This is a genomic window from Paenibacillus sp. FW126-R14, assembly GCF_058789495.1.
Genome location: NZ_JBYTBS010000015.1, coordinates 1 through 57671, shown reverse-complemented (window position 1 = coordinate 57671; position 57671 = coordinate 1). Strand labels below are relative to the sequence as shown.

The window sequence follows — 57671 nt, the reverse complement described above, 5'->3', positions numbered from 1 at the left end:
ACCGGCGACGGGCCCGACGGTAGCGGGTCTTTTAATCGAATATTTAACATGGCACTACATTTTCTGGTTGTCCCTTCCATTCTTGGTCATAGGGTTGTTCATCGGATTGAAATACCTGGAAAACGTTACCGAGGTCACAAGACCCCGCATTGATCCATTGTCTATTATTTTGTCATCAATCGGCTTCGGCGGCGTTGTTTTCGGTTTCAGTAAGGCGGGAGAAGGGCAGGGAGGCTGGTCTAGCTCGATCGTGCTCGCATCGATTGTTATCGGCCTTATCGCACTTGTATTGTTCGCGCTGCGCCAGATGTCAATGCGCGAGCCGATGATGAACTTGCGCGTCTTCAAGTACCCAATGTTTATTGTGGGGCTGCTACTTGTGCTGACGTGTATGATGATCATCTTATCGAGCATGATTATTTTACCGATGTATCTGCAAAACGGGATGAAATTATCCGCGTTCGCTACCGGTCTAATGATGCTGCCGGGCAGCGCGTTGAACGGTATTTTGTCGCCGCGCATGGGACGCCTGTTCGATAAGTATGGCCCTAAATGGCTTGTTATTCCTGGCCTCGTTATCGTAGCCGTGATGCTATGGTTTTTCTCCGGCATTACCGTTGCATCTTCGGTAGCCTTTATCGTGGCCTTGCATATTGGACTCATGATTGGTATTTCCATGATATGGATGCCGGCGCAGACGAACGGACTTAACCAACTGCCGCCGGAGCTTTACCCCCACGGAACAGCAGTGATGAACACGCTGCAGCAGGTCGCAGGCGCGATCGGCACGGCAGTTGCCATCTCCATCCTTACAAAAGGCATGGAGAAGTATTTGACCAGTTCTTCGGTGCCGAGCGAACCGGTCGAGATGGCCAAAGCGATGATGCTCGGTTCTCAGAACGTGTTCGTGTTCGCGACGATCGTGTCGCTCATCGGGCTGGCCATTGCGTTCTTCATCCGGCGTGTCATCGTTAAGCATGCGACGATGAATGCGATGCATTGATGAACGAGGAGAAAGATTATGAAGGAGTGCGCTTAGCCGCAGCTCCTTCTTTTTCGTTTCCAAGGGACTTTAAGACGGTTTTTTCGGAAAGTACAGTGTTTTTGTGAGGGAGCAAAAAGCAGCAGTATACGGAATTGCGGTTTATTGTTATGCTAGGCAAGCGACCTTGCAGTGTGCTGTTTTCGTTCGTTGTTCATTTGTAAGCGTTATTATAAGATAAAATCGTTCATGGGGTAGTAAATGAGGCAGGGGGGAACCGGCATGAAAATTTGGCGAATCGTTCAGGAGAAAAAGTATTTGCTGCGCATTTTTTTATGGATCAACTGCATTATCCTGCTCAGCTTACTTTCATTTTCCAGCCTTATTTATGTGAATGTGGAGAAAAATGTTTTCCAAAGCGAATATGAAAGCAGCCAAAAAGTGCTGTCACAAATGAAGTTCAATATTGATTATTTGGATACGATGATCCGCAAGCTGACCTTTTCTACATATGGCAGCAATGATGTGAAGGCTCTCATGTATTTGAACGATGAAGAGACGTACGTACATATGAATACAATTAATAAATTGAACGCGAACATCGTCGCCAATTATCCGTTTATTCAATCCATTTATGTCTATAACAATCATAAGAAGATGTATTACTCGACCTTCGGTGATTTGTACCATAAAGATGAAGAGTTGGACAAAGTTCTTTCGGCGGACCCGCCTGTCACTCCGTTAAAAGCTATTGTGCGAAACATGCAAACGGGCGGCAGCATGGAAAACCCTACATACGAAACCGTGCTAAGTTACGTCATGTTCGAGAATGTGGATGAAGGAGGCGTCATGGACGGTGCCATCATTCTCAACGTGAAGTTGGATTGGCTCGTGGACAATATTCGAACGATTAACCAGTTTGATTCGCGAACGCAAAGCGATTTATATATTTTAGACGATCATCACAAATTTATGGAAACGGATCCAAACCGTTCGATCGCTGAAAATGCATTTGCGGCCACGATTAAACAAGCCTACGAAATGAAGGTTTCTCAAGACCGGGTTCACGCGGGGGAGCCTGCCGGATTTTTTTCGTCCCCAATCAACGGCGAGAAGTTCATCGTTTCCTATATTTATTTGGAAAATACGGGTTGGACCCTTTTGGAAGCGAAACCATACAAAGAAGTGTATGCAAATTTGAAACAGCTCATGGATACGATTCTGCTCATCACGGCTGCTGTGTTTGTCGGAGCGCTGCTCTTAACGCTGTCGGCATCCCAAGGCATCTACAAGCCAGTGAGAAGGCTGATGGAACAAACCTCATGGGGCGGCGCGGTAAAAGATGGATCCTTGGAGCCAGGCTTGAAGGATGAGTTTTCCTATTTGACCGAGGTGTACCGGAAGTCGAGAGAACAGCTATATGAATACCATCTCGAAAAAAACAACAATACGAGCATCATGAAGATTTACTTTTTGAAAAAGCTGATCTCGGACAGCTACAGCATGAACGTCTCCGAATTTGAAGATGTGCTTAAAATGTTGAACGTCTCTTTGTCCCGAAATCAACCATTCATCATCTGTGTTCTTCGCATCGATGAGTATAAGCGCTTTCTGAGCCATAAAAGCTTGGCGGAGAGGGAGCTGCTGCGTTTTGCCATTGCGAATATAACAACTGATGCCTTATCGAAAACGTGTGTGGCGCAAACGGTGGACATGAAAGACGACTCTTTCACGATTGTATTGAACACGGCAGACGGCGGCCAAGCCGAATCCGTGGACATCGTGGGGCAAGCGCTTGCGGAAGCACAAAGCTATATTCAGAAGCATTACCATGTGTCCTTTTCGGCGACGGTAAGTAATCCGATTATGGAATATACAGCGATTGCCGCCTCCTATAACAGCACCTTAGCCAACAGCTCATACCGCTATGTGTTCGGGACGAAGTCGGTGATTACGCAAGCTCTTATCGACGACAATACGGGAAGCGCAGACATGGAGCAGGTGTGGGGAATGGTAAGCAAGTTTATTGAAGCTGTTCCCAAGGGGAATGCGGTCAAAACGGAGGAAAGGCTTCGCGATGTTTTTCAACAGATCCGCAAGCTGGACTATGGCAGCATTATGTTAGTGAGCATGCAGGTCGTTTACCAGCTGAAGAAGACAATTTTTGAAATGAATCGTACGAGCAAGGAACCGATTGCCGTCCCTGCCAAGCTCATGAGCCGGGAGTTGTATGAGGAGGAAACGATCGAGCAATTCGAGCAGCTTCTTCTGGAAGCGGTTAGATCCATCCACAGCGAGGGCGAGGAAAAAGCAATCCAAGGCAACCAGGTTATAGCCGATACGGTCAAAGAAATCATTGACTCCAACTATTTCGATTCCTCGCTCTCGGCAGCAAGCATTTCTGAAATGATGAGATTGCCCGCTTACAAATTGAGTAAAATATCTAAGATACATCTGGGAATGTCGATACCGGAGTATATTAATCAGGTCAAGCTTCATAAAGCGGTGGAATGGATGGAGAATTCCAAGCTAAGCATCCAAGAGATTATGCAGCGAGTCGGCGTGGAGAACGAAAGTTATTTCTATAAACTGTTTAAAGCCAAGTTTGGGATGACGCCTAGAGAGTACATGTCCAAACGGACAAGATGATAAGTGTGGAAAAGCTGTCTCAGCATATAAAAGTGAGCCGTCAGCCGTCTTCGGAAGTTGAGACGGCTTTTTCGGCCGTCTCGGAGGGGGCTCGCTGCTTTTTTCCGTCTGAGAGGGCCTTTTCGGCCTTCTCAGTATAGAAATACGAGCCGTCAGCCATCTTCAGAGGCTGAGCCGGCTTTTTCGGCCGTCTCGGAGCGAGATCGCCGCTTTTCTGCGTCTGAGCCGGCCTTTTTGGCCTTCTCAGCATATAAAAAGTCGTCGACCCTCGTGTCGGTGGCTTGTTTGCGTAAAGTACAGTTGAAATTCAGCCGATTTTTCAAAACTACAGTACATTTTAGCCCGTGCAAAAATGAGCAGTATTCAATTCGCCAAGGGATTTCGTATGATGAAATCGCGAAGGACGAAACAGCATCTACAGAAGGAGGTATCACATACTTGGGAATCTTCACCGCCTTACAGAAGGAATGGAAGCATTTCTGGAAAGCAAGAAGCTTATTTTTCATCGGTTTGCCAGCGGTACTTGTTGTGTTTGTCTTTTACTACTTGCCGATGTATGGCATCGTGATCGCATTCAAGGATATTAACTATACCAAAGGTATTTGGGGCAGCGATTGGGTAGGGCTTCATAACTTCAAGTTTTTCTTCAACTCGCAAGATGCGCTGAGAATTACACGGAACACTCTTCTATTAAACGGATTGTTTATTGTCGTGGGGATGTCGTGCGCTCTAGTCATCGGTTTATTGCTGGCGGAGTTAGGCCGAAGATGGGTCAAACTGTTTCAAACGATCTTGTTTTTCCCCTATTTTCTTTCATGGGTTGTCGTAGGTTTTGTCAGCTACATTTTGCTGAATCCTTCCTTCGGCGTGATTAATAAGACGTTGGCACAGTTTCATTTTCCCCCGATTGACTGGTATAGCAAGCCGGGGTATTGGCCGGTTATTTTACTGCTAACGTATTTATGGAAAAATGTCGGTTACACCGCCATCATCTTCTTCACGGGCTTGCTGTCCATCGACAACAGTTACTATGAGGCTGCTTCTATAGATGGAGCTTCCCGGTTGCAGCAAATTCGGAAAATTTCCATCCCGCTCATTTTGCCGTTAATTACGATGCTGTTCATGCTCAATGTGGGCCGGATCTTTTACTCGGACTTTGGACTGTTCTACTTTGTGCCGAGGGATGCGGGCATGCTGTATGCCACGACAGATGTCGTTGATACGTATGTGTTCCGTTCGCTGCGTGTCGTCGGTGACTTGGGGATGGCGTCTGCGGCCAGCTTGTATCAGGCGATTGTCGGTTTGATTCTGGTTGTGGCGACGAATGTATTCGTTCGTAAATTTAATCGAGACAACGCTTTGTTCTAGGGAGGAGGGGGACGGTGCGTCCATCTGTCAAGAAAAAGTCAGAAAATAACTGGCTGATCATTCTGTTCTTTGTTGTCCTGTCCATTATCTTCATCTATCCCATGTTGTACGTCATTTCTGTCTCGCTTTCATTTGACGGGGACATCGCGAAGTATGGCTATCAGCTCATTCCCAAACGGTTTACGTTTGTCGCGTATTCGTACATTTTCCAAACGCCAAAAGCGCTGCTTCAATCCTACATGGTCACGATTTTTGTAACTGTCGTAGGAACTGCGTTAAGCCTGATTCTCACTTCTTCCATTGCTTACATAATGACCCGCAAGGATTATCGCTATAGCAAAATTACGAGCTACTTCATCTTCTTCACGCTATTGTTTAATGCAGGATTGGTGCCTTCGTACATTATCACAACAACCGTCCTGCACATTCAGGATACGATTTGGGCCTTAATTCTTCCGTATGGCGTCAGCGCGTGGTTTACGATGCTGATGAAAGGGTTCATGGATGGCCTGCCTTTCGAGATTATTGAATCTGCCAAAATCGATGGTTCGTCGGAGCTGAGTACCTTTGTGCGGATCGTTCTTCCGCTGTCGAAACCGGCGCTGGCTACGGTAGGCTTGTTCTACGCACTGGCGTATTGGAACGATTGGTGGCTGGCCATGCTCTATATCCAAAATGAAAAATTGATACCGCTTCAATACTTTCTGCAGCGGATCATGTCAAATATCGAGTTTTTGACGAAAAACATGCAAGCGGGCATCAGCATTGATATGAGCGCGATTCCAGCCGAATCTTCCCGTATGGGAATTGCCATTCTGGCCGCCGGCCCGATGCTGTTCGCTTTCCCCTTCTTCCAGAAATACTTGATCAAAGGATTGACAGTTGGCGCGGTGAAAGGCTAACTGAATGTAAAGTGTTTGTCAATCCGAATCCGGATCGGATGATAATAGATTACACAGCCTGTAACATGACATTAGGAGGGTTCGAATATGAAAAATAGAACATTAAAAACCTTGTCACCCGTCATCATAAGCTGCCTGTCCATCAGCATGCTGCTTAGCGCTTGCGGGACTAACAGCAACAGTGCATCTCCTTCGCCGGTCAGCAGCGCGCCTTCTTCTCCTGCCAGCAGTGCTGCCGCCTCTCCAGCCGCAACGGAGCTTAAGCCTTACGAAATTACATGGTATTTGCCGCAAAGCGTATTCCCGGATGCTAAGCTTGTGCAGGATGCGATGAGCAAAATTACGAAAGAGAAAATAAACGCCACGCTGAACATTCAACTAGTCGATTGGGGTACGTACGATCAGAAAATGCAAGCGATTGCAGCCTCAGGAGAGAAAGCGGATCTGATTTTCACATCGAACTGGACGAACGACTATTTGCAAAACGTAAACAAAGGCGCATTCCTCGACATTACGGATCTGTTAGCGAAATACGGTCCTGATATTAAGAAGCAAGTCCCCCCGTCCGCCTGGGACGCCGCGAAGGTGAAAGGCAAGCTGTACGGCATCATTAATACCCAAGTTTTGGCTCGCACACCGGGCTTGCTCATGAACAAAACGTACTTGGACAAATACGGCTATAAAGCCGATCAATTTAAAAAGTTGGCCGATTTGACGCCGTTTTTTGAAAAAGTCAAACAGGCTGAACCGGATAAATATCCGTTTAGCTTAAAAGGCGACACCGATGTGATGGGCAACTACGGCACCGCAATCGGACTTGAATATTTTTCGCAGAAAAATCCCGGTGTTATCCGAATTGACGATGCCTCGTCCAAAGTCGTGAATTTGTATGAAACGCAGGAGTTCACGGCCTTTTTGAAACAAATGCGCGAATGGTATTCCAAAGGGATTATCCGCAAAGATGCGGCAACGATTAAAGACACGAACTCGGATGAATTGGCGGGCAAATATGCGTCATCCACATTTACAGTCATTAATCCGGATTCGGCCGCGAACCAGGCTCAAAGATTCGGCGGCGGAGATGCAGCGAACGTAGCAGCGGTTGAATTCTCTAAGCCTTATATGAGCACAGGCTCTATTATCGCAACAATGACAGCGATTTCCCGAACTTCCAAAGATCCGGCAAGAGCCATGATGTTCTACAACTTGATGTATGCCGATCCACAGCTGTTTAATTTGATGAGCTATGGCATCGAAGGCAAGCACTATACGAAGGTTTCGGATGATTTGATCAAAAAAGTGGACAATGCCGGTTATTGGATGGACTCCGGTTGGGAGTACGGCAACATGTTCAATTCGTTCCGCACAAGTGCGACTCAGCCGAAATGGTATCCGGCAGGTCCTGATAAGAATGCCGCAGCTATTCCGTCCAAATTGTTAGGTTTCTCGTTCGATCCAAGCAACGTGAAGAGCGAGTTGGCGCAAACCGCTTCGGTGGTGGACGAATTTTATTCCGGGCTGATCACGGGAATCGCCGATCCGGACACAACCTTGCCAACGATGAACGCGAAGTTGAAAAAGGCGGGCTTGGACAATATTTTGGCCGAAATGCAGAAGCAAATTGATGCTTGGAAAGCATCCAAGTAGAACACATCCGGGATCGACAGCCGCTTCTCTTTTTTGTAAAAAGTTGAAGCGGCTTTTTATCTAACGAGTTCGATGAACTCTAACAAACATGGGGAGGGTATAGTAATGAGAAAAGCATGGGGAGCAAGTTTGGCTATTATCGTAGCAAGCGTATCTGTTCTAACAACGGTAGGGGTTCCCTCAGCGAGTGCGGATACGGTTACGGCCAATCATGCACAGCGAATCGTAAGCGCATACAAGGGGACGTGGACTTCGCCTCCGGCGGACAGCAATTTCGGCAACACGACCAACGCTCCACTATTGGGCAACGGAGATGTTGGCGCCGTTATGGTCGGAAACATTGATGCGATGACGATCGTGCTCGGTAAAAATGAATTTTTCTCCGTTGCCGAGCGTCAATTGAAATCGATGGCCAGATTGGGCATCGCCGTTTCCGGCATGACGGGCTCGTCGTACTTAACGGAGCAGAAGCTGGCCAGCGCGCAAGTGGACGGTACGTTTACACTCTCAGGCAATACCATCAACACGACGAGCTGGGTGCAGGCGACAGATACGACGAACAACCTGTTTATGACGAAGTTTACGTACACGGGAAGCGGTTCGAAGAGTGCGACAATTTCTCTTTCCCCAGCCAATCAGAATACGTTCACGAGCTCGATCGGTTCCTCAGGGGATATTCTGTACCGTGATGTCAGGGCGGACAGTGCCGATACCGTGAATGGCATATCGACGATCAAAGCCCGCGTCGCAACGCGAGTGATCGGAACGACGGGAACAATCAGCAATAACCAGCTTCAGTTCACTTTGACACCAGGGGGCACATATACACTCGTCACAAGCATCATGAGCAATAAAGATTCAGCCAATTATCAATCACTCGCGTTAAGCAATATCAGTTCCAAAACGCAAGGGGATATAGATTCGCTGAAAGCCGCGCATCAATCGTGGTGGGATGCCTTCTATTCAAAATCTTTCATCGAAATTCCGAACAAAACGATCGAGAAATCGTTCTACGGCTCGCTGTATTTGCTCGGAAGCAGTTCTAGAACAGGCGAAGCGCCTCCAGGACTGTGGGGGGCTTGGATAGCCCGCAATTCGGACTGGGGCGGCGATTACCATCTGAACTACAACACAGAGGCTCCTTTTTATTTTGCTATGCCTACGAACCATGTTGAACTTGCAAATGCCTATGACAAGCCCATCCTCGACTGGATTCCGAAAGGGCAATCCGCAGCGACGGGCGCTGGATTTACCGGAGTTTACTACCCCGTAGGCATAGGTCCTTTCACGATGGACACAGACGGAAATTACCATAACCAGAAAACGAATGCCGTGTTTGGGGCCACCGTTATGCTTGACCATTACTACGCGACGGCTGACTCGACCTATGCGAATTCCATCTATGCCTATTTGAAAGAGGCGGCGAAATTTTGGCAGAACTATTTGACGTGGGACGGCTCGCGATATGTCATTACGAACGATGCCCAGCATGAAGGGGATGCGTATCCTCAAACCAATGGGGTGATGTCGCTCGGATTGGTTCGTTATGTGCTTCAAGGCTGCATAGACATAAGTACGGCCCTCGGTCAGGATACGGCTCTCCGAACGACATGGCAGAACATCCTGAACAATCTTAGTGCTTTTCCAACGCAGACAAGAAACAGTCAGACCGTATTCCGCTATACGGAAGTCGGGCGGGACTGGAGCACGGATAACGCGATTGGCATCCAGCACATTTATCCCGGACGCCAGATCGGTCTATCCAGCAGTGCGTCGCTGCTTCAAACTTCCAAAAACATGATCGGCCAGATGGCCCGCTGGACGGACGGCAACGGCACCAATACATTTTATCCGGCTGCAGCCAGGGTTGGCTATGATCCGGCGACGATTCTGAGCCAGCTTTCATCGTTCGTCAGCAGCGCAAGCTATGCCAACATGCATATTAAAACCGGCGGTGGCGGGATTGAGAATTTCAATGTTGTGCCGGCAACCTTAGCCGAAATGATGCTGCAATCGTTCCAGAATAAAATCAGAGTGTTCGCGAACTGGCCGGCGGGCACCGATGCGAAGTATGGGGACCTGCGCGCAGACGGCGCTTTTCTCATCTCGAGCAGCAGAAAGAACAATCAAGTTGAATATGTCCGCATCGTCAGCGAAAAAGGCAAAACCGCGACGGTTGCCAATCCATGGAGCGGGCAGACAGTGCGCATGTACCGCAACGGAGTGGATAGCGGCACAATGTTGGGAACCGATTTGACGATTCCAACGTCGGTTAACGAGACGATACACCTTGCGCTGGACGGGACTTCGTATGCGACAATTGTGAGCAATATGAATCAAGCGTTAGGGCAAAGCTCGGCTCCGTCCAATGTGGCTCTGAACAAAACAGTGACCGCAAGCGACGAGATCAATACAACCGAATCCGCGACGAAAGCGGTTGATGGAGGAACAACAACCAAGTGGACGTCGCAGCCTTTGAATCTCGTGCCTGGAGACAAGTGGCTGAAGGTTGATCTAGGAACCAGCTATGTCATTAACCGCTGGGTCGTCAAGCATGCAAGCTCGAATGGGGAGACAGCCAGCTACAATACGAAGGATTTCAAGCTGCAGAAGAGCAGCGACGGCACGAATTGGACGGACGTGGATGCCGTCACGGGGAACACCGCTGCGATCACCGATCGATCGGTAGCTTCATTCTCCAGTCGTTATGTCCGGTTATACATCACAACCACGGTTCAAAGCGATGTCGGGTATGCACAGACTCCCGGCGACCGCAGCAACGCCCGTATTTACGAGTTAGAAGTCTACGGCAATTAACGGCAGCGCCGTTGGCGTTCATCCCGCACGTTGGGATGGACGTCTTTGTCTGTAGATCAGAAAGTATAAGTTTTATACTTTTGCTTCGCATCTACCTTGACAAACGCGCTCGTCCTAAAAGGACGACGAAGTCGTTTATCCTTGCCTAGGAGGGATTAAAAATGTCAGAAACAACCGAGTATCGGATGCCTGAGCCTACGCACGAAGTTAGAGAGTATCACAAGGTGATGGTCCCGATGCGTGACAACATTCGTTTAGCGACGCATGTATGGCTGCCGGAAGGGAAAGGTCCATGGCCCGTCCTTCTTATGCGTAATTCTTACGTAGACAGCGGGGATGTGTACGATCCTTCCTTTGTCGTTTTTGCTCGTTACGGGTATGCGATCGTTCTTCAGGAATGCAGAGGGCGAGGCTCGTCCGAAGGAATTTGGGAGCCTTATGTTAACGAGAGGTCGGATGGGCTTGATACGCTGGACTGGTTAGTTCGGCAGACTTGGCAGGATGGCAGCATCGGCCTGTACGGCGGATCGTATTTGTCTTTCAATCAATGGATACTGGCGGATTGCTTGCCGCCGGAGGTGAAGACGCTGTACCTTTCCGTGATGGGGACGGATCTGTACCGTTTTGCCTATATGGACGGCATGTTCAAGCCGGATATTTATACTTCATGGGCCTTGTCCAACTCGGGCAAGGATTGGGGAGAAGCGGATTTAGCCGAGATGGCTCACAATGCCTATCGAATTTGGCCCCCTAACGAGATGGATGAGAAGCTCCTGGGCAAAAGGTTGCCGTGGTACCGTGATTTTATTGCCAATCCCGGCTCTGGCGATTCCATATGGAATGAAGGTTTATGGGGGCTGCTCAAGTCAATGCCGCGGCAAATCAATATTCCCGTCTGCATGGTGTGCGGTTGGTTCGATATTGCGCTGGAGACGATGTTCGCCGCTTTCCAGCAATTGAGGCCCGACATTCGCGACAAGAGCCGTTTCACCGTCGGTCCATGGGTGCATTCGCTGCTTCCTTATGGCGATCTGGATTATCCGGGAGGACGTGTGGAGGGTCCGAATGGGGGAACGAAAGCTGCGCTGGATTGGTTTGACGCTATGCTCAAAAATCAGCCATATGAGGATCAATTAGGAGTCGTTCATACCTATGTCATTGGAGACAAAGGTTGGCGAACATGGGAACAATGGCCGCCGGCGAATGACCCAATGTTATTTTATCTGAACGAAGGGAACTCGCTTGGGAAACGTCCGTCTGCTCAGCCTGCTTCCTTTTCATATGAGTACGACCCTAAGCATCCGGTACCTACAGCAGGCGGCGGCACGCTGCTTTCCGTGTATGGCGATTCCCCTTATCTCCCGAAAGCAGCAAGTGTCTTGCAACCGGAAGCGGGCTTTAGGCCGGACGTGATTTCCTTCCTATCCGAACCCTTGGAGCAGGATTTGCTCCTTGCCGGTCAGATGAGGGTCGAGCTGCATGTGAGCTCAACGGCGGCGGATACCGCTTTTACGGTGAAAATAATGGAAGTATTCGCCAGTGGCGAAGCTTATAACCTTGCCGACGGCATCACTAGCTTGGCCTATCGGAATGGATCATCCAAACCGCTGGCTTATGAGCCTGGCACCATCGTGAGCATCAGTATCGAGTTATGGCCGATCACATGGCGGTTGAAAAGCGGATCGCGTCTCAGGCTGGATGTCTCCTCCTCCAACTTCCCTGCCTACCATGCTCATCCGAATGTTGCCGGCAATTGGGGGGAGCAAGGAAGCCCGGTGACCGCGAGGCAGTGGTTGTTTGGTGGCGGTGATTTGCTATCTTTTGTCCAGTTGCCTGTGGCGCGTTTCGAAATATCTGGGAAGACGACTTAAAGCCGCCTCTTATCGTCTTGGGTGTAAGAACCGAGCAACCCTGACTTGTATCCTTGAGCAACCGCACCTATGCGTGTTTTGACGCCGAGCTTCTGATTGATCGATGTTAGATGGTATTCGACCGTTCGCTGGCTGATAGCCAACCGCAGAGCAATTTCTTTGTTCGTCAGCTCCACGGCGACCAGTTCCAACACCTCTCGCTCCTTCGGGGTAAGATGGTCCGGGGATCGGGCCATCATTTTTTCGGAAACGAGTGCATAGCCCATCATGCTTTGTTTAATTGCATTAATAATCTGAGCGTAGGTACTCTGCTTGGACAAGTAGGCATGCGCCCCGATTTCATAGGCTTTGGCGTAAAACTCGTCATACGTATAGCCGGACAGCAGAATGATTTTCAAAGAATGGCCGAAGCGCTCTTTCAGCATTTTACCCAGCTCGAATCCGTTCAAATACGGCATCGAGATGTCCATGACGAGCACGTCCGGCCGGCAGTCGCCAATTTTCTCCAACAGCTCGCGAGGGTCGCCGAACGTTTGTGGCACCTCGATGTCAGGCTCCTTTTCGAGCCGGTTTTTCAACCCTTCGAGCACAAGGGGATGATCGTCGAGCAGAACGACTCTTATTTTGTCAGGCATGGGCATGCACCTCCGTTCCGAATGGCAGTTTGATCGTGACGACCGTTCCGTTTCCCAGGGAGGAGTCGACATCCGTATCCCCGCCGAGGTGGCGAATTTGGCTGTGTACGGACAGAAGCCCGAACCTTCTTTCCCCTTCAAGAGAAGGATACAAAACCGACGCGATGTCGAATCCTTTGCCATTATCGGTAATTTGACAATAGATTGTTTGCCGGTCCACCCATAATCGGATTGTCATGTCGGTTGCTTCGGAATGCTTGAAGGCGTTATGGACGATTTCACGTATGGCCCGGAACAAATTCGTTTTGATCAGCTCGTTTGCCGGTTCTCCAGGAGGGAGCCCGTAAGCGAGTTCCATTCGGATATCTCCTTTTTCCCGCATCGTGCGGATGAGCCAGTGCAGCGCTTCTTTCAAATCCCCTTTGTCGATAATATGCGGGTACAAATCGTCGCATAGCGTTCGAATATCGCGCTGCGAGTCGTAGACGCATTTCAGCCAAATGGCGATTTGCTCTTTGTCCGCTATCCCCGTATCGTGAAGTTCCTCCAGGTCCCGCGACAAAAAGATCAAATTTTGCAGCAAATGATCGTGCAAATAGTACGTGGTGCGAATGCGTTCGGACTGCTGCGCTTCGAGCAGGATTCGGTTGTACGGGATCATGTCGCTCTGTACAAGCGGCTTGTTCTCATTCTCCGCGAGCTGCTTATACAGCTTCAGCTTTTGCCGTTCCAGCCATTCTGCGTGCCGGTGGAATTTGCGCCGAAACCGCTGCAAGCATTTCTGATATACGAAAGTTAGCATGGCGAACGGCACAAAAAGCAGATAGGGCGCGTCCGCTGGCCCTTTGGCAGCAAGAGTGAACAACGCGAACGAACTGCCCAAATAAATGCCGTGAATGAGCAGTCGCGGAAAATGAAGTCGGATATCGAGCATGCTCTTGTCAATTAGAAGGTAAGTGATCGCGCCGGAAAATGGAATGAGGCCGATGAGCGTATATTTGACGAGGACGATAGGTTCCTCTCGGAGGAGTATCGGAATGGCGTATAGAAACGTGTAAGGCAGCAGACTTAAGAACAGCCCGGCGAAAAGGACGAGCAGCTGGTTTTGCTCCGGCCGGCCGAACGTTTTCCAGTAAGTGAAGGTGATGCCCGCCAGCAGCAGGAGCGTGCCGACAATCGTCAAATTGAGTATGTCCACGACCCAATTGTACACATCTTGACCGGCCGCGATAAAGTAAACGAGCGATAGCGAGAGGACGATCGAATACACCAGATAGCCCGTAAGCAGCTTCTTGAAACGGGTATGGACAGTTCGAAACACCAACAGCAAATAGAAAGAAAGGAGCAGGTGCGGCAGCCAAATCGAGCATAAAATGATGATGAGTTCGGACAACGTTTTTTCGTCTGAAAACTGACTCAGCACGCATAGCGCCATCAATCCGTTCAGTATGTAAAACTGGCGAATAATGCGCGATTCCGGCTTCGTCCGGACGGCAAAGACGCCGATGCCGAGCAGCGTCAATTCCAAGGCGGCCGAGATTATCATTTGGACGATGTCGGTCGTGCCTGGCGCGCTTCGGAACTCGCGCTGGATTCCGTCCATCTTCTCGACGGCGATATTACCCGCTCTAGTCAAAATAAACCCGGAAACGGTCTCGATCAGCTTCGGACGGGAACTGCCGTTCATGGCTATGACCTTGTCGCCTGGATGAATATCCCAATCCGCTGCCTTGCCGCTCGGGTCGATCGATTCGACCGGCCATCCGGCACCGGACGATTGCCCAAGCTCGATGCCGAGGTAAGGCGCATTGAAAGAAACGATATGTATATAAACGGCAAGCATGAGGTAACAAACGATGGATGCGGCAATCCATCGGCCGTTTTTTTGTTTTGGCTGCAAACGTTTCAGTCCGTTCATTGTATGAGATCACCCGTTTCAAGTATAACATGCATGCCATAAGAATAGAGCAAACCTCGCCGTCAAAGGGAGGTTTGCTCCTTAGTGCGTTTTACGGAAAATGATAAAACATCGCGGCGGCTTCTTTGCGCAGCATCGGCTGATTCGACCGATAGTTGACCGCGCCGGCTGCGTCCGGAACGACCTCCGGGCCGTAGTAGCCTCTGGCGACGATGGTTTGCACGCCTTCCAGCGCCCAGTCGTCGGTATCGCCTGTCAGCGCGGCTTTCAGTGGAACGGCTCCAGCCGAGCCGAAGCCAAGCAGCAGCGCACGCGACAAGATGACAGCCGCTTCCTGGCGGATGATCGGCCGGTCCGGCTCGAACGCGTCGCGGGTCGTGCCGTTGACGAGGCCTAACGCAAGAGCCGTCTGGATTTCGGCGGCATACGGACTTTGTACAGCGTCGGCGAATGACACTGGTTCCGGGGACAAAGGGATATGGGATAGTTTTATTAACTGCCCGACGAATTGAGCGCGGGTGATCGGCTGATCCGGGTTAAACGCCAGACTGTCTTCTTTCCCGAGCAAGCCCTGCTGCTGAACATAGTAGATGAATCTCGCATAGGGGTGGTTGTCGGGCACATCGGAAAAGGGTTTCGGGCCTGGCAGCTTTTCCGACCAGCTGTCCGCTTTATTATAGGAAAAGTACAGCTTGCCTTCGCCGCCATCCTTGAAAGCCGCTTTTCTGCCGTCTTCATCCTCGAACAGCAGCTCCTTGATTTGCTTCAAGCGATGCGTCCCGTAAGAGTCGGTGACAAGCAGTCCGCCGACTTGTGCGACTACATCGTAATGCCATATTGGAAGCCTTAAATCGCGGTAAAAGCCTTCCAGACGCCCAAGCTGATCTTTCGTCTGGCTTATGGGAGGTGCTGTTTCTTGCGGCGGATTTGGCGATTCCGGAAAATAATGATCCATGAACGATTTGAACAGCTGAGAGCGGATCGTTCTCGCTTGCTGCGCACTGTTCAATGCGACGAATAGTCCTATTTTGCGTTCGGGCAGCAGCCACATTTGTGCTTGAAAGCCTGAAGAAACGCCGGCCTTGTCGACGACGGTTTGCCCGTTCGCGTACTCCGGGAACGACGACTCGAAGCCGTAGCCGACGCCCGGAATGTCGGGATGAATGGATACGTCAAGCTGCTGCATATCCCGAATGGACTGCGCGCTCAGGATGGACGCACCTCCCAGCTGGCCGCCGTTTAACTCAGCCCTCATGAACCGGGCCATATCCGCCCCTGTCGACATGAGGCCTCCGTCTGGCGAGTTATTCGGGAACGTGGCGTACTGCGGAAGCGGTTCGCCGGCTCCGTCATGCGGGACGGCAAGTCGTTTTTGCACGTCCGGTGTGAGGATCAAATGGCTGTTAGTCATACCGAGCGGCGCGAAGATGTGATCGGCGACGATGGTATCGAACGGTTTGCCAGAGACATTTTGTACGATATAACCCAGCAGGTCGTATGCGTAGTTGTCGTAACTGAACGCTTCTCCCGGCTTTCGGATGACGGTAGGAAGGTTGTCCTTGACGAAAGCTGCCAGCGTGTAAACGTCCTGCGGATCTCCCTCGTCCGTGTCCGCCTCCGTTTGGTCGAAACCGCTCGTATGCGTCATCAGATGTTTGAGCGTCAGTGGAGCGCGCGTATTGTTCGGAATCCGGAGCCCGTTCAAATAGCCACCGATATCACGGTCCAGATCGACTTTGTGCTGCTCGGCCAGTTGCATGACGGCGGTTGCGGTAAACGTTTTGGAAAGCGAGGCCAGACGGAAGAGCGTACTGCCGGGATCGACCGGTGTCTGACGCTCCGCGTCGGCGTAGCCGTACCCTTTGGCTAGCAGCGTCCGATCGTCCTTGACGACGGCGATAACGGCACCCGCGAGTTTTGCTTGAATGTCCGCTCGGTTGAAGAAGCTATCGACGAACGATTCCGTCTCTTTCGGATCGGAAGGCCCGCTTTGAGGCATCTTCGTCTCGGTCGCATTAACGGCTGGCGGGATGAGCAAGGCTGCAATCAATAAAGCTGCAATCAACAAAGCCAAAAGCGGTTTGCGGATCTTGGACGCGGGGAAAGCTGAGCGAATGTACATGTGGATCTCCTTTGTCTTGAGATAGATGAGGGACTTGAAGCCCTATCCTTACCGTAGCACATTCCCTCAGAAGACGAATCCGTATCACTGCGCGGTATCCGCGCCGTTCGCGCATTTGTATGGCGTGATCGCGCCAACGGGCAGCATCGGTTTAAAGGGAAATATTCCTTCTTTCGCGAATAGGTTTATATCTGTTTTTGCGAAAATAGCCCACTCATAGGAAGGAGCCGTTATATGAATTTTAATATGAAAGAAGCTATTGAGGTTCTGGAGCGAACACCGCAATCATTGGAATTTTTTTTATCCGGCCTATCGGATACATGGGTGAATTGCAATGAAGGCGAAGGAACCTGGACTGTCTCCGAAGTCATTGAACACCTCATCGAGTTAGAGAAAGATACGTGGATACCAAGGTTAGCCTTTATTCTGCAGGAAGGCGAAAGCAAACCATTTCCCGCCATTGATCTCAATTCCCACACAATTGAAAGTTTATCCATGGAACAAAAGTTAATGGAATTTAAAACGTTAAGAACACAAAATTTAGCCAAACTTAAAGCTCATATGGAAACGGATTTGAATCTTGAGGCGACGGGCTTACACCCTAGATTAGGGGTAGTGAAGGCAAGTGAATTATTGTCTACCTGGGTAGTTCATGATTTAACGCACACGGCTCAGATCGTACGGGTCATGGCCGGGAGATACAGGACGGATATTGGGCCTTGGAAAGAGTATATAGGCATATTGAAAAAGTAACGATGGACATGTGAACCGCATTGTAAAATGAAGGAAGGGCTGCTCCTCAAGTAGATGATCTACTTAAGGGGCAGCCCTCTTATCATTTAGGCTTGCAATTCTACGCCACGAATCCATACGTGTTCGATATCGAGATCGGGGCTGACAAGGAGCAGATCCGCCTGCTTGCCTTGCGCAATCGAGCCGTGCGACGCCTGAAGCTGCAGCAGCCGCGCAGGATTGCCGCTCGCGAAGCGGCTCGCGTCTTCGACGCTGACACCGACCTCGCGCACCATGAAACGGAGCGCATCGATCATCGTCAGCGTGGAGCCGGCGAGCGCGCCGCCTTCCGTCAACCGGGCAACGCCCGATTGAACGGTGACGGCTTGCCCGCCAAGCTCGTACTGCCCGTCGCCGAGTCCCGCGGCTGACATGGCGTCCGTGATAAGCAGCAGGCCATGCGGCTGCTTGGCTTTCACCAGCAGGCGAATCGCTGCCGGATGCACATGGATGCCATCGGCGATGACTTCGCCGCTGATGCGGTCGTCGGTGAGCACGGCACCGACGGTACCGGGTTCGCGATGATGCAGCGGCTTCATCGCGTTGAAGGTGTGCACCGCGTGCGAGAGCCCCGCGTCAGCCGCCGACTGGATGTCGGCGTACGAGGCGTCGGTGTGGCCGCAGGCGGCAACGATGCCGTGATCGCGCAGCCACGCGATCGTCTCATGCGCTCCCTCGCCTTCAGGGGCGAGGGTCAACTGCTTCACGAGCTGCGGATAGCGCTCGTGCCAATCTTGCACCCACGCAAGCTGCGGCGGCAGCATCAGCTTCGGATCCTGCGCGCCGGCCCATTTCGGCGAGATAAAAGGTCCTTCCATATGCACGCCAAGCAGTCTGGCGTAAGGCATCGGTTCTTGCATATAGCGGTTTACTTCGCCTAGGACGCGGTCGATGTCTTCACGCGTTGCCGTCATCGTCGTTGCCAGCATGGAAGTCGTGCCGTTTAAGGCGTGAAACCGGGTAATGGTATCGAGCGTCTCCGGGCTCGCCTCCATGAAATCAGCGCCGTACCCGCCATGCACATGAACATCGATGAAACCGGGCAATAACCAGCTGCCGCGAGCATCGATCGTTTGGGCATCCGCATCGGGAGCGCTAGGTTCCCACTGCGTGCCGGTCTCGATTGCCGCGATAACGCCATCTTTGATATGAACGGCGCCTTGTTCAATGACGCCCTGTTCGGTTACGATTTTGGCTCCCGTGATGACGAGTCCGCTCATTCGAAAAACCTCCCGGCCTCAGCGTCAAGCAGCACGACAAGGTGCGGGTGCGTTTGCAGCAGAGTAGCCGGAACTTCGGTTGTAATCGGTCCTGTCAGCGCACGGTGGACGATTTCCGCTTTATCTGCTCCGCGAACGATCAGCAGGATCGTTTTGGCTTTGAGAATTGTGCCGACGCCCATCGTTAAGGCATGCGTAGGCACTTCCTCAATGGTGTCGAAAAACCGGGCATTCGCTTCGCGGGTTTCCGCTTTCAATTCGACGAGATGCGTTCCGCTGACCAGCGAATCGTCAGGCTCATTAAAGCCGATATGTCCGTTATGGCCGAGGCCGAGAATTTGCAAATCAATCTGCTTCGCATCGTCAAGAAGTTCGTTGAATCTTGCGCATTCCGCTTCCAGATCGGGAGCATTCCCGTTCGGGATATGAGCGGATGCGGCAGGCAGGTCGATGTGCGCGAACAAATGCTGGTGCATATATGCGTGATAGCTCTCAGGATGATCTACCGGCAAGCCGACATATTCGTCCAGATTGAACGTAGTGACGTTTTTGAAACTGACGCGGCCTTTATTGTAAGCTTTAACGATCTCTTCATAAATCCCAACTGGCGTGCCGCCCGTCGCTAAGCCCAGCACGGCTTTTGGCTGCATTTGGACAAGCGAGGTAATAATCCCGGCTCCGGCCTCATTGAGTTCTTGTTGATTTTGAAAAATGTGAAGATTCATATTCGTGCTCCTCGCTCTCATCGGCAATTATTTACATTGGTGGGTTGAATTTTGAAACTATTTTGCATAAAAATATCATTTTTCGATGTAATTATTCTCATTTCAATCATAACTGTTTTTATTGTTCACGGCAACAGGCTTTTTCCCAAATATGAACATTGACTTACATGGGTATGTTTGCCATTCTAAACTAAGATCATTATACGTCATGCAGAATTTATGCCGGAGAAGGAGCTAGATGATGAGTATACAGAGAAACTTACCTGAAGCTATGTTTTTTGATATGGATGGCACGTTATTTCAAACGGAGACGCTTCTGTTGCCCGCTTATCATGCGACATTTGATGCGCTTAGAGAAAAGGGCCTGTATGCGGGAGAAACTCCGCCGGAAGAAAGAATCTTGGGAGCGCTGGGCATGCTGCTTGAGCATATTTGGCAGCGGGTGATGCCGGATGCTTCGACGGAGGCGCGCCTGGCAGCCGATGAGCTACTGCTTAAGTTTCAAATGGAGGGGCTGCAGCAGGGGCAGGGCAAGCTGTACGAAGGGGTTGCGGAAACGCTGCAAGCACTGAAGGACAAAGGCGTCCGATTATTTGTGGCGAGCAACGGGTTGGAGGACTATGTCGGCCATGTGACCGAAGCGATGGGGCTTTCCCACTTGTTTGAAGACTTATACAGCGCGGGAAAATATCAAACCAAATCCAAAGTGGATCTGGTCAAAATAGCCCTTGACACGCATGGGATTGAATCCGCCTGGATGGTAGGGGACCGTTCTTCCGATGTGGAGGCAGGCCTAAAAAATAACTTGACCGTAGCGGCTTGCGATTATGCCGGCTTCCGGGAAGCCGGAGAGCTGGAAGGCGCGCATATTCGAATCCGCAGCTTCGCGGAACTGTTGGAATATGTTTAACCGGAAGTAGTCGCAAACCGGGTAGGCTGGGCATACACTGTAGCACATTGAGATAAGGGTGCTGATCAGAATGCCTTCTTTTATAGGAATTTTCAACATTATTAGGAACGAAGGAAGCCTGGTGAACGGAGACACGTTAGTAATTGCTCCGACAAGCGCAGCCAAGTCGTATTCCGGCAGCGGAGGCGACATTACGGGGGATTTCGGGGTTTCCACCTCTCTATTTAGCGCGACGGTTACGTTTGACCCCGATGTTGTGGAAGCTGGGGCTAACAAAGTGGCTACTGGAACGTAAAGTTTGTTAGGATGATCGGCTTTAAGCTCTGGAAACGGGCTTAGGGCCGATTTTTTTATTCCACAATTTATAGGGGGGAGCGGAGCTTGCTTCTTAGTTCATGCAGGGATGGCGGATGCGTTTCCAGTCTCCATGGCTTGCTAGAGGGGGAGCTACAGGGCGTTAATTTGCTGGAAACGCCCCTTTCGGCTAGGGAAAAGGAACTAGGGTCCGCTATTCCACCATTTGAGCAGTAAGTTAGATCATTGAGGTGAGATAAGGCCCTGTAGTTCCCCTCGGGAGCGCGAAAATCGGCTTTTCGTCGAAATAAGGGAATGGAGTGGACATTTGTTTAGAATGGAGCTACAATACGCTGCGCTCGATCGGGCACAGTTGTTCCATGCGCACGCCAGTTGCAGGTCGGGGCAAGGGAGAGTCAAGCAGTTTGAGCAAGTTGGATTTGCTCATTGGAATCGAAACAACTGCCACAGCCGCGCGGCAAAGAGGCGGAATTTCTCCCTTTTAGGCGCAACCATATTGACAAAAGCTGGCTTCACTTATTAATATATGAATAAGTGCTCATATATTAAATTGTTATGTATAAAGTTACGGTCAGCATGCCATTCTAGTGGCAGAGCAACAGGGAGGGAATGCCATGCATCAACATTCATCAGAAGAAAAATCTCATTCTCATAAGGATCATGCTTCATGCAGCCACGAGGGTCATAGCGGCGAACATACCCATGCGCACCAAGGAGATCATCATGGACATGAGGGACACCACCATGGACACCATCACGGGCACGGACACCATCATCATGGTCATAGCGGAAGCAAACAGGGGCTGCTTATTGCGCTTTGCATAACCGCTGGAATCATGATTTTAGAATTCATCGGAGGGTTATGGACGAACAGCTTGGCGCTGCTCTCCGATTCGGGCCATATGTTAAGTGACGCCGGTTCGCTGTTGTTAAGTTTGGTCGCGCTTTGGTTTGCGGCTAAACCGTCGTCGGCCAGCAAATCGTTTGGCTTTCACCGCGTTGAAATTTTAACGGCGCTCTTTAACGCGGTCACTCTTTTTCTGATTGCCGGTTTTATTATTTGGGAAGCGATCGACCGGTTTTTTAACTCGCCAGTCGTAGCCAGCGGTTCCATGATGATCATTGCCAGCATTGGGTTAATAGCCAACCTGCTCAGCGCTTGGTCGCTTATGCGTAAAGGGGACGTCCACGGCAATTTGAATCTGCGCAGCGCGTATCTTCATATATTAGGCGATGCGCTGGGCTCGGTCGGGGCCATTGTTGCCGGTGCGGTTATGCTTATTTTTGGATGGTATGCGGCCGATCCGATCATTAGCGTCATCGTGGCTCTCCTTATTCTCAAAGGAGCTTGGGCTGTTCTGAAATCTACGATTCATATTTTGATGGAGGGGACGCCCGCTGAAATTTCTTTAGGAGAAGTCAAGCAGGAGCTGGAAAGCATCAATGGCGTCATGAACGTACATGATTTGCACATCTGGACGATTACTTCCGGACTCGACGCATTAAGCTGCCATTTGCTCATCGCTGACGATCAGGACAGCCAATCCATCCTGCAGCAAGCGATTCATCGGATGGAGGAACGTTTTCGCATTAGCCACGCGACAATCCAGATTGAGAATTCAACGAATAAGCATTCGGAGCTAAAAGTATAGCTTGTCCGCTTTGCGATGATACATGTACAGGGACGGGATCTGCTCCTGCAGGAGCTTATGTTCATGATTTGTCCACGCGGCTTGCGATGGGGCAATCGGCGGTCTCTCGGTCTTTCATTCATCCAGCCTATGTAGGTCGGAAGCTCCTGACAGCCAGGGGCTGCCGCTTCCGATTGATTGCTTAATCCATTAAATCCGAATCTTCGGATGCTTGCGTTTCTAATTTGCGTGTTTGTTGTTTCAGCATCCAGACCGCGTATTCGATGGGCCGTGTAACGGCCTTCTGGTAGGTGGCATTCTCGCCGATTCTGCGAAAAACTTCCCGGGAGGGCTTGGGATTGACTTCGAGCAGCCAAACTTCGCCTCGCGGATCTACCGCGATATCCATGCCCAACTCGCACAGTTTGCCGAACTTCGTTTCCAGAAAATCCGCGAGCATATAAGCAAAGCTGTTCATTTCTTTCTTGATGTTTTCCGTTTTTTCAGGAGAAGCAAAACGGTACGCCAGCAGTTTATCTAGAGAAACAGCGCTGCCGCCCCCGTGAAGATTCGAAGTGATGCTGCGCTGAGGACCGATACGGCCCGCACAGCCGGTGACTTCCCATTCACCTTGGCCGTTTTTCTGAATGAGCAGCCGGTAGTCATGCACGCGTCCGTCCCTCAGTTTCAATTGAATGCCCTGTTGAACCACATAGTCCGGGCTTAGCTTCAGCGAATGCAGCTTGACGAGCAGCTGTTTTTCGCTGGCGCGGTACGGGGCGATGATGGTTCTTTGCTGATTTCTGCCTTGCAATAAATAGAGGTCGTGATCGAGTTGTTCAATTCGCAGTATGCCTCTTCCACCCGTTCCGTTTTTCGGTTTGACATAAACGAGTTTATGCTTTTTGAGAAATTTCAGCAGCTCCTGCACGGAGCTGAATCGCACGGTAACCGGCAGGTAGGAGCGAATGCTTTCATTCTCGGAAAGGATTTTGTGCATGGACCATTTGTTGGCTAACGGCCTGCTCAAGAAGATCAGCTTGGCATGACGATTGCGAAACGCTTTGAGCATGTGATAATTGGCAATGGCTTTGTAGCGGCAGCGGTCATATATAACAGGCGGCATGGATGTGCGGCGTCGAATCCATCTGCCGTGAGCCGCATCATAAGTCAGCGTGCGTACGGAGTTGTCGGCGTCGACATCGGTCGGCGAGAAGACTTCGACTTGAACGCCCAGTTTTTTACCTTCTTTACTGAGCCTTTGAAAGTAGGAGAGTTCTTCCAGTTTGGATTTGCTTAAATAAATAGCGAGTACGCCCAGTCGTTGTGAAGACAAGCATAATCACCTTCTTCTTCCATTATTAATAAGGTAGAGGCTGTAGCGAATAATGCGTTCAAGTGATTTTTTGCGAATTTTGGGTTCGTCGAATTTCATCGGTTTGGAGTTTGCTTCAAAGAACCAGATATGTCCTCCGATATCCACGCCGATATCCATCGACATTTCACCGAGCTGATTGCCCGACGATTTTTCGATTTGGGTGGCGAGCGTAACGGCGGCTGTTTCGACCCGTTTTAAAATGTTTTTCGCTTCCTTGGCACCAAAGCCTTGCGTAAGCAGCTTAAACGGATCGTCGATCGACCCGCCCCGGGGGACGTGCGTCGTAATGCTGGCCTTTCCGGCAACGCGCGCACCTATGCCTGATACGCTCCACTCGCCTTTGGATGTCTTCTGGATGAGTGCGCGCAAATCATAGGCACGCTGTTGGTATCTGGCTAATGCGATCCCCTGCTGAACAATATATTCATGGGTGCCGCGGTGACGATTCCATTCGCTCCAGAGATCGGATGTGGAATTGTGATAAGTGTAGGTCATCTGTTTATCGACTTGGCGGCTTAACCGGTATTGGGTTTGATTGCTCTTCGTTGTCAACCGGTCAATTCGCATAATCCCTTTTCCGGCTTTGCCTTTCACCGGTTTCAAATACAGCACGGAATGTTTACGCAAAAGGGAAGTCAAATCGTCCGCCGAGCTTAATTGCTTGGTGTCGGGCATGTAAGGTTTGCTTTCTTTGGCGCCGTTCAGCCAGCTAAACAAAGTCCATTTGTTAAAGAAGGAAGAATTAAATAAATGGACGCTGGAGCTGCGATTGCAGGCTTGAATGGTTTGTTGGACTTCGGGCTTCATCTCCATTTTGCGGTAGGGTATCCGGTTATAGACGACCTGAGGAGCGGGAACAAGTTCCCTGCTCCATTTCTTCTTCTGAGCGTTGTAACGGTAGCCGTGGATCTCATTGCTCGTTAAATTGAAGTCTTTTGTCGTCACGACGTAAACATCAACCCCAAGCCGCTCACCGGTCTGGATTAAATCAAGAAAATTGTGCAAATTACCGCGGAATACCCGGTTGCTATCTTTCACGGTTAGAATGGCCAGCGTCGGAGTCGACTCTTTATTGTTCAGGAAGAAAGCCATTAGTTTTCCCTCCTAGAGCGGAATCTGCTCAAGTAGAGGCAGTGCTCGTAAATGCTTTGCAAAGTAGCGTGGTCTCCCTCTTTTAAGGACGGATGTTTGAAAATCGATCTGCCCGGTTTGGCATTCGCTTCGAACATCCAAATTTTCTCATTTTGATCGATGCCGATATCGAATCCTAGCTCCCCGAGCAAGTGATTGTAGTTATTTTCGATGCCTTCAGCGAGTTTGATAGCTGTTTCTTTGGCATTCGTAAGCACTTGTTCTGCCCGGCTGCCGTAGATTTGGCGAAGCACTTGCTCTGGCGTCATTAACTGGCCGCCGTTGCGGATGTGGGTGGTTACGCTGCCCTTGCCGGATTTCTTGGCCCCGATGGCGGCTACAACCCAGTTGTTGCTCCCGTTCTTCGTCATATGGAAGCGGAAATCAATCGGACAATTGTCGATTTCGATGAGGCGAATTCCTTGCTGGGCCACGTAGTTCGAGAGACGTCCGCGTCCGGTGCCGAGCATCTGCATGAGACCTTCGAATTTCCCATAGCGGATGAGCACGTTTTTGCCGCCTTTGCGGTAGCGGACGAAATAACCGCGTTTCGGGTTGTAGGTGACCCGGAAAATACCGATGCCCAGGCTGCCTGCCGTAGGTTTTAAATAAATGAATTTATGTTTGTCGAGCATTTCTTTAATTTGATCCGCAGACGGATTGATGCGGGATTCGGGTACGAATTTGAAAGCATCATCCCCATCTAGCATTTTGTAGACATCCCATTTATCAAAAAAGCTCCAGTTAAAGAGCGGAATGCCTCTGCGCACAAACCGGTCCTTAAAGCCCTCCATACCGGCGGATTTCTCGGCTTTGCGGCTGGAGAGCCGGTTGTAGACGACATCAGGCAGCGGGAAAGTTTTACGAGTCCAGCCCCCGCCTTCTTTGGGAATAATGCCGGTGACCGTTTCCTGAACCCAGTTGACGTTCCTCGGGCTGAAGGCAAATATAAACGATTTGTTTGAACCTGTATTTAAAACTTGGCGGATGAATCCGGTTTTTGTGCCGAAGGGAGACGACCCGCCTGTGATATTCGTCAAGACGCCGATGATCGGGCCGATGCGCAGTTCTTTATTCGTCGTACTGGCCACCATGACGCTCCCCGCTCGAGGTATGCGCAGTGAAGCCATTAAGGAAAGCGGAATGTACATATGCTGACCACTTTTTTTGATCAGGCGGATCGGTAGAGTGGCTGATTTGCTGCCGACCTTTACAGTAATCGATTTATTCCCGGTTAACCGTAAAGCTTTGACGAGTTCACTTGTTAAGTAGACCGATCTATCTGTTCGTTGTACGGCGTGGAGCATACACGTTGTCAAACTCATTAGGTTACCCTCCTAAACTTGTTGCCCTACGGGGCTTTCCGTGTCTTAGCAGACAGTTATGACCGTTTGTCCGCCCAGGCACATACCAGCAAGCCAAGCTTAGCTCAGCTTTTTGTGCAGCAAATATCCAGCATAATAGACGGGGTTAGCAATGGATTTCAAACGCGCTTTCTCGTTATGCATACGCGCAAAAATCGTTCTGCCCGGCTTGGAGTTCACTTCCAGAATCCATACGCGGCCCAAAGCATCGATGCCAAAATCAATGCCAAGCTCCGCCAATCGCCCATGATGGCTTTCGAGAATCGGAGGGATGCGTGTCGATAGCATGGCAACCGTGGCCATAAGCTCACCCGCCTTGGTCTCGCCGAACTCCCTCGTGAGGAAGGCGGGCACCTCTTCGGCAGTGCCTCCGCCGTGCAGGTTGGAGGTTATGCTGCCAGGCTGGCCGATTCGAACCGCCATGCCCGTGCTTTCCCATAAGCCGGAGCCGTTCTTTTGTACGAGAGAGCGTATGTCGTAAGCCATTCCTTCGGATGATTGCAGGCGCAGATATTCTTGTATGAGATAGGGCCGGGTGCCGATACGGCTGTGCAGCCAATGCCAGCAGGAGTGGAAATGTTGGAAATGACGTTCGACAAGTCCGTTATGCGCATTGCGGCCTTTGACATGAAAGGCAATGCTGCCATCCATTGCGGTTATTTTGCGTAGATGCATGGCGCCTCTCCCTTGACTGCCGCCTTGCGGTTTAAGGAACGCGTCATCCCTTGTATGAAACCAATTTCTAAGGTCACTGCCGCTTGTGAGCAAGTTCGTCTCGGGCAAGTAACGGCTGAGCGTGCTGTCTTTTTGCATCATTTGCCCAACTTCCCACTTCCCGCCAAGCCCATAGCCTAAGAAGCGAATAAGGGGTGTTTCGCGCAGCTTCTTCACTTGGTGCAGGTAGTGGTCATAGCTGCTCTTATTGCTAAAGAAGCATCGGTCGTAAATCAGCGCAGGCAGAGGAAAGAGCTTGGAGACCCATTCTTGCGTTTCCATCTCAAAGGTGTAACCTCGTACCGTTTGCCCTTTCCAATCAATGCGATTCGGTGAGAATACGATGACGTCCAGACCTTCCCGGGCAGCGCAGCAAGTCAGATGTTTATAGAAATCCGAGCTTGCAAAAGGCAGCTCCCTATTGAGTTCAGTGACCATGATCCCGAGCAATGGACGTTTGGTGCTTCTTCGCATAATGCCACCTCAAATCTTTGCCAAATATTTGGCATATTGCACGAGTTGTTTCACGGACGGCCTGATTTTTTTCTCATTGTTTAATGGTGTGTTATCGTCTTTAGACGGTTTGGAGTTGACTTCAAGCAGCCAAACCTTACCCGTTTTATCTACAGCAAGGTCGATCCCTAACTCTCCAAAATGACTGGGAATTTGTGCTTCAATCCCTTTGGCGATGTCCAGAGAAGCCTTGCGCAAGCGTGCCTTGACAGAGACACGAGCAGTTGGTGAAACGGATGATTTGGCCAGAGCGCCCGTCACATTCGTCAAAGTGCCGCCCCGTGCGAGGTTGGAGACGAAATGCTGGGTTCCGGCAATGCGTCCGACAATCGAAGTGACCGCCCACTCGCCTTTTGCTCCGCGTTGGACGAGGGAACGGAAATCAATCGTTTTTCCTTCGGTTGTGATGAGATCCAGTCCTTGCTGCAGCTGATAGCGCTGGGTTTTGAGCTTGCCGGCAATCGCCTGAAAAAGAGTGGAAAGGGACGGGAATGTTTGTTTGCGCACGCCGTTTAAGTTCGTAAAGTCACACGTATAAGCGTCGCCGGGTTCCCGGCGAATCCGTATGATCCCTTTTCCCAGCGAGCCGGTGATCGGTTTGAGAAACAGGACGGGATGGCGGGAGGCCATGGATTTGAGCATTTGATAATTTTTGAAGAGGTAAGATTCCGGCAAATACCCGTGAAGGGAGCTCTCTTTGCGCAAGGCATCGAACACTTCCGTTTTGTTCAAATATTTCTCATTGAAGACCTCGGTGCCGTGACGGGCTTTGGCCTCTTTCAAAAATTGTTGAACATTCGGCTGGTTCTCGTACTTGCGCGAGGTAAGGCGGTTGTAAATCACATTCGGAATCGGAAACGTTCTTTTGTTCCATGAACCGTTGGAATACGCATACGCAGAAATGGAGCTGGCATTCGCTTGCATTTCGCCTGGCGGGAAAAAGCAGACGACAGCCCCGTATCGTTCACATGCAGCCGTCATTTCTTTACAAAATGCGGTGATAGCACCAAACGGGCGATCGGGCGCATTCTTATAAACGCGGCTGATCATTACACCGATTAAGGGTCCAATCGACAAGGTGCCCACATTGTGCCTATAATGAATATTAAGCTGCGCCCCTTGATGAATACCGATCTTGGCGGCGAGGACGGGATTGAACCGCAAACTGTTCGATGTAGCCGCCGTGATGACCTTGACATCCTGTTTGGCAGAGCCGAAGCGCAGGACCATCGATTGATTGGACGGAACTTTCCATTTTCTTGCAATGGCTTCACTTAGAACAACGGTCCGATCATCCAAATAGATGCTGGTTCCTTGAATGGATATTCCGACTTTCGTCCTGGTCAATAGCGAACACTCCTTCCAGCATCAAAAATGGCATTGCCGTTTAAGCAAAGTAAACTACTCCATCATATGAGGACATATATCCCTTTGTGCTTGGGATGTGTTCGAAACTGTTTGGGGAAGAGCCCAACCGCGAGTTGGGAATCATGAGGAGGTAATGGAAATGAATGTGCATGATAGAGCTTACGAGCTTGCAAAAGCAATTAAGGAAAGCAGTGAATATAACGATATGTTGGCGATTCGCGCGCAGATTAGCCAGGATGCCTCCAGCAAAAACGCACTGGAAGATTTCCGTCAACGTCAAAATGAGCTTCAGCAGAAAATGGCCGCAGGCGCAATGCCGCCGCAAGAAGAGATGGAGAAACTGCAGAAGCTGTACGACGAGCTTGCCCTGAACCCGGGCATCAAGCGGTTGTTCGATGCAGAACGCCGTTTATCCATCGTGCTTGAGGATGTGCAGCGCATTATTGCGGAACCGTTGCAAGCGATGCTGAAATAATTAAAGAGACTGTTCGGGAAGTCGCAGAATCTGCGAAACCGGATGGTCTCTTTTTTTTGAATAGTAGTAGTTTTAGTTTCAGTGGAGTTTCAGTGATTGTTAAGCGTTTATTCAGGCATTGAAGGAGGGGAGCAATTATAATGTGGATTAACCAAATCTAGCAGATTGGAGGGGAATCATAATGATGAAGTCCAAGTGGACGAAATGGCAGATGGGGATCGTCATAGCGGTATTTCTGTTCTATTTATTTCAAGAAGTGAAAACCAGTCCGCAATTTCTGGCAAAAGTGAATGCAGATACAACGTCCAAGCAGCAAGTTGTTTCGGAAACCGTTCCAAAGCAGCCTTCCTCCAATCGGTTCGGCAATCGTACGGACAGCGGGAGACGGAATCGCGACCAGATAGCCGGCGGCTCCACAGATTTTTCGCAATCGTCGCCAGTAAAACCGCACACAAGAAGTCAAGCTTCATAGATGATCGAAGGGGATGAAACGCGGTGCTCCAAGACATAAACTTTCGTTCCATGAATACACAGATTGAGGCGCTCTTCCATTCTGCAAGCGAAATAACGGGGCTCGAGAGAGAAATCACTTCGTTCTTTTCAAATGCAGAGCAGCGATTCAGCAGATTTCTGCCTAACAGCGAATGCTCCCGGCTAAATCAGCGGGCAGGAAGCAGGTGCATGATCTCACATGAGATGGCGAATGTGCTTGAGCTGTCCCGGCACTATTTTGAAGCAACGGAGGGGCTATTCGATATTTTCATTCTTCCAGCCCTTGAGCGGGCCGGATATCGGCACTCGTTCGAGCTTATAGGCGATGAGGGCGGTACAACCGAGTATGGGCATGAGGCAGGGCAGTTTGTGCAAAAGAATAACGTACATATGGATCTGGATTCAGCCATGCTTTCTGTGCAAGTGCCGCTTAACCAGCGCATGGATCTGGGAGGCATCGTAAAGAGCTGGACGGTTCATCGTATGTCGGAGCTGCTTCGCAGGGAGTGGCGTTTGCCAAGAGGTCTTGTCAATGCGGGAGGAGATGTGGAAGTCTGGGGAGGCGCAGCGGACGGCGAGCCTTGGGTCATTGCCATTGATCACCCGAGTCGCGGCCGAAGGGAACAGGCAGATGAGCTGCTGCTGTTATTGACAAGAGGGGCAGTCGCTACATCGTCTACGCAGAAGAGAAGTTGGAAAACCGGCGAAGGCAGCATGCATCATCTCATTGATCCCCGTACGATGCGGCCAGGCAGCTCTTCGGTCGTTCAGTGTACGGTTGTGGGGGATAATTTGATGGATTGCGAAATTTGGGCAAAAGTGATGTGCATCCTCGGCATGCGGGAAGGACTGCCCTTATTCAGGCGAAATGCGCAGCGCTTGGAAGCGCTGATGTATACAGAAGACGGAGCTCTTCATCATGTTCAGCCTGCCCCGCATACAGGCATAGGTCAATGGATCGGTCTTCAGCCAGATTGCGTATATGAGTGGAAGGAACAGGGAGGTAATGATTATGATTCAGTTGTTGGTTGATTTGCCCGTTTGGCCGCTGATCCGTTTATTTGGAATCTTGTCCTATCTCAGTTTATTTGCAGGGATGTCACTTGGAATCATGTACAGCTTTCCGCAATGGAGAGGTCCAAGAAAAGCGCAGCTTCTTCGTTACCATACCTATGCGAATCAGGCAGGGACTTGTTTGGCGCTGCTGCATGCCGTTCTTCTGATTATCGATACGTTCATGCCATTTGAATGGAAAGAACTTTTGGTTCCATTTACGGCCAAGCATTCAGCAGGCCTAAACGGCATCGGCTCCATAGCTTTGTATGGATTGCTGCTGCTCATTTTTACAACAGATATTCGTCAGCGGTTAAAAAGAAAGCTTTGGCTTGCGCTGCATATGCTGTCATATCCGATATTTATTTTGGCCTTGCTTCATGGCTTATTCATAGGAACGGACAGTTCGAATATGTTGATTAAAGCCATGTATATCAGTACGGCGAGCATCCTGGTTGGTTTAACCATTGTGCGATCTTTTATTCGTCCCCGCAAACGTCAGACTCGGGAGCGGGAGACCGTTTCTGCCTAGTGTAAAGAAGAAGGAAGATAACTGGAAAATCTCCATCTAAATGCTCGAAAGATGACCTCGTAGGTAAAAAAACTGGAGTACCTCCCGCTAATTGAACCGGATTCAGAGAATTTTCATGAAATCGGTGCAAACAGAGGGAGGTTTTCCTGTTATTTACAACCTCCATAGCCTATTAAATTTCAATTATGGGACAACCTTTTTTTGCCAGTGAGGAAAGTTGCGAAAGATGTCGAAACTGTCTATAGTAAAAGGGTATGTTTGAGGAAATGAGGATTTGAAACCGATATGGCCAAACAAAAAATTACGGAGCTCGATATTGTCAGAGCGATTGCGATTCTAGCCGTCGTCACGATTCATGTTACGGCAGACTGGACGGTGGATCCGGCTTTGAAAGGCAGCAGCTCGCAGCTGCTTATGTTATTTTTGAACAAAATAAGCTATTTTGCCGTTCCTGTTTTTATTTTCTTAAGCGGCATTGTGTTGTTCTACATATATACGGATAATTGGAGCGCCAAACAGGCCGGCATCTTTTATTGGAAACGTGTGAGGCAGGTGCTTGTCCCTTATATCGTATGGTCGTTTTTTTACTACATATACAATCCTTGGCTCTGGACCCCGGAGCACCCAATTAAGATAGAGCCGCGGGTGTTTCTGGAGCAGTTGAAATGGGCGGATTCGGGCTATCATTTATATTTTATGATCATTATCGTGCAGTTTTACCTGCTGTTTCCCCTGTTTGTTTGGGCTGTGAGAAATGCCGCTTGGTTCCGCAAAACGCTGGCGCTTTGGGGACTCGCCATACAAGCCGGCGTATACGTGTACAGCCATTGGTTCGGGTCGATCGCCCACAAACCGGAACTGTGCGTTACCTACTTCGGATACTTCCTCATCGGAGGCGCCATCGGGATGAATTACGGGGCTTTCCGAACGTGGCTGGAGCGCAATAAAGGCTGGGTTATTCCGGTTTCCATCCTTATCGGCTTAACGTATGCATCGCTATACTTGCTGGGACTAAAAGGATACACGTTTGAAAACACGTGGTATGAGGTGCTTTGGCTGCTTTATAGCATCGGAATCGGCGTAAGCTTCATCTGGATCGGGAAGTGGCTCCTGCAAAAAGCCGCGCCCGTCGGCCGCTTCTTTGTTTCCCTGGGTTCCGTGTCATTCGGTGTGTACTTGATGCATCCGGCGCTGCTTTCTCTGTGGAAGTATAAGGTCCAAATGCCGGGCTCGATCGCGCTTTTCCATATGTATAATGTGATCGTGCTTGTGCTGATTGTGGCGATTCCTTGGGTGTTGACGCTGCTGTATCGTAAGGTCAGGAAGTTAGTGGGGATTTAATGGAAAAAGACAGAGCGGGATGTGTTTCCTGCTCTGTCTTTTTTTAATAGATGTGTACTTTTGCTTCGCATCTACCTCGATAAACGCGCCCGTCCTAAAAGGACGACGAAGTCGTTTATCCTTGATTGGGCGAAAAATAGAGGTGTTGCGGGGCGCTATATGGCCAAAAACAACCCCTTCAACCCCTGAAACTCAGTTTTGCGCCTAAGTAAGGGAACGATGTTCCCCCAGAATGGGACATCCGCGCGAGCCAGCCACAGCCCAATAGTTCTACCATTCGGGCAAGCTGCAAGCTGGAAGCTGGAGTAAGCGGAGCCCACAAAGAGTTACTGCGTTTATATACGCGTCCTATGCTGCACTTTGTGCAACGAAAAAAGGGGTTGCGGGTTGAAATTCGGAGCTATGTTGTACAAAATGCATTCATTCTTACAGAATGCTCCGAAATCGGCACCTTTCCGCTCCCTATGCTGTACAGAATACAACATAGGGAAGCGAAAGCGCCTAATTCCAGTCATATTGTTGTATAAACTGCAACATAGCAATAGCAATCCTCAAGCGCAGCCAATAAATCAATACCCACGCGCATATTGCTGCGGGATGTGAGCATGCTCATGCCCCAACTGAACGGCAGCATGCGTCGCCCAATACGGATCGCGGAGCAGGCCGCGGGCAACCGCGACGAGATCGGCATCCTCGCCGGCGATGACCGACTCGGCCAGAACCGGATCTGCCAGCAGGCCGACGGCAATGACCGGCACCTGCAGCGCTTCGCGAATTTGCCGCGCGAAAGGCACTTGATAACCGGGGGAATTGCCCGGTTTGCGCTGGCCTGCAGGGCCTTCCCCGCCTGAGCTCACATGAAACGCATCGACGCCGGCGGCTTGATACGCTTTGGAGAGTTCGATGGCGTGGTCAATATCATAGCCGCCGTCAACGTACTCGACCGCGGAGATACGGAAAATGAGCGGCATGTCGGCCGGCATTTCTTTTTTCACCGCTTGAATGACTTCCACGCCGAATTGGGCGAGATTGTGCCCGTAAATATCGTCTCTTTTGTTCGTGAGCGGCGATTGGAATTGGTGAATCAAATAGCCGTGAGCGCCATGCAGCTCAATGGTGTCCACGCCCGCTTGCACCGCACGTCTCGCAGCATCGCCGAACTGGCGCACGACGTCCTGCACCTCGTCCGTTGTCAGCGCCCGCGGCATTTTGTAGGCATTACCGGGGAAAGGGATAGCCGATGGAGCGACAGGCACTTCGGCGTCCTCGGCTTTACGCCCTGCATGGGCGATCTGGATGCCGATTTTTGCGCCATGCGCATGAACGCCATCGATGATTCGGGCGAAGGCGGGGATATGTTCATCGGACCAGAGGCCCAAATCGTTGTCTGTAATCCGGCCGTCGGGATGCACATCCGTCATTTCCATGATAATGAGGCCCGTCCCGCCGATGGCGCGAGAGAGGTAATGTACGTAGTGCCACTCATTGGGTTTTCCGTCTTTGGCTGTTACGGAATATTGACACATCGGCGCCATGACGATCCGGTTTTTTATATGCAAGCCTTTAAGATCATAGGGTGAAAATAAATCTTTTTTCATAAGGAAACACCTCCGAAAAATGTGAGTCAAGCTTCAGTCCTGCCATTAGAATGGTGAGTTTGGCTAAAACTATGTATCTAAGTATCGGATGTATTATAATTAATTACAAGTAGCCACTTTTTTGTACGATAGTAACTAAAAGTATACTTAAGGAGCCGTGGGCAATTGGAACGCATCCTTGAGTGAAATAACAAAATGAACCAGGAAAGGTCGCTTCGATATGAACCAAATCATCCAGTTATTGCAAAATCACCGCTCGATTCGCAAGTTTACGGATCAGCCTGTCACGGAAGCGCAGTTGCAGGCCATTCTAACTTCCGCTCAAGCGGCTTCAACCTCCAGCAACATGCAGGCCTTCAGCGTCATCCACGTGACCGATGGCGATCTGAAAAATCAGCTAGCCGCGCTTGCAGGAAATCAGGCGTACGTCAGTGAATGTCCGCTGTTTCTCGTCTGGTGCGCGGACTTGCACCGCTACGCGCAGGCGGCGCACCGCCATGCGGATACGCCTATCACCGGCAATGCCGAGAATCTCATCATTGCCACCGTAGATGCTGCACTCGCTGCGCAGAATGCAGCCATTGCGGCCGAGTCGCTCGGGCTCGGCGTCGTCTACATCGGCGGGCTGCGCAACAATCCCGCTGAGGTATCCCGGCTGCTGGGTTTGCCGCAGCTGGTGTACCCCGTCTTCGGCATGTGCATCGGCATGCCGGATCAGGAGCCGCTGCAGCGCCCGCGGCTCCCTCTTGAAGCGGTATACCATGAGAACGCGTATACGGATAATGAAGAAGCGGTCAGCCGGTACGACGAGACAATCCGCGGCTACATGAACGTTCGTACGGGCGGCAAAGTCGACACGACATGGTCCAAGGAGATGGCCGCCAAAGCGCAGCGTCCGCGCGAGCACATGAAAGCTTTCCTGAATTCGCAGGGCTTCGGGGAAGGGTAGCTTGTTCCAAACTTTCGCTATGCACTCATATAACCAGAACTTGTCTCATACATTGAAAATAGAGGAAGACAGGTTTTGTGAGTTCATCAGACGAAAGGAGCGATCAATGTTGAAAGGGTTTAAAAATGTCGTATACATGAGCGCGGCGCTTGGCATGCTGATTTATTCGCTGCCTCAGATGCAGCTGCGGGACGCGGGCTCCCTGCCGATGGTTTTCAGCTGCATCTGGATCGCCATGGCGCTTCTCGTCATTGCGTCTCATTTGCATCAAATTTTGGGTGTGGACGAAGAGAAGCGGAGAGAGCTTAGGCGTATCAACCGAATGAAAAAATGGCAGCTGGAGCAGCTTGTAAATGGCCGCAAAAAAATGCTGCAGTTTCGTAAATAGCCGGGCATCCGCAAGCTTAGCTTTTATTTGACTTCGAACATACGTTTGGTATAATACGAATAAAGCATCCAATCCAAATAGGGTTGGATTTTTTCAGTAGATTGACAAACGCGCCCGTCCTGAAAGGACGACGAAGTCGTTTATCCTTGCATGAAAGCTGCCCGCATTGTCCTTGTTCTTCGTAACGATTATACTAGTAGTACAGAGTAGTACAGGAACAGGCGAATGGGGTGTAACAGTTGGATACTCAATCCATGGATGCATTAACGAAGCATGAACAAATTTTACGCCATATAGAAAGTTTGAAGCTCGGCAGCCGAATATCCGTTCGTAAAATTGCGAAGAACATGGAAGTAAGCGAAGGCACGGCTTACCGGGCCATCAAAGAGGCTGAGAATCAAGGGCTTGTCTCTACCAAAGAACGGATCGGAACGGTCCGAGTGGAGAAAAAGCTGCGGCAAAACATCGACAAGCTGACCTTCGCGGAAGTCGTCAACATGGTGGACGGACAGGTGCTCGGCGGCTCGCGCGGACTGCACAAAACGCTGCATAAGTTCGTCATTGGCGCGATGGAGCAGGATGCCATGATGCGCTATATCGAGGCAGGCAGTTTGCTGATCGTCGGTAACCGGAACAAGGCGCACAGCTTAGCGCTTGAACAAGGAGCGGGCGTTCTTATTACCGGGGGCTTCGATACGAGCGCGGAAGTGAAGCTTCTTGCCGATAAGCTGGAGCTGCCCATTATTTCGAGCAGTTACGATACATTTACCGTAGCCTCTATGATTAATAGAGCGATATACGATCGTTTGATCAAGAAGAAAATCATGCTTGTCGAGGATATCCTGGCATCAGGCGCCTCCCTGTATGCGCTCAAGGCGAACAGCACGCTGAAGGATTGGCAGCGGTTGTCGGAGGATACCGGCTACAGCCGGTTCCCGGTTGTCGATGAGTGGAACCGCATCATTGGCGTCGTGACGTCCAAGGATATGGTCGGGGCGAACGCGTTGCAGACGGTTGATAAGCTTATGACGCGCAGTCCGCTCACGGTCACGCCGCAGACCTCCGTAGCTTCCGCAGCCCATATGATGGTGTGGGAAGGCATCGAGCTGCTGCCTGTCGTGGACACGAACCGCAAAATGGTGGGCGTACTGAACCGGAGCGATGTGCTGAAAGCGATGCAGTATATTCAGAAGCAGCCGCAGAACGGGGAAACGTTCGAGGATTTGATCTGGTCCGGTTTGGAAGAGGTCAGAGCGGAGAATGGCACGCTGCAGTTTCACGGCGTCATTACCCCGCAGATGACGAATCATTTGGGCACCGTATCGGAGGGAGTCCTGACCACGTTAATGACGCAGGCGGCCTACCGGATAGTACAGGAGTTTAAAAAAGGCGATCTTGTCATGGACAACATGTCGACCTATTTCCTCAAACCGCTGCAAATCGACTCCAAAATAGAAATACGACCCACCATTATTGAGGTGAGCCGTAAGTTCGGCAAGATTGACGTGGAGATTTACCACGCTGGCGCTTTGGTTTCCAAAGCGATGCTGACCGCCCAAGTCATCTAGCGCAGCATGCGGTCGAAGTGTCCCTGATTGCGGATGCCGGCGAACAGGTTAAACAATCCGAGCAGGACCAGGACCGTGCCGAAAATGCGGCGGAAGCTGGATTCGCTGAAGAAGAAGAGTTGCGTGACGGCAATCATCACCAGCATTAAGCCCATGCAAATATTCATACGGGCCGAGTAGAGACCGCGTTTGGCGGGTTCCTTCTCCCGGCGCGCCCGAAAGCTAAAATATACGGACAAGGCAAGCAGCAGGCAAATAAGCGAGAATAAAGAGATTTGAATCGCGAACATGTGGTTCATCCGTCCTTTTAAGCGAGTTTACTGTTAACTTTAGCGATTTTAGGCGGAGATTGCAATCACATCTCGCACAGTTTCTGAAGATTGCTTAGGTTCGTTTCTCTTGGGCGGTAATCCAAATGGTCAATTCGGTCTGAATCAGGACGATGGATTTCACTTCAACGACATATTTTTTATCGTGCAAAACGTACGTCTTTTGGGTAATCAATTTCTCGTACAGAGGCTGAGCATCCTTGACATAAGTAGCTTTTTGGCCGATTACGATCTTAAACTCGCTCTTAATATCGCTCTCAATTTCTTTTTGAATATCCTCGCTGATCAAATCTTCCTGATTTTTGGGAACTAAATGGACGTTGACGACATTAATTAAGGATTGTTTGTTTTTCGTCTTGTTTAAGTTGTCGATATCGTCACGCAAATCACGATTTTCTTGCAAATATTTATGCATTTCCACATACAGCTGCGTATACGTATGCTGATGTATGCTCATATAGACCGCGCTCCCTATGATGGCTCCCGAAACCATCAGACCGAAGCCTGAGAGCAGGCGCTGATATCGGGCGAAAGGAGGGACCCTCAAGGCTGATGGCCTCCCTTGCATATCATTTGGATGAGCGAAGTGCCGATCTGCGCGCCAAAGAAGGCGACGATAATCAGAATGATCTGTTTAATTGCCGGATTCAAATGTCCGATGGCGACATGACTTTCTATATAGCGTATCGGATCAATCGTGCCGCCTACGGCAGCCACCATGGCCCAAATTTTAATATTTTCAGCAACCGTCATCATTTTCTCCGTCGGCGATTGCATGGTCAGTACAGCTGCGATGCCGCTCAACATGCTGCCTCCGAAGACGACCCCGAACGCAATGCAGAAGTATAATATGATATTCGCCCAAAAGACACCCATGGCTTTTACCGCTTCCTTTCCAGCTAATGTTGGGGACAAACTCTCCATGACCTATTGTATGGGAATGCACAGCCACAATATGATAAGATGTAAGGAATAAAATGAGAGCAGGGAGGAAATGCTGATGAGTTCGTTTGTACACTTGCATGTGCATAGTGAATACAGTTTATTGGATGGTGCCGCACGCATGGAGGAGCTTGTTGCGCAAGCAGCTAATCTGGGCATGACCTCTCTGGCTTTAACGGATCACGGTGTGATGTACGGGGCTATTGCCTTCTACAAGGCTTGCAAACAGCGTGGCATTAAACCCATTATCGGGTGTGAGGTTTATTTTACAGCGGGCTCCATCCGCGACAAAGGGACCAGACAAGAACAGCCGATCTACCATCTCATTCTTCTCGCCAAAAATTACAAGGGCTATCAGAATCTGATGAAGCTTTGCTCCATTGGGCATTTAGAAGGCTTTCACTATAAGCCGCGCATTGATTTGGAACATTTGTCCAAATATTCAGAGGGGCTTATCTGTTTGAGCTCCTGCTTGGGCAGCGAAATCTCGCAGCATCTGCTGCATAACCGGCTGGATGAAGCGAGACAAGCGGCAGAGCGCTATCGGGATATTTTCGGAGATGACTTCTTTCTGGAAATTCAAGATCACGGCATGATCGAGCAGAAAAAAGTGATGGTTGCCATGATCGAGCTGAGCAAACAAACCGGCATCCCGCTGATTGCGACGAACGATGTGCATTATGTGACGGAACCGGACCATGTGATGCAGGATATCCTGATCTGTATTGGGACCGGCAAAACGGTGGAGGACACGGACCGGCTCAAGATGGGCACAAGCCAGATGTATTTGAAAAGCGAAGAGGAGATGCGGCGGTTATTCGTCCATGTCCCCGAAGCGCTGGCGAATACGGCTGTCGTGGCTTCGCGATGCGAGCTCCAGCTGGATTTCGGCAAATCGATTTTGCCTAGCTTCCGGCCCATTCCGGAGCATCTTACGGCAGCTGAATATTTGCGAGAGCTGTGCTTGGAGGGCCTAAAGCTGCGGTATGGCTCAAAACCCGGATGGGAGAAGCCGGACTCGCCGCTGAAGAAGCAAGCGGAAGAGCGATTGGCCTATGAATTAGGCGTCATTGAGAACATGGGATTCTCCGATTATTTCTTGATCGTATGGGATTTCATTCGTTTTGCTCATGAGAAACGCATCATGACGGGGCCGGGCCGGGGTTCTTCCGCCGGAAGCCTTGTCGCGTACGTGCTGCGCATAACGAATGTAGATCCGCTGCAGTACAAGCTGCTCTTTGAGCGCTTTCTGAACCCGGAGCGGATTACGATGCCCGATATCGATATCGATTTTAGCGATGAGCGCCGGGATGAAGTGATCGATTACGTCGTAGCCAAATACGGACATGAGCATGTGGCGCAAATTATCACTTTCGGAACGATGGCGGCGAAAGCGGCGGTCCGAGACGTCGGCCGTGTGTTGAACGTTCCTTACGGGGATGTGGACCGTGCGGCCAAGGCGATTCCGAATGCGCTCGGCATGACGCTGACGGAGGCGCTGCAGGTCAGCTCCGATCTGAAGTCGCTGGTCGCGAGACAGCCCAAAACCGCCGAGCTGCTGGAGATGGCCATGCGCGTGGAAGGCATGCCGCGCCATGCTTCGACGCATGCGGCCGGGGTGGTCATTTCCAGAGAGCCGCTGACGCAGTATGTGCCGCTGCAGGAAGGCACGACGCAAACAGCGTTGACGCAATACACGATGGAGCATCTGGAAGCCATTGGGCTTTTGAAAATGGATTTTCTGGGCCTCAGGACGCTGTCGATTATTGAGCGAACCGTGGATTGGATTGCTCAGATGGAAGGCTTGCGTCTGGACTTTGACGGACTGGATATGGACGAAGACACGGTTACTTACGGCTTGCTGAGCAAGGGCGAAACCACCGGGATTTTCCAACTGGAATCTACGGGTGTCCGCAAAGTGCTGAAAGATTTGAAGCCGTCCGTTTTTGAGGACATTATTTCCGTATTGGCTTTGTATCGTCCAGGTCCGATGGAGTTCATTCCCAAATATATTTACGGCAAGCACGGTCAGGTGGAAGTGGTTTATCCGCACCCGACTTTAGAGCCGATTCTCCGGGATACGTACGGGATTATCGTGTATCAGGAGCAAATTATGCAAATCGCCTCTTCGATGGCCGGATTTTCCTTAGGCGAAGCGGATTTGTTGCGGCGTGCGGTTTCCAAAAAGAAGCGGGAAGTACTCGATGAAGAGCGCACCCACTTCGTGAAGGGCAGCTTGCAGCAAGGCTTTAGCGCCGAAGATGCGAACCATGTCTATGATATGATCGTGCGCTTTGCCGACTATGGCTTCCCAAGGGCGCATGCGACGGCATATGGGGTGTTAGCTTTCCAAACGGCCTACCTCAAAGCGCATTACCCGATTTATTTCATGGCCTCGATGTTAACGGCCGTGATGGGCAATCACAGGAAGGTTGCCGAATATGTGGATGAATGCCGGCGGATGAAAATTGACGTGCTGCCTCCGGATGTAAACGGCAGCGGAACGGTATTTACGCCTGATCCTTCGTCCGGGGCGATCCGGTTTGGACTTGCGGCGATTAAAAACGTCGGCACGCAAGCGATCGATGCGATTTTAAGCGAACGCCAAAAGTCGGCCTTCGAGAGCTTGCTTGATTTCTGCCGGCGTGTTGATTTGCGCGTCTGCAACAAGCGGGTGGTCGAATCGTTGATCCAGGGCGGAGCCTTCGACACGTTGGGAGGCCATCGCGCCCAGCTGATGGCTATTCTGGATGAAACGATTGCCTCCGCTACGAAATGGCGCAAAGAGCGGGACGATCTGCAGCTTCACCTTTTCGGCTTTGTCGAAGAGCCGAACTGGGAAGTCGAGGTGCCGAATATCCCGGTCATGCCGCAGAGCAAGCAGTTGGAGCTGGAGAAAGAGCTTCTCGGCATGTATATTTCCGGGCACCCGCTCGACGCGTATGCGCAGCCCCTTGCCGAAATGGAAGCTGCCATGCTGCATCAGCTGGCTGAGCTGCCGGACAACAGCGAAGTTCTTGTCGCTGGGATGATTCTCTCGAACAAGACGATCGTGACCAAGAAGGGCCAGCCGATGGCCTTCATGGAGCTGGAGGATCGGATCGACAAGGTCGAGGTGGTGCTCTTCCCCGAGACCTGGAAGCAGGCCGCTCCGCTCGTGCAGAAGGGCAGACTTGTCCTCGTCCGGGCGAAGCTGCAGCTGCAGGACGAGGACCCGCCCAAGCTGCTCGCGGAGCAGCTTGCCGCGCTGGACGACCCAGCGGGCGTCCAGCGGCTGTGCAGGCAGCCTGGGATGCCTAGGCGGTCAGTTGACGGAGTCAACGACCGGCCGGCTCGCGCGGCTGCCGTTTCCGCGCGCAGCGGCGCCCCTGCCAAGCAGGCGGCCCCGCAGGCCGGCCGCCAGGAGCCCCGCGCCGCTGCGGCGCGAACCGACGCTGCCCGCGTGCAGGGCAGCGGCAGCCCCGCTGCGGAGGCGAAGCCGCAGCGGGTGTTCGTCAAGATCTCGGCTGACTGCGAGCAGCCGGATAAGCTCCTGCAGCTGAAGGCGCTGCTGAAGCTGCACAAAGGGCCGCTCGCGGTTGCGCTATTCTACGAAAGCAGCAACAAGCTCTTGGCCCTTAGCGACCAATATCTGGTCGATCCTTCCAAGGATCTGATCCGCATGATTGAAACGATCATGGGTAAAGATTCCGTAAGAGTGAAATAAAGCATGCTTCCTCCGCATATGAATAGGAACCCGGCATTTCAGGGGGCATTTCATGTGTAGGAGGAGGATTTATGACCGAACAGCATATGATCCAGCTGCTGCAAAAGCGCGGTGTAACCGTTGAACAAATTTCAGAGATTGTGTTTAAGCTGCAGAAGCCCTATAATGAACAGCTCACGGAGCAAGAATGCATCGACAGCGTACTGACTGTTCTCTCCAAACGGGAAGTGCAATACACGTTGTACACAGGCATCGCGCTGGATGAGCTGGCGGAGAACAAGCTGCTGCCCGAGCCTCTGCAATCCATTCTTGAGGCCGACGAGCCGTTGTTCGGTGTCGATGAAACTTTGGCGCTAGGCATTGTCCATGTCTATGGAATGATCGGATTGACCAGCTTTGGCTATCTGGATAAAGAAAAGATGGGAATCATCCGGAGCCTCAACGATGACAAAAGCGCTGTGCATGTTTTTCTCGATGATTTGATTTGCGGACTAGCGGCAGCCGCTTCTGCCAGAATCGCTCATCAGAATGAGCATGCGCCTGATTATAGCAGTAAATTGCGTCTGGACTAACTCGTTAGTTCAGACTTCACTTTTTTTCATGAACGTGCTCTGTTGCGGGAAAAAGAGAAATTATGATATCATTATTCCATTGTGTGCGCCTATGCTTATGCGGGAAGTTTATTATCATCGTTACTAGTTGCCCCAATCCATGTAGTTGCACTTCATAGGAGGTTTTTTTTCATGTGGACGGTGATATACATAGCTCCTACCGCGAAAATTGCCGAGCGGATTAAACAGAGGCTGACGGAAGAAGGATTTCTCGTGCAAGTAAGGGGGATCTCCTCCTTATCCAAAAATCAGTTCGAAATCGTCGTCCCTGCCGGGGAAGTCGAGGAAGTGCAGGAAGTGCTCAATTCTATTTTACATAGATAGTTAAAGTAGAAGTAAGTAACGTGGCGTGTCAGAGGTTCACGATAACAGCCAATTAGAGGTGGAAATGTGCTAAAGGATTTATTTCAAAAGCGTAAATACGCAACGATTCCTTCTGAGAAAACAAAAAGGGATATTCCCGAAGGGTTAATGAATAAATGCCCGAAATGCGGTACCATTCAAACGAGTAAAGAGCTAGAGAAAAACCTGAAAGTCTGTACAGCTTGCGGCTACCATTATCGTTTAAGCGCATTGGAACGCATTCAATTAACGCTCGATGAAGGCGAGTTTCTGGAATACGATGCGAATATGATTTCTGAGGACCCTTTACAGTTTCCTGACTATGTAGAGAAATTAGATAAAGCGAAGAACACGACGAAATTACAAGACGCGATTATAACCGGGGAAGGCACCATTGGCGGTTATCCGGTTGTGGTTGCGGCCATGAGCTTTGATTTTATGGGCGGATCGCTTGGCTCCGTTGTAGGAGAGCGCATTACGAGAGCGGTTGAAGCTGCAATTGAAAAGAAGGTTCCAATCATTATTTATTCCACTTCAGGTGGCGCGCGTATGCAGGAAAGTATTCTTAGTTTGATGCAAATGGCCAAAACAAGCGCAGCTTTGTCTAAGCTGAGTGCCGAAGGCGGACTCTTTATTTCCATCATTACGGATCCGACGTTTGGCGGCGTATCCGCAAGCTTTGCCATGCTCGGAGACATTATCATTGCTGAACCTGCAGCGTCTTTCGGATTCACGGGCCGCCGCGTTATTGAACAAACCATTAAACAAAAGCTGCCGGACAATTTCCAGACATCAGAATTCAATCTCGAGCATGGTCAGCTCGACAAGGTCGTTGCCCGTAAGGATATGCGGCCTACGTTAATCAAGCTACTGGACATGCACGGAGTGAAGGGGGAGGCGACTTATGGCGGGTGAAATGCCGTTTGAACAGCCGCTGGCGGAACTGAAGAGCAAAATTGCCGAGCTGCGCAAATTTGGAGCAGAGAAGCAAATTGATTTTTCAGAGGAAATACGCCGTTTGGAAGAAAGATACGTTCAGCTGGAAGATGAGCTGTATGCCAGCATGTCTTCTGCGGAGAAAATGCAATTAGCGCGTCATCCTCAAAGGCCGACGACGATTGATTATATTTTATCTATTTTTACTGATTTCATAGAGTTTCATGGCGATCGATTGTATGGAGACGACCTGGCGATTGTGGGCGGACTAGCCAAATTGAACGGTGTTCCTGTTACCGTAGTCGGTCATCAAAAAGGGAAAGATACGAAGGATAATATTGCCCGCAATTTCGGATGTCCGCATCCGGAGGGCTTCCGCAAAGCGCTGCGTATGATGCGCCAAGCGAACAAGTTCAAACGTCCGATTATTACATTTATCGATACCAAAGGCGCATTCCCCGGGAATGCTGCAGAAGAGCGTGGTCAAGGAGAAGCGATTGCCAGAAATTTGCTGGAAATGGCCTCTTTTCGTGTGCCGATCATCTGTATCGTTATCGGTGAAGGCGGCAGCGGCGGCGCACTGGCCTTAGGATTAGGCAACAAGGTGTTGATGCTGGAGAATGCGATCTATTCGGTCATTAGTCCGGAAGGCGCAGCTTCCATCTTATATAAAGATGCTTCCCAAGCGCTACACGCGGCAGAAGCAATGAAGATTACCGCAGATCACATTAAAGAGTTGAACGTCATTGACGGCATCGTTCCGGAGCCTAAAGGCGGCGCGCACCGTGATCCTGCTGCACAAGCAGAATTTATCAAAACAGCGATCTGGGAACAGCTTGAGCCATTGCTAAGTTTGACCGAACAGGAGCTGTTAGAGGACCGTTACCATAAATTTAGAGAAATAGGTCGGTTCACATTTACTCAGGAGGGAAACCATGCGTAAAACGAAAATTGTCTGTACCATCGGACCAGCAAGCGAATCACAAGAGAATTTGAAAAAACTCCTGTTAGCGGGAATGAACGTTGCCCGTCTTAACTTCTCCCACGGAGATTTTGAGGAGCATGGCGCACGTATCCGCAATCTTCGCGCTGCATCTGCTGAGACAGGCAAATTAGCGGCAATTTTGCTAGACACCAAAGGGCCTGAAATCCGTACCGGCAAATTGAAAGAAGAACCGATTGAGCTCGTTCAAGACAAGCATATCGTTTTGACGACCGAAGAGATTCTTGGCGATGCTGACCGCATCTCCGTTACTTACTCCGATCTGCCGCGCGACGTTGAAGTCGGTTCCACGATTCTAATCGATGACGGTCTGATCGGGCTTACGGTTGTTGACATTCGCGGAACGGAAATCGAGTGCCGCATCGTCAATGGCGGAACGATCAAAAGTAAAAAAGGCGTTAACGTGCCTGGCGTGAAGATCTCTCTTCCGGGTATTACGGAAAAAGACGCCAACGATATTATTTTCGGTATCGAGCAAGGCGTAGATTTCATCGCAGCTTCTTTTGTTCGTAAAGCAAGCGACGTTATGGAAATTCGTGAATTGCTGGAAAAACATAACGCAACTCACATTCAAATCATCAGTAAAATCGAGAACCAAGAGGGCGTAGACAATTTAGACGAAATTCTCGAAGTATCCGACGGTCTGATGGTTGCCCGTGGGGATCTCGGTGTTGAAATTCCGGCTGAAGACGTACCGGTTGTGCAAAAGCAAATGATCAAGAAATGTAACATCGTCGGCAAGCCGGTTATTACGGCAACGATGATGCTGGATTCCATGCAGCGTAACCCGCGTCCGACGCGTGCGGAAGCAAGTGACGTAGCGAACGCCGTGTTCGACGGAACAGATGCTGTGATGCTTTCCGGTGAAACGGCTGCCGGGAAATATCCGGTTGAGTCCGTTCAAACGATGGCTCGTATTGCTGAGCGTGCGGAAGCAGCTTTGGAATACAAAGAAATTTTCTTGCGCCAAGCACAAGCACAGCAAGTTACGGTTACGGAAGCGATCTCGCAAGCGGTAGCTAACTCTGCTTTGGAACTTGGAGCGAAAGCGATTTTGACAGCTACGGAAAGCGGATATACGGCAAGAATGGTATCCAAATACCGTCCGAAAGCGCCAATCATCGCGATTACGCCAAGCGAGCAAGTGATTCGTCGTTTATCCCTGGTATGGGGCGTTATCCCGGTAATGAGCGTACAAGCTAAAACAACGGACGAGCTGTTCAACTTGGCTGTAGACAGCTCCATCAAAACAGGCATCGTCTCTTTAGGCGATATCGTCGTTATCACGGCGGGTGTCCCTGTCGGACGCTCTGGAACAACGAACTTGATCAAAGTTCACCACGTAGGCGAGATGCTGGCCAAAGGTACGGGTATCGGCATGCAAACCGCTACAGGTATCGTTGTCACCGCACGCACGCCTGAAGAAGCGAACGCCAAAATGGTTGACGGCGCCGTGCTCGTAACGGTAACTACGGATAAAGAGTATATGCCGGCTGTACAAAGAGCTTCCGCTTTGATTACGGAAGTAGGCGGCATTACTTCCCATGCGGCTGTTGTTGCGCTTAGCCTTGGAATCCCGGTTATCGTTGGCGTTGAGAACGCGGTAGAAGTTATTAAAGACGGTACAGAAGTGTCGATTTATCCAGAAGTAGGTATCATCTACTCTGGTCAAGCGAGCGTTCTGTAAGCTATAACGAAGAGGCTGTCTAGGAGGGTCTGATCCGACCCAACTGGACGGCCTCTTTTTCTTTGGGGGAAGCATGCACATGGAGTTGCCAGAGGGAACTATGATCCGTTATTTAGAGTAAAAGCGGACCTTTGGGCGGCTGAAGGGAACTGTGGTCCTCTATTCTGGCGGGTTTGGTTACATGAGGCGGCTTGCGGAGTAAATAAGACCCTGTAGTTCCACATAGAGCCTGAATGGGGCCGATTTGGCTCCATTAGCGCCCTGTAGTTCCTCTTGGAGCAAGGTCTTGAGGATTTCGGCCGCCGCCCGTGTTGCCAAGATCATCAGCAGCTATCTGTTTTAAATATTAGCTGGAAAATTTCCTGTTAATCCCGCTGCATCCTCGTTTAACTGGAAACTCCAAGTAATCCATTCTTATCTTCCACACAGACACTCGAATCACACTCTAATCGCAATGCTCGCACACCTCATCAGCCCCCACCACTGTCGTCCCTTCACACGTCCTACCAAGCTAGCTACTCCAAGTAATCAATTCTTTCCTGCCACATGGACGGTCAAACCAAACTCTGATCGCAATGCTCGCATTCTTCTTAATCGCTGCCACTGATAACCCCTCGCGCAGCCAGCAAAAAGGGAGTTCATCCCCCTCTCTGTGTTATACTAAACGCATAACTTTGTCCTTGGGAGGCTTGCAAATACATGAATGAGGAAAGATGGCATGAGCACCGGATGCGCGTACGGTATGCCGAGACAGATCAGATGGGCGTAGTTTACCACGCTAACTATTTGAACTGGTTCGAAATCGGACGAACGGAGCTGATCAGGGAGTTAGGCTACCCTTACCGCCGTATTGAGGATAAAGGGCTGCTGCTGCCCGTCGTCGAAGCGGAGGTTAAGTTCAAGAAGCCGGCTCGGTACGACGATTTGGTAAGTATTAACACCAGAGTGATTGAGATTAGCTCAGTACGTCTCCATTTTGCATACGAAATCAGGAAGATTACTGAAGATTTGACACCTGAATCAGCGGAAACAAAGGGGGATTTGCTTGTAACGGGAACCACGCGTCATGTTTGGGTGAATCCTTCTTGGAAGCCGGTACGTATAGACAAGGAAGCGCCGGAATTGTGGCAGCTGTTATCTGAGTACTCTTAAAAGGGGTTGGGTTTATGTTACGCATCATTCTTGCCATTTTCATTCTTGTGCCTGCTATTGAAATTTCCCTTCTTATCCTGATAGGGCATTTAGTGGGCGGTTGGACGACATTTGCCTTTATCATTCTAAGCAGCGTTCTTGGCGTTTATTTCGCTAAACGGGAAGGACGCAAAGTGCTGGAGTACGCTCGGTTTGAGTGGTCCCAGGGGCAGCTGCCGGCACAGCATCTGTTGGATGGCATTTGTATTTTCCTCGGCGGCATCTTATTGATTACACCGGGCTTTATCACGGACATCTTCGGTTTTCTCCTTGTTTTCCCGTATACGAGGCCGATCTTCAAGGTGATGCTCCTAGCATTGATCCGAAGACAAATTGGCAAAGGCAACATCCATTGGATCAATCGAAGATAAAGCAGTTGCCTTGCAAGCAGCCTCAATAACAAAGGCCCGGTCTCCTTTATTCAGGAGGTGCCGAGCCTTTTTGTATGTAAGTGGCGATATCGTGAAAGATTCGCGCTCTGTAAAAAGCGGATATCAGAATGAGCGACACAGGTCCGATAATGAGTCCGAGAAGCCCGAATAGCTTCAATCCGACGAACATGGCGATTAATGTGGCGAGCGGGTCAAGCCCGACGGAGGAAGCGAGTACTTTAGGCTCCATAATTTGTCTGGCAATCACGATGACGCCGTACAGAATGCTGAGCCCGATCCCGAGGAACAGATCCCCTTGTGCAAAAAACACGTACAGGATCCAAGGCACCATCACCACGCCGGTTCCCAAGTAAGGCATCAAATCCGCCAAGCCGGTTAGCAAGCCGATTGTAATGGCATAGTCAACTCGCAGAACGAGCAGGCCAATGATTACGACCAGAGCCGTCAGCGAGACCAGAATGAGCTGTGCGCGCATGTAGCCGAACAACGCCTTTTGTAAATCGTTTCGGATCAATTGCGTCGTCTTTACGATGATGTCCGAGAAGATGCCTTTATACCTTTTGATGAGCAGGTACCAGTCTTTGCTTATAAAAAAAGTAGCCAGCATGACGATGATCGTAATTGTTGCGATATTGGGCAGCGAAGTGAGAAAACGTCTCAATGTGTCAAATACGTAGCTGATGACATACTTACTGACATCCGCAATCGAGCCCGCCGTGGAAGACAGGTTCTTGTTGACGGTTTCTTGATATTTAGGGTTATTTTCGAAAAAATCGTTAATTTTCTCAATCCAGTTCTGGAACGCCGTTGAATTGATGAATACGTTGAACTGCTCCACCCAACGGTTTATCTGGAACTGCAGGGTATCGGCCAGAGATCCTAGCTCCACAATGATGTTAGCGACAAGCAGCGTAATGGCCGTTATCATAGCGGCTAAGAAGATGAGCATGGATAAGGTGACGGCAAGCCAACGCGGAAACTTCAATTTGAATTGGAAGAAATTCACGACCGGATTGAGCATAAGTGCTAAAATCCAGCCAAAAATAAATGGGTATATAAGCGGAACTACATAGTATAAGGCGCAGCCGATTCCAGCGACGATCAAAGCCACCCAAATGCCCCTGAAAATCTGGTGGACTAAGCGCGGATTCAGGATTCCCATCGTTTTTTCTCTCCTTGGTTCAGTTCTCTGTATTGTACCATGAACATGGATAAATACGGAAACGATCATTCCTTTACAAAATCTTCATATAATTGAAAAGGGGGAGCTGCATTGTCGGCATACCGGACACATAGTACAATGAAGTCATAAACTAGATAACCAAATTGGAGGCTTTATGAGTATTGCGCGAGAACCCGATCTGAAAGAAGTTAAAGAGCTCAAGGAGCACAAAGAGATTTCGACCAAGTACTTAAATCGCGATTTAAGCTGGATCGAATTCAATTGGCGTGTTCTGCAGGAAGCCCAGGATCCAAGCACTCCACTGCTTGAGCGTGTGAAATTTCTGGCCATCGTATCTAGCAATCTCGACGAATTCATGAGCGTTCGTGTTGCAGGGCTCAAGGATCAAATTAAGGCTGGATATAACAAAAAAGATTTCACTGGCTACACGCCAGCGGGATTGATTAAACGAATTATGAAGCGCACATCCAAAATGGTGAGCGAACAGTACAAAACGTATCGTGAAGTGACCCGGTTGTTGACCAAAGAAGGCATCGTGTTCACGGAATACGAGGATTTGAATATGAGCCAGAAGAAAGCTATGGATGAGTATTACCATGACATTATTTTTCCGGTTCTGACGCCGATGGCTGTGGATCAAAGCCGGCCATTTCCGCTTGTACATAACCATTCTGTCTATTTGGCCGTCCTTCTGGTTAGAGAAGGAGATGACCCGGATGATGAGCCTTATTTTGCCATTGTGCAAGTTCCGAGCAATTTGTCCCGTTACATTTCCGTACCGACGCGGACCAATAGCAAAAAGCAGGAGTTTATTCTTCTCGAGGAATTAATGGAGCATCATATCCAATCGCTGTTCAGCGGTTATATTCCGATTTCCGTTCATGGCTTCCGGGTGACCCGCAATGCCGATTTAACGCTTAATGAGGAAGGCGCGGAGGATCTGCTGGAGGAGATCGAGAAGGAGCTGAGACGCAGGCGCTGGGGTTCTCCTGTACGGCTTGAGGTTCAAGAAGGAATTCATCCTTATGCCCTTGCCCAGCTTCAGGATGAGTTCGAGATTGAAGAGCAAACGTTTGAAATTGACGGGCCGCTCGATATTACCTATTTTATGAAGCTGGCGAATACGCTCAGCGGTTTTGAAAATCTTCGCTATCCGCGGGTTAATGCCAAATATCCCATTGAATTCGAGGATACGAATAATTTCTTCGATGTGCTGAAGCAGAAGGACGTGCTTGTTCATCACCCGTATGAAACGTTCGACGCTGTGACCGATTTTATCGTCCATGCGGCCTATGATCCCAAAGTGCTGGCGATCAAAATGACGCTGTACCGGGCGAGCGGGAACTCTCCGATTATTCAAGCGCTGGCGAGAGCCGCGGAATCCGGCAAGCAGGTGACGGTCGTCGTGGAGCTGAAAGCGCGGTTTGACGAAGAGCGGAATATCGCCTGGGCGAGAATGCTGGAAAAGTCAGGCTGTCACGTCGTTTACGGCCTTGTCGGACTCAAAACGCACGCGAAGATCACTCTGGTTGTACGTCAAGAAGAAAATATGCTGCGGCGTTATGTGCATGTGGGGACAGGAAACTACAATGACATTACGGCTCGTCTTTATACGGATGTGGGACTCTTCACCTCCAATAGCGTGATCGGCGAGGATGCCTCGGCGCTGTTCAATGAAATTACCGGCTACTCCGCGCCGCATGATTGGCAGTCGTTTGCCGTAGCGCCTACGGATCTAAAGGATAAGCTGTTTGAGCTGATTGCCCGGGAAGCGGCGCATGCCAAAGCAGGCAGACCGGCCAAGATCATTGCCAAAATGAATTCGTTGTCCAATCAGGAAATGGTGGATGCGTTGTACGCTGCGTCGCAAGCGGGCGTGAAGATTGAACTGATTATTCGCGGCGTATGCTGTTTGCGTCCAGGGGTACCGGGCCTTAGCGAGAACATTACGGTGCGCAGTATCGTGGACAGGTTCTTGGAGCATTCGCGCATGTATTACTTCGAAAATGGCGGCTCTGTCGACGTTTATTTATCCTCCGCCGATTGGATGACACGGAATTTGACGCGCCGGATTGAATTGATGTGCCCGGTCACGGACCCGCAAATGAAGAAAATGATGATTTCGATTCTGAACGTCAGTCTGAATGACAATGTCAAAGCCAGAGAGCTTATGTCCAACGGGATGTACGCCCGCATAAAAAACGAACTGACTCCTTATCGGAGCCAGTTCGAGGCGATGAAGATTACTTCTTGGAAAAAACTCCGGCTTGAGTCTTAAGCTTGAGTCCCCAAGTTTTCTCGAATTCCTTCGTAATCGCTGCGAGCTCTTTCAACTCAAGAATCGGGTTGTGAACGCAAAGCAGCTTGAGGGTCAGAGATGTTTCAGAGCGGGTAACGATCAGTTCGTGAACAGGCTGAGTCTCGCTATAATCCAAGGCAATCGCCAGTTTCAGCAGTGTGCCTAGCTTCACAATTAACGCCTCGTCGGATTCCTTTAACAAGTCTTTGTATGCAAGGGCTTGCTGATGGGTCCGGCTTTTTGTTTTGAACGCAGCGACCAGCGAGCAGATCACGATTTCCCGGTGCGTGAGGCCGTCGATTCGCGCATTCGCAATCATGTACTGCGTGTGTTTCAAATATTGATAATAGTGTACGCTTACGCCGATTCGGTGCAGAAGCGCGGTTGCGTGCAAATAACGCCGGCTGTCCCCGTCAAGATCGTATTGGGGTGCAAGCTTGTCATAAAGCTGCATGGCGAGTTGATCGACGCGTCTGACATGCTTTTCCGCTCCGTTTGGATGAAGGCAGAGCAAATTGTTAACGCTGGATTCCAGAACGTCCTGGTTGACCGGCTGCTTGGGATCGAACGTCTCGAAGAACAAACCGTCGCGAAGTCCGGAACCACTGATGATACACTGAGAGGCATTAGCTTTCTGGAACAAGGTATCTAAAATAATAAGACCCGGAACGATAATGTCGGAGCGTTCTTTGGAGAGGCCGTCTATTTTTCTTCTCTTTTCGATGGGAAGGGAAGACAGCAAGGTGACGAAAGAACGAAGCTCTCCGGGCTTCAATTCGTAATTATGCGCAAGCTGGAGCGAATATTTGGCGCGTTTTTGACTCATTTTGCCGAGTGTGCGAATCGTACCGCCCAGTCCGATCATCGGAAGATTCGGGGATTGGGTAATCCAAGGATGCTCGGCGATAGCCTCCTCCACCATGCGGCGAATATCGGCCGACTCCTGTTCGGTCAAATTGGCATTCTTCATGTATTGACGGGTTGTGTTCACGGCGCCGAAAGGAAAGGAAATACTGTTGATTAGTTTCCGATCCCGCAGTAACGTAACCTCTGTGCTGCCGCCGCCAATATCAATGATGAGCGCGTCCCGGATGTCAATCGTATTAATGACGCCCAAATAACCGTAGCGGGCTTCCTCCGTTCCGCTTAGCACTTCAATTTTGAGTCCTGTCTGCTCTTCAAGTACACGTACAATATCGGTTGAATTGGCCGCGTTGCGAATGGCTGCAGTCGCCACAGCTCTTACCGTTTGAACTTCGTGAACCCGGCACAGCAGCGCGTAGTGAGACAGGATGGGGACGATGGATATAATGTCTTTGCTATGTAAAATACCATCATACCCGATACGCTCGCTGAGTCTGGCGGAATCTTTATGTTCGCTTATAACGCGGTAAGCCCCAAGCTCATTGATTTCGTAGATCACGAGCCGTATCGAGTTGGACCCGATATCGATGATACCGATTTTTGTGCCGCTGCTCATGTCATTGCTCCTTTATCCGAGAAAATCGCTGATGTTTTGCCTACATTGTATCAAGTGAAGACCGTCTCGACAAACTTTTACAAAAACGCTGAATAATTCGGGAAAATATACAAAAACTTGTATCGTGCGTCTGAAGTTGCGAAGCAAAATTAAGTGGCATCTTTGTGTCAAAAAGATTCTTTATGGTAGTGATAATGAACTTTTATGTCCTCTTTTGTTCACTTACCGGGTAAAATACTTTATTATTGAAGTTAGGAAAAAAGCAATTTTTTGCTAATAGAGTAGCTAAGGAGAGATTCTCATGACTGCAACCAAAGGTTTAGAAGGAATTGTAGCCACGACCTCGTCGATCAGCTCCATTGTAGATGGAGTGTTGACATATCGCGGGATTGATATTGATGACCTCGCAGAAAATGCGACATTTGAAGAAGTTATTTATTTGCTTTGGTTCGGCAAACTGCCTACCCAAGCTGAGCTTGAGAAACTGCAAAGCGACCTGAACGCTCACAGCAAGGTGCCCGATGCGGTGATCAACCAGTTGAGAACATACCCGAAAAATGTGAATTCCATGGCTGCGCTGCGTACGGCTGTATCTGCACTTGCCCTGTATGACGATGAAGCGAACGACATGAGCCAAGAATCCAATGTTCGTAAAGCGATCAAATTGCAAGCGCAAATTCCTGGCATCATTGCGGCATTCGCTCGCATCCGTGAAGGTAAAGAGCCTTTAGCTTCCCCGGGATATTCATCCGTAGCGGCTAACTTCTTGTACCAATTGACTGGAAAAGAGCCGGACAAAGTTGCGATTGAAGCTTTGGACAAAGCGCTAGTTCTTCACGCGGACCACGAGTTGAACGCTTCCACGTTCGCTGCGCGTGTAACGGTTGCAACGCTGACTGACATTTACTCCGGCATTACTTCCGCGATCGGCACGCTCAAAGGACCTCTTCACGGCGGTGCGAACGAGGCGGTTATGGCCATGCTTGAAGAGATCGGCACTGTAGAGAACGTAGTTCCTTACATTAATGATAAATTAGAGCGTAAAGACAAAATTATGGGCTTTGGACACCGTGTATACAAAAACGGAGATCCGCGTGCAAAGCACTTGCAAAAAATGTCTTACGAGCTTGGCAAGCTGACTGGCAACCTGAAATGGTACGAAATGTCCGTTAAAGCAGATGAGCTTGTAACTGGTCTTAAAGGTCTGAAACCGAACGTAGACTTCTACTCGGCTTCCGTCTACACAACACTTGAAATCCCGCGCGACCTGTTCACGCCGATCTTCGCGATCTCCCGTACATCCGGTTGGACGGCCCATATCCTGGAGCAGTACGAGAACAACCGCTTGATCCGTCCTCGCGCTGAGTACACAGGTCCGGTTAACCAAAAATACGTTCCGATCAGCGCTCGCTAATCGGCTTGCCTATTCGCTTAAGGTGCGGGCAGTTCGGTATCCGGCTTCAGGGACTTCTTTTTTCCTGGGGCGTACCGCAGCTCCCGTCACTTTTTGTGTGCCTGAATGCTTTTACCTGCTACTACGGGGACGAGATAAATTTTTAAAATTCACCTATTTGTAGTAAAGTAGCTAGTGGAGTATTTATCCTTTGAACTCGTATCATTTTAAACAAATTTAGGAGGAACTATCATGCCACAATTCGAAACTTACGAGCTTCCAACAGAAGGTCAAAAAATCACAATCGAGAACGGTGTACTTCAAGTACCGAACAACCCAATTATCCCTTACATCGAAGGCGACGGTACAGGTCCTGACATCTGGGCAGCTTCCGTACGCGTTCTTGATGCAGCCGTAGAGAAAGCTTACAAAGGCGAGAAAAAAATTGCTTGGTACGAAGTTTTTGCCGGCGAGAAAGCTTTTAACAAATTCAACAACTGGCTTCCTAACGATACGCTGACAGCTATGCGCGAATACATCGTGTCCATCAAAGGACCTCTGACTACGCCTATCGGCGGCGGTATTCGCTCCCTGAACGTTGCGCTTCGTCAAGAGCTGGATCTATACGTATGTTCCCGTCCGGTTCGTTATTTCAACGGCGTTCCTTCACCGGTTAAACGTCCTGAACTGGTTGACATGGTTATTTTCCGTGAGAACACAGAAGATATTTACGCTGGTATCGAGTGGGAAGCTGGTTCTGATGCAGTTAAGAAAGTACTCAAATTCCTTCAAGACGAAATGGGCGTTAAGAAAATTCGCTTCCCGGAAACTTCAGGGATCGGTGTTAAGCCAGTATCTTCCGAAGGTACAGAGCGTTTGGTACGCGCAGCAATCGAGTACGCAATCAAACATGGCCGTAAAACAGTAACATTGGTACACAAAGGCAACATCATGAAATTCACAGAAGGCGCGTTCAAAAACTGGGGTTACGAGCTGGCTGAGCGTGAGTTCGGCGACAAAACATTCACATGGGCGCAGTACGACCGCATCAAAGAAGAGCAAGGCGCAGAAGCTGCGAACAAAGCTCAAAAAGACGCAGAAGCTGCTGGCAAAATCATCGTAAAAGATGCGATTGCTGACATCGCACTGCAACAAGTATTGACGCGTCCGACTGACTTCGACGTTATCGCAACATTGAACCTGAACGGTGACTACCTGTCTGATGCACTTGCTGCACAAGTTGGCGGTATCGGTATCGCTCCAGGAGCAAACATCAACTACGTGACTGGCCACGCGATCTTCGAAGCTACGCATGGTACAGCTCCTAAATATGCAGGTCTTGACGTTGTTAACCCAGGTTCCGTTATCCTGTCCGGCGTTATGCTTCTTGAGCACCTTGGCTGGTTGGAAGCGGCTGAGCTGATCTACAAAGGCTTGGAAACTTCCATTAACAACAAAACAGTTACTTATGACTTCGCTCGCTTGATGGAAGGCGCAACTGAAATCAAATGCTCCGAATTCGCGAACGAAATCATCAAAAACATGGCTTAATTTCTTTCGTATAGCGCAAGCTAACGATATCTTTATACAATGAGGAGGCACATTTTAAATGGCGATCCGTCGTAATAAAATCACCGTTATCGGCGCAGGCTTCACAGGCGCAACTACGGCACTAATGCTTGCTCAAAAAGAACTTGGTGACGTTGTTCTTCTCGATATTCCGCAATTGGAAAACCCTACAAAGGGTAAAGCGCTCGATATGCTTGAAGCCGGTCCGGTTCAAGGCTTCGACGCTCAAATCACGGGTACATCCAACTATGCGGATGCTGCTGATTCCGACATTGTCATCATCACTGCCGGTATCGCACGTAAACCGGGCATGAGCCGCGACGACTTGGTTAACACGAACGCAGGCATCGTGAAATCCGTTTGTGAGAACGTAAAAGCAGTAGCTCCTAACTCCATCGTTATTATCTTGAGCAATCCGGTTGATGCGATGACTTATGTGGCTTACCAAGCTCTTGGCTTCCCGAAAAACCGCGTGATCGGTCAATCCGGCGTATTGGATACAGCCCGTTACTTGACGTTCATCTCCCAGGAGCTGAATGTTTCCGTTGAGGACGTTAGAGGGGTTGTGATCGGCGGACACGGCGATGACATGGTTCCATTGGTTCGTTACACATACGCGGGCGGAGTGCCAATCGAGAAGCTGATCCCGGCGGAACGTATTGAAGCTATCGTTCAACGTACACGTACGGGCGGCGGCGAAATTGTAAATCTGCTTGGTAACGGTAGTGCATATTACGCGCCAGCTGCCTCCCTTGTGCAAATGACAGAAGCGATTCTGAAAGATAAAAAACGGATTATCCCTACGATCGCCCTTCTTGAAGGCGAGTATGGCTATGACAACTTGTTCATGGGCGTCCTGACTGTACTGGGCGGCAACGGTATCGAGAAAATTATGGATATCGAACTGACGGAAGCAGAAAAAGCGGCTTTGGACAAAACAGCAAACTCTGTTCGCAACGTTATCAAAGTTGTAACAGGTTAAATATCATACAGCAAAGAGCCAGCCTCCTATTTTTAGGGGTTGGCTCTTTTTTTTATGAAAATAATGTCTTTGCTTCCTGAGTTGACCCCGAAAAAATGGACATAGCAAACTAGACCTACCTTTATAGGCAGTTCTTAATGACGTTAATGTTTGTAGGTTAAGCAGGCTTTACTGAATATCGTTTGGCCTCTAGTTGACGAATATACATGGCTTCGCGATTAAGCTCACGTTTTAACTTCCACTGTTCTAAGTAATCGT

General features: G+C 50.0%; 48 protein-coding genes (1 of these 48 running past the window's edge). 32 read left to right on the top strand and 16 right to left on the bottom strand.

Features of this window, described 5'->3' with window-relative positions:
• The 7 genes from AC3WRW_RS12355 to AC3WRW_RS12325 all read left to right on the top strand — a co-directional run.
• On the top strand, window positions 1-1003 hold the 3' portion of the coding sequence (locus AC3WRW_RS12355) for a DHA2 family efflux MFS transporter permease subunit (protein WP_492546619.1). The gene continues 431 nt to the left of window position 1, outside the view; the window shows 1003 of its 1434 coding nt (coding positions 432-1434); its start codon lies off the left edge, out of view; its stop codon occupies window positions 1001-1003.
• Window positions 1004-1264: 261 nt separating this feature from the next.
• Window positions 1265-3631, top strand: a complete 2367-nt coding sequence (locus AC3WRW_RS12350; protein WP_492546618.1) for a helix-turn-helix domain-containing protein — start codon at window positions 1265-1267, stop codon at window positions 3629-3631.
• A 438-nt stretch (window positions 3632-4069) separates the two neighbouring features.
• Window positions 4070-4999 (top strand): ABC transporter permease, encoded by a 930-nt coding sequence (locus AC3WRW_RS12345; RefSeq protein WP_492546617.1) that lies wholly within the window; start codon window positions 4070-4072, stop codon window positions 4997-4999.
• 14 nt (window positions 5000-5013) lie between these two features.
• Entirely contained in the window at window positions 5014-5901 is an 888-nt protein-coding gene (locus tag AC3WRW_RS12340) for a carbohydrate ABC transporter permease (protein WP_492546616.1), read from the top strand.
• 87 nt (window positions 5902-5988) lie between these two features.
• On the top strand, window positions 5989-7548 hold the full coding sequence (locus AC3WRW_RS12335) for a DUF3502 domain-containing protein (RefSeq protein WP_492546615.1): 1560 nt from the start codon (window positions 5989-5991) through the stop codon (window positions 7546-7548).
• 105 nt (window positions 7549-7653) lie between these two features.
• Window positions 7654-10365, top strand: coding sequence for a discoidin domain-containing protein (locus tag AC3WRW_RS12330; RefSeq protein WP_492546614.1), 2712 nt, complete (start codon window positions 7654-7656; stop codon window positions 10363-10365).
• Between the two features lie 161 nt (window positions 10366-10526).
• Window positions 10527-12236: a CocE/NonD family hydrolase gene (locus AC3WRW_RS12325; protein ID WP_492546613.1), complete on the top strand. Its 1710-nt coding sequence runs from the start codon at window positions 10527-10529 to the stop codon at window positions 12234-12236.
• On the opposite strand, the gene AC3WRW_RS12320 is transcribed toward AC3WRW_RS12325, so the two are convergent.
• The 3 genes from AC3WRW_RS12320 to AC3WRW_RS12310 form a co-directional block, all read right to left on the bottom strand.
• Window positions 12233-12871 carry a response regulator transcription factor gene (locus AC3WRW_RS12320; protein ID WP_492546612.1) on the bottom strand — a complete coding sequence of 213 codons (639 nt, stop codon included), beginning with the start codon at window positions 12869-12871 and terminating at the stop codon, window positions 12233-12235. The two genes, AC3WRW_RS12325 and AC3WRW_RS12320, sit on opposite strands and share 4 nt — an antisense overlap.
• Window positions 12864-14789 (bottom strand): sensor histidine kinase, encoded by a 1926-nt coding sequence (locus AC3WRW_RS12315; RefSeq protein WP_492546611.1) that lies wholly within the window; start codon window positions 14787-14789, stop codon window positions 12864-12866. Before AC3WRW_RS12315 ends, AC3WRW_RS12320 begins: the two co-directional genes overlap by 8 nt.
• Window positions 14790-14880: 91 nt before the next feature.
• Complete coding sequence (locus tag AC3WRW_RS12310) at window positions 14881-16911, bottom strand: serine hydrolase domain-containing protein (protein ID WP_492546610.1); 2031 nt, start codon at window positions 16909-16911, stop codon at window positions 14881-14883.
• A 234-nt stretch (window positions 16912-17145) separates the two neighbouring features.
• Between AC3WRW_RS12310 and AC3WRW_RS12305 the strand changes: the two genes are divergently transcribed.
• On the top strand, window positions 17146-17664 hold the full coding sequence (locus AC3WRW_RS12305; protein ID WP_492546609.1) for a DinB family protein: 519 nt from the start codon (window positions 17146-17148) through the stop codon (window positions 17662-17664).
• An 86-nt stretch (window positions 17665-17750) separates the two neighbouring features.
• On the opposite strand, the gene nagA is transcribed toward AC3WRW_RS12305, so the two are convergent.
• Both nagA and nagB read right to left on the bottom strand, forming a co-directional pair.
• The gene (gene nagA, locus AC3WRW_RS12300; RefSeq protein WP_492546608.1) at window positions 17751-18923 is read right to left on the bottom strand and encodes an N-acetylglucosamine-6-phosphate deacetylase; all 1173 of its coding nucleotides are present in this window, start codon (window positions 18921-18923) and stop codon (window positions 17751-17753) included.
• Window positions 18920-19648 carry a glucosamine-6-phosphate deaminase gene (gene nagB / locus AC3WRW_RS12295; protein WP_492546607.1) on the bottom strand — a complete coding sequence of 243 codons (729 nt, stop codon included), beginning with the start codon at window positions 19646-19648 and terminating at the stop codon, window positions 18920-18922. Before nagB ends, nagA begins: the two co-directional genes overlap by 4 nt.
• Before the next feature lie 241 nt (window positions 19649-19889).
• Between nagB and AC3WRW_RS12290 the strand changes: the two genes are divergently transcribed.
• The 4 genes from AC3WRW_RS12290 (at window position 19890) to AC3WRW_RS12275 (ending at window position 22525) form a co-directional block, all read left to right on the top strand.
• Window positions 19890-20558: an HAD family hydrolase gene (locus AC3WRW_RS12290; RefSeq protein ID WP_492546606.1), complete on the top strand. Its 669-nt coding sequence runs from the start codon at window positions 19890-19892 to the stop codon at window positions 20556-20558.
• Window positions 20559-20628: 70 nt separating this feature from the next.
• Window positions 20629-20853 (top strand): spore germination protein, encoded by a 225-nt coding sequence (locus tag AC3WRW_RS12285; protein WP_492546605.1) that lies wholly within the window; start codon window positions 20629-20631, stop codon window positions 20851-20853.
• Window positions 20854-21482: 629 nt separating this feature from the next.
• Window positions 21483-21698: a hypothetical protein gene (locus AC3WRW_RS12280; RefSeq protein WP_492546604.1), complete on the top strand. Its 216-nt coding sequence runs from the start codon at window positions 21483-21485 to the stop codon at window positions 21696-21698.
• A gap of 11 nt (window positions 21699-21709) precedes the next feature.
• On the top strand, window positions 21710-22525 hold the full coding sequence (locus tag AC3WRW_RS12275) for a cation diffusion facilitator family transporter (RefSeq protein ID WP_492546603.1): 816 nt from the start codon (window positions 21710-21712) through the stop codon (window positions 22523-22525).
• Between the two features lie 181 nt (window positions 22526-22706).
• Here the strand turns inward: AC3WRW_RS12275 and AC3WRW_RS12270 are convergent, their stop codons facing one another.
• From AC3WRW_RS12270 to AC3WRW_RS12250, 5 genes are all read right to left on the bottom strand, one after another.
• Complete coding sequence (locus tag AC3WRW_RS12270; RefSeq protein WP_492546602.1) at window positions 22707-23840, bottom strand: YheC/YheD family endospore coat-associated protein; 1134 nt, start codon at window positions 23838-23840, stop codon at window positions 22707-22709.
• A gap of 6 nt (window positions 23841-23846) precedes the next feature.
• A complete protein-coding gene (locus AC3WRW_RS12265; protein WP_492546601.1) occupies window positions 23847-24974 on the bottom strand; it encodes a YheC/YheD family endospore coat-associated protein in 1128 nt (375 codons plus the stop codon).
• Window positions 24974-26338: a YheC/YheD family endospore coat-associated protein gene (locus tag AC3WRW_RS12260; protein ID WP_492546600.1), complete on the bottom strand. Its 1365-nt coding sequence runs from the start codon at window positions 26336-26338 to the stop codon at window positions 24974-24976. Before AC3WRW_RS12260 ends, AC3WRW_RS12265 begins: the two co-directional genes overlap by 1 nt.
• Window positions 26339-26437: 99 nt before the next feature.
• Entirely contained in the window at window positions 26438-27565 is a 1128-nt protein-coding gene (locus tag AC3WRW_RS12255) for a YheC/YheD family endospore coat-associated protein (RefSeq protein ID WP_492546599.1), read from the bottom strand.
• Between the two features lie 9 nt (window positions 27566-27574).
• Window positions 27575-28951, bottom strand: coding sequence for a YheC/YheD family endospore coat-associated protein (locus AC3WRW_RS12250; protein WP_492546598.1), 1377 nt, complete (start codon window positions 28949-28951; stop codon window positions 27575-27577).
• 160 nt (window positions 28952-29111) lie between these two features.
• Between AC3WRW_RS12250 and AC3WRW_RS12245 the strand changes: the two genes are divergently transcribed.
• The 5 genes from AC3WRW_RS12245 (at window position 29112) to AC3WRW_RS12225 (ending at window position 32865) form a co-directional block, all read left to right on the top strand.
• Window positions 29112-29447 carry a YlbF family regulator gene (locus AC3WRW_RS12245; RefSeq protein WP_492546597.1) on the top strand — a complete coding sequence of 112 codons (336 nt, stop codon included), beginning with the start codon at window positions 29112-29114 and terminating at the stop codon, window positions 29445-29447.
• A gap of 181 nt (window positions 29448-29628) precedes the next feature.
• The gene (locus tag AC3WRW_RS12240) at window positions 29629-29919 is read left to right on the top strand and encodes a hypothetical protein (RefSeq protein WP_492546596.1); all 291 of its coding nucleotides are present in this window, start codon (window positions 29629-29631) and stop codon (window positions 29917-29919) included.
• Window positions 29920-29969: 50 nt separating this feature from the next.
• Window positions 29970-30971: an FAD:protein FMN transferase gene (locus AC3WRW_RS12235; protein ID WP_492546595.1), complete on the top strand. Its 1002-nt coding sequence runs from the start codon at window positions 29970-29972 to the stop codon at window positions 30969-30971.
• Window positions 30952-31524: a ferric reductase-like transmembrane domain-containing protein gene (locus AC3WRW_RS12230; protein WP_492546594.1), complete on the top strand. Its 573-nt coding sequence runs from the start codon at window positions 30952-30954 to the stop codon at window positions 31522-31524. Before AC3WRW_RS12235 ends, AC3WRW_RS12230 begins: the two co-directional genes overlap by 20 nt.
• Before the next feature lie 285 nt (window positions 31525-31809).
• On the top strand, window positions 31810-32865 hold the full coding sequence (locus tag AC3WRW_RS12225; protein WP_492546593.1) for an acyltransferase: 1056 nt from the start codon (window positions 31810-31812) through the stop codon (window positions 32863-32865).
• 569 nt (window positions 32866-33434) lie between these two features.
• Here AC3WRW_RS12225 and AC3WRW_RS12220 read toward each other — a convergent pair.
• Window positions 33435-34463 carry an NADH:flavin oxidoreductase/NADH oxidase gene (locus tag AC3WRW_RS12220; protein WP_492546592.1) on the bottom strand — a complete coding sequence of 343 codons (1029 nt, stop codon included), beginning with the start codon at window positions 34461-34463 and terminating at the stop codon, window positions 33435-33437.
• A gap of 220 nt (window positions 34464-34683) precedes the next feature.
• Between AC3WRW_RS12220 and nfsA the strand changes: the two genes are divergently transcribed.
• The 3 genes from nfsA (at window position 34684) to AC3WRW_RS12205 (ending at window position 37368) form a co-directional block, all read left to right on the top strand.
• Entirely contained in the window at window positions 34684-35412 is a 729-nt protein-coding gene (gene nfsA / locus AC3WRW_RS12215; protein WP_492546591.1) for an oxygen-insensitive NADPH nitroreductase, read from the top strand.
• 106 nt (window positions 35413-35518) lie between these two features.
• The gene (locus AC3WRW_RS12210) at window positions 35519-35800 is read left to right on the top strand and encodes a hypothetical protein (RefSeq protein ID WP_492546590.1); all 282 of its coding nucleotides are present in this window, start codon (window positions 35519-35521) and stop codon (window positions 35798-35800) included.
• A 254-nt stretch (window positions 35801-36054) separates the two neighbouring features.
• Window positions 36055-37368: a DRTGG domain-containing protein gene (locus AC3WRW_RS12205; RefSeq protein ID WP_492546589.1), complete on the top strand. Its 1314-nt coding sequence runs from the start codon at window positions 36055-36057 to the stop codon at window positions 37366-37368.
• Here the strand turns inward: AC3WRW_RS12205 and AC3WRW_RS12200 are convergent.
• The 3 genes from AC3WRW_RS12200 to AC3WRW_RS12190 form a co-directional block, all read right to left on the bottom strand.
• Window positions 37365-37667: a YtpI family protein gene (locus tag AC3WRW_RS12200; protein WP_492546588.1), complete on the bottom strand. Its 303-nt coding sequence runs from the start codon at window positions 37665-37667 to the stop codon at window positions 37365-37367. The two genes, AC3WRW_RS12205 and AC3WRW_RS12200, sit on opposite strands and share 4 nt — an antisense overlap.
• An 85-nt stretch (window positions 37668-37752) precedes the next feature.
• Window positions 37753-38154 carry a sporulation membrane protein YtrI gene (locus AC3WRW_RS12195; protein WP_492546587.1) on the bottom strand — a complete coding sequence of 134 codons (402 nt, stop codon included), beginning with the start codon at window positions 38152-38154 and terminating at the stop codon, window positions 37753-37755.
• A gap of 86 nt (window positions 38155-38240) precedes the next feature.
• Window positions 38241-38573 carry a YtrH family sporulation protein gene (locus AC3WRW_RS12190; RefSeq protein ID WP_492546586.1) on the bottom strand — a complete coding sequence of 111 codons (333 nt, stop codon included), beginning with the start codon at window positions 38571-38573 and terminating at the stop codon, window positions 38241-38243.
• Between the two features lie 124 nt (window positions 38574-38697).
• On the opposite strand from AC3WRW_RS12190, the gene AC3WRW_RS12185 reads away from it, so the two are divergent.
• The 8 genes from AC3WRW_RS12185 (at window position 38698) to AC3WRW_RS12150 (ending at window position 48486) form a co-directional block, all read left to right on the top strand.
• Entirely contained in the window at window positions 38698-42345 is a 3648-nt protein-coding gene (locus AC3WRW_RS12185) for a DNA polymerase III subunit alpha (protein ID WP_492546585.1), read from the top strand.
• 71 nt (window positions 42346-42416) lie between these two features.
• Complete coding sequence (locus AC3WRW_RS12180; RefSeq protein ID WP_492546584.1) at window positions 42417-42917, top strand: phosphatidylglycerophosphatase A family protein; 501 nt, start codon at window positions 42417-42419, stop codon at window positions 42915-42917.
• A 171-nt stretch (window positions 42918-43088) separates the two neighbouring features.
• Window positions 43089-43280, top strand: a complete 192-nt coding sequence (locus AC3WRW_RS12175) for a glutamate decarboxylase (RefSeq protein WP_171684083.1) — start codon at window positions 43089-43091, stop codon at window positions 43278-43280.
• Window positions 43281-43346: 66 nt separating this feature from the next.
• On the top strand, window positions 43347-44213 hold the full coding sequence (gene accD, locus AC3WRW_RS12170; protein ID WP_492546583.1) for an acetyl-CoA carboxylase, carboxyltransferase subunit beta: 867 nt from the start codon (window positions 43347-43349) through the stop codon (window positions 44211-44213).
• Window positions 44203-45177, top strand: a complete 975-nt coding sequence (gene accA / locus AC3WRW_RS12165) for an acetyl-CoA carboxylase carboxyl transferase subunit alpha (RefSeq protein WP_171684081.1) — start codon at window positions 44203-44205, stop codon at window positions 45175-45177. Before accD ends, accA begins: the two co-directional genes overlap by 11 nt.
• Window positions 45170-46924: a pyruvate kinase gene (gene pyk / locus AC3WRW_RS12160; RefSeq protein ID WP_492546582.1), complete on the top strand. Its 1755-nt coding sequence runs from the start codon at window positions 45170-45172 to the stop codon at window positions 46922-46924. The genes accA and pyk overlap by 8 nt, the downstream gene beginning before the upstream one ends.
• Window positions 46925-47623: 699 nt before the next feature.
• Window positions 47624-48076 carry an acyl-CoA thioesterase gene (locus AC3WRW_RS12155; protein WP_492546581.1) on the top strand — a complete coding sequence of 151 codons (453 nt, stop codon included), beginning with the start codon at window positions 47624-47626 and terminating at the stop codon, window positions 48074-48076.
• A gap of 14 nt (window positions 48077-48090) precedes the next feature.
• Window positions 48091-48486: an FxsA family protein gene (locus AC3WRW_RS12150; RefSeq protein ID WP_492546580.1), complete on the top strand. Its 396-nt coding sequence runs from the start codon at window positions 48091-48093 to the stop codon at window positions 48484-48486.
• 46 nt (window positions 48487-48532) lie between these two features.
• On the opposite strand, the gene ytvI is transcribed toward AC3WRW_RS12150, so the two are convergent.
• A complete protein-coding gene (ytvI, locus tag AC3WRW_RS12145; protein ID WP_492546579.1) occupies window positions 48533-49669 on the bottom strand; it encodes a sporulation integral membrane protein YtvI in 1137 nt (378 codons plus the stop codon).
• Between the two features lie 175 nt (window positions 49670-49844).
• On the opposite strand from ytvI, the gene AC3WRW_RS12140 reads away from it, so the two are divergent.
• The gene (locus AC3WRW_RS12140; protein ID WP_492546578.1) at window positions 49845-51968 is read left to right on the top strand and encodes an RNA degradosome polyphosphate kinase; all 2124 of its coding nucleotides are present in this window, start codon (window positions 49845-49847) and stop codon (window positions 51966-51968) included.
• Here AC3WRW_RS12140 and AC3WRW_RS12135 read toward each other — a convergent pair.
• Window positions 51934-53469: a Ppx/GppA phosphatase family protein gene (locus AC3WRW_RS12135; RefSeq protein ID WP_492546577.1), complete on the bottom strand. Its 1536-nt coding sequence runs from the start codon at window positions 53467-53469 to the stop codon at window positions 51934-51936. The genes AC3WRW_RS12140 and AC3WRW_RS12135 overlap by 35 nt on opposite strands.
• 301 nt (window positions 53470-53770) lie before the next feature.
• Between AC3WRW_RS12135 and citZ the strand changes: the two genes are divergently transcribed.
• From citZ to mdh, 3 genes are all read left to right on the top strand, one after another.
• A complete protein-coding gene (gene citZ / locus AC3WRW_RS12130; protein WP_492546576.1) occupies window positions 53771-54883 on the top strand; it encodes a citrate synthase in 1113 nt (370 codons plus the stop codon).
• Window positions 54884-55114: 231 nt separating this feature from the next.
• A complete protein-coding gene (icd, locus tag AC3WRW_RS12125; protein ID WP_492546575.1) occupies window positions 55115-56413 on the top strand; it encodes an NADP-dependent isocitrate dehydrogenase in 1299 nt (432 codons plus the stop codon).
• 58 nt (window positions 56414-56471) lie between these two features.
• The gene (gene mdh, locus AC3WRW_RS12120) at window positions 56472-57413 is read left to right on the top strand and encodes a malate dehydrogenase (protein WP_492546574.1); all 942 of its coding nucleotides are present in this window, start codon (window positions 56472-56474) and stop codon (window positions 57411-57413) included.
• Window positions 57414-57671 lie beyond the last annotated feature (258 nt).

Excerpts from the sequence above, each read along its gene's own strand:
- AC3WRW_RS12350 (WP_492546618.1), top strand. The coding sequence starts at position 1,265 with ATGAAAATTTGGCGAATCGTTCAGGAGAAAAAGTATTTGCTGCGCATT.
- AC3WRW_RS12335 (WP_492546615.1), top strand. The coding sequence starts at position 5,989 with ATGAAAAATAGAACATTAAAAACCTTGTCACCCGTCATCATAAGCTGC.
- AC3WRW_RS12330 (WP_492546614.1), top strand. The coding sequence starts at position 7,654 with ATGAGAAAAGCATGGGGAGCAAGTTTGGCTATTATCGTAGCAAGCGTA.
- AC3WRW_RS12325 (WP_492546613.1), top strand. The coding sequence starts at position 10,527 with ATGTCAGAAACAACCGAGTATCGGATGCCTGAGCCTACGCACGAAGTT.
- AC3WRW_RS12320 (WP_492546612.1), bottom strand. The coding sequence starts at position 12,871 with ATGCCTGACAAAATAAGAGTCGTTCTGCTCGACGATCATCCCCTTGTG.
- AC3WRW_RS12315 (WP_492546611.1), bottom strand. The coding sequence starts at position 14,789 with ATGAACGGACTGAAACGTTTGCAGCCAAAACAAAAAAACGGCCGATGG.
- AC3WRW_RS12310 (WP_492546610.1), bottom strand. The coding sequence starts at position 16,911 with ATGTACATTCGCTCAGCTTTCCCCGCGTCCAAGATCCGCAAACCGCTT.
- AC3WRW_RS12305 (WP_492546609.1), top strand. The coding sequence starts at position 17,146 with ATGAATTTTAATATGAAAGAAGCTATTGAGGTTCTGGAGCGAACACCG.
- nagA (WP_492546608.1), bottom strand. The coding sequence starts at position 18,923 with ATGAGCGGACTCGTCATCACGGGAGCCAAAATCGTAACCGAACAGGGC.
- nagB (WP_492546607.1), bottom strand. The coding sequence starts at position 19,648 with ATGAATCTTCACATTTTTCAAAATCAACAAGAACTCAATGAGGCCGGA.
- AC3WRW_RS12290 (WP_492546606.1), top strand. The coding sequence starts at position 19,890 with ATGAGTATACAGAGAAACTTACCTGAAGCTATGTTTTTTGATATGGAT.
- AC3WRW_RS12285 (WP_492546605.1), top strand. The coding sequence starts at position 20,629 with ATGCCTTCTTTTATAGGAATTTTCAACATTATTAGGAACGAAGGAAGC.
- AC3WRW_RS12280 (WP_492546604.1), top strand. The coding sequence starts at position 21,483 with ATGCCATGCATCAACATTCATCAGAAGAAAAATCTCATTCTCATAAGG.
- AC3WRW_RS12275 (WP_492546603.1), top strand. The coding sequence starts at position 21,710 with ATGATTTTAGAATTCATCGGAGGGTTATGGACGAACAGCTTGGCGCTG.
- AC3WRW_RS12265 (WP_492546601.1), bottom strand. The coding sequence starts at position 24,974 with ATGGCTTTCTTCCTGAACAATAAAGAGTCGACTCCGACGCTGGCCATT.
- AC3WRW_RS12260 (WP_492546600.1), bottom strand. The coding sequence starts at position 26,338 with ATGAGTTTGACAACGTGTATGCTCCACGCCGTACAACGAACAGATAGA.
- AC3WRW_RS12255 (WP_492546599.1), bottom strand. The coding sequence starts at position 27,565 with ATGCGAAGAAGCACCAAACGTCCATTGCTCGGGATCATGGTCACTGAA.
- AC3WRW_RS12245 (WP_492546597.1), top strand. The coding sequence starts at position 29,112 with ATGAATGTGCATGATAGAGCTTACGAGCTTGCAAAAGCAATTAAGGAA.
- AC3WRW_RS12240 (WP_492546596.1), top strand. The coding sequence starts at position 29,629 with ATGATGAAGTCCAAGTGGACGAAATGGCAGATGGGGATCGTCATAGCG.
- AC3WRW_RS12235 (WP_492546595.1), top strand. The coding sequence starts at position 29,970 with ATGAATACACAGATTGAGGCGCTCTTCCATTCTGCAAGCGAAATAACG.
- AC3WRW_RS12230 (WP_492546594.1), top strand. The coding sequence starts at position 30,952 with ATGATTCAGTTGTTGGTTGATTTGCCCGTTTGGCCGCTGATCCGTTTA.
- AC3WRW_RS12225 (WP_492546593.1), top strand. The coding sequence starts at position 31,810 with ATGGCCAAACAAAAAATTACGGAGCTCGATATTGTCAGAGCGATTGCG.
- AC3WRW_RS12220 (WP_492546592.1), bottom strand. The coding sequence starts at position 34,463 with ATGAAAAAAGATTTATTTTCACCCTATGATCTTAAAGGCTTGCATATA.
- nfsA (WP_492546591.1), top strand. The coding sequence starts at position 34,684 with ATGAACCAAATCATCCAGTTATTGCAAAATCACCGCTCGATTCGCAAG.
- AC3WRW_RS12210 (WP_492546590.1), top strand. The coding sequence starts at position 35,519 with ATGTTGAAAGGGTTTAAAAATGTCGTATACATGAGCGCGGCGCTTGGC.
- AC3WRW_RS12205 (WP_492546589.1), top strand. The coding sequence starts at position 36,055 with ATGGATGCATTAACGAAGCATGAACAAATTTTACGCCATATAGAAAGT.
- AC3WRW_RS12200 (WP_492546588.1), bottom strand. The coding sequence starts at position 37,667 with ATGAACCACATGTTCGCGATTCAAATCTCTTTATTCTCGCTTATTTGC.
- AC3WRW_RS12195 (WP_492546587.1), bottom strand. The coding sequence starts at position 38,154 with ATGAGCATACATCAGCATACGTATACGCAGCTGTATGTGGAAATGCAT.
- AC3WRW_RS12190 (WP_492546586.1), bottom strand. The coding sequence starts at position 38,573 with ATGGGTGTCTTTTGGGCGAATATCATATTATACTTCTGCATTGCGTTC.
- AC3WRW_RS12185 (WP_492546585.1), top strand. The coding sequence starts at position 38,698 with ATGAGTTCGTTTGTACACTTGCATGTGCATAGTGAATACAGTTTATTG.
- AC3WRW_RS12180 (WP_492546584.1), top strand. The coding sequence starts at position 42,417 with ATGACCGAACAGCATATGATCCAGCTGCTGCAAAAGCGCGGTGTAACC.
- AC3WRW_RS12175 (WP_171684083.1), top strand. The coding sequence starts at position 43,089 with ATGTGGACGGTGATATACATAGCTCCTACCGCGAAAATTGCCGAGCGG.
- accA (WP_171684081.1), top strand. The coding sequence starts at position 44,203 with ATGGCGGGTGAAATGCCGTTTGAACAGCCGCTGGCGGAACTGAAGAGC.
- pyk (WP_492546582.1), top strand. The coding sequence starts at position 45,170 with ATGCGTAAAACGAAAATTGTCTGTACCATCGGACCAGCAAGCGAATCA.
- AC3WRW_RS12155 (WP_492546581.1), top strand. The coding sequence starts at position 47,624 with ATGAATGAGGAAAGATGGCATGAGCACCGGATGCGCGTACGGTATGCC.
- AC3WRW_RS12150 (WP_492546580.1), top strand. The coding sequence starts at position 48,091 with ATGTTACGCATCATTCTTGCCATTTTCATTCTTGTGCCTGCTATTGAA.
- ytvI (WP_492546579.1), bottom strand. The coding sequence starts at position 49,669 with ATGGGAATCCTGAATCCGCGCTTAGTCCACCAGATTTTCAGGGGCATT.
- AC3WRW_RS12140 (WP_492546578.1), top strand. The coding sequence starts at position 49,845 with ATGAGTATTGCGCGAGAACCCGATCTGAAAGAAGTTAAAGAGCTCAAG.
- AC3WRW_RS12135 (WP_492546577.1), bottom strand. The coding sequence starts at position 53,469 with ATGAGCAGCGGCACAAAAATCGGTATCATCGATATCGGGTCCAACTCG.
- citZ (WP_492546576.1), top strand. The coding sequence starts at position 53,771 with ATGACTGCAACCAAAGGTTTAGAAGGAATTGTAGCCACGACCTCGTCG.
- icd (WP_492546575.1), top strand. The coding sequence starts at position 55,115 with ATGCCACAATTCGAAACTTACGAGCTTCCAACAGAAGGTCAAAAAATC.
- mdh (WP_492546574.1), top strand. The coding sequence starts at position 56,472 with ATGGCGATCCGTCGTAATAAAATCACCGTTATCGGCGCAGGCTTCACA.